Genomic DNA, 54,531 nt, shown 5'->3' with positions numbered 1-54,531 from the left:
GAGGCCGCGCTGGACCGCTTCGAGCGGCACCAGGTGGGCCCGGCCTACGTGCTAGAGCGCGACCAGCAGAACTTCGTCGAGGTCTACGACCTGCTGCACCCGCTCCAGCCGATGGAGTCCCCACGTCCGCTGCGGCTGCCGCCGTTCCACCAGCGGCAGGCCGAGCTGGGCGGCTACTTCCTCGAGGCCAACGGCTGGGAGCGCCCGCAGTGGTACGACGCCAACAAGGGCCTGCTCGAGACCTACGACGTCGCCGTCCCCGGCGACTGGGCCGCCCGTCACTGGTCACCGATCGCGGGTGCGGAGGCCAAGGCGACCCGGGAGCGGGTCGCGATGTACGACATGACGGCCCTCAAGCGGATCGAGGTCGTGGGCCGCGGTGCCACGGCGTTCCTCCAGACCCTGGTCACGGGCAACGTCGCGATGTCGGTCGGCAGCGTGACCTACTGCCTGATGCTCGACCCCCGCGGCCGGATCCGCAGCGACGTCACCGTGGCCCGGCTCAGCGCCGCCCCGGGCCAGCAGCGCTACCAGATCGGCGCCAACGGCAACCTGGACCTCGCCTACCTCCAGGCGCTCGCACCCGCCGACGTGTTCGTCCACGACATCACGGCCGGCACCTGCTGCATCGGCCTGTGGGGACCGGCGGCCCGGGACCTGGTGCAGAGCGTGTCCAGCGACGACTTCAGCAACTCCGGGGTGACGTACTTCCGAGCCGTCGAGGCCCACGTCGGCATGGTCCCGGTGACCGCGATGCGGCTCTCCTACGTCGGTGAGCTGGGCTGGGAGATCTACACGACCGCCGACCTGGGCATGAACCTCTGGGACACCCTGTGGCGGGCCGGCCAGGACCACGACGTCCTCGCGGGCGGCCGCGCCGCCTTCAACAGCCTGCGGCTGGAGAAGGGCTACCGCTCGTTCGGTGCCGACATGACGTGGGACCACGACCCCTACGAGGCCGGTCTCGGTTTCGCGGTCAAGATGGCCAAGGACGACTTCGTCGGCAAGGCCGCACTGGTCGACCTCGATCCCGGCGCTGCCGCCAGGAAGCTGGTCTGCCTGACCTCGACCGACCCGCTGGCCGTGGTGATGGGCAAGGAGCCGGTCCTCGCCGACGGCGCGCCGGTCGGCTACGTCACCAGCGCCGCCTGGGGCCACACCGTCGAGCGCGCCATCGCCTACGCCTGGGTCCCTGCGGATCACGCCGCGCCGGGCACCGAGGTCGAGATCGGCTACTTCGACCAGCGGCTGCCCTACGTCGTCACCGAGGAACCGCTCTTCGACCCCGCCATGACGCGGCTCCGGGGCTGAGGACCGATGACGGTCTCCGAGCGGCTCCCCGACCACCCCGCGTTCCTCTGGCGCGAGGACGAGCCGAAGGCGTCGTACGACGTCGTGGTGGTCGGCGGCGGAGGGCACGGCCTCGCCACTGCCTACTACCTGGCCAAGAACCACGGCATCACCAACGTCGCCGTCCTCGAGAAGGGCTGGCTGGCCGGCGGCAACATGGCCCGCAACACCACGATCATCCGGTCCAACTACCTGTGGGACGAGAGTGCCGGGATCTACGAGCACTCGCTGCGGCTGTGGGAGACCCTCGAGGAGGAGCTCGACACCCAGGTGATGTTCAGCCAGCGCGGGGTGCTCAACCTCGCGCACAACCTCTCCGACGCCCGGGAGGGGAAGCGCCGGGTCAACGCCAACCAGCTCAACGGTCTCGACGCCCAGTGGCTCGATGCCCAGGAGATCGGCAAGCTGGTGCCGATCCTCGACGTGACCGACCGGCCGCGGCACCCGGTGCTCGGCGGCACCTTCCAGCCCCGCGCCGGCATCGCCAAGCACGACTACGTCGCCTGGGGCTTCGCACGTGCCGCCCAGGCGCTCGGCGTCGACATCATCCAGCACTGCGAGGTCACCGGCTTCCAGACCTCCGGTGACCGGGTCACGGGCGTCTCCACGACCCGCGGTGACATCGCGCTCGGCCGGCTCGCCCTGTCGGCCGCCGGGCACTCCGGCGTGCTCGCCGGGCAGCTCGGCGTCCGCCTGCCCCTGCAGAGCCACCCGCTGCAGGCGCTCGTCTCCGAGCTCCTCGAGCAGGTCCTCGACACGGTCGTGATGTCCAACGCGGTGCACGTCTACGTCAGCCAGGCCCACAAGGGCGAGCTGGTGATGGGCGCCGGGGTCGACGCGCACGTCGGCTACGGGCAGCGGGGCTCCTTCCACGTGATCGAGGAGCAGATGGCGGCCGCGGTCGAGCTGTTCCCGATCTTCGCGCGTGCCCACGTGCTGCGCACCTGGGCGGGCATCGTCGACGTCACCCCCGACGCCTCGCCGATCATCGGGCACCTGCCCTTCGACAACGCCTACGTGAACTGCGGGTGGGGCACGGGTGGCTTCAAGGCCACCCCCGGCGTCGGATCGGTCTTCGCCGACACGGTCGCCGAGGAGCGCCCGCACCCCCTGGCCGCCCCCTTCGCCCTCGACCGGTTCACCACCGGCCGCCTGATCGACGAGCACGGCGCCGCTGCCGTGGCCCACTGAGGAGCCCGCCGATGCTGAGGATCCCGTGCCCCCACTGTGGCGAGCGCGACGCCACCGAGTTCCACTACGGCGGCGAGGCCGGGGTGGACTACCCGAGCGACCCGGCCGCGCTCACCGACGGTGAGTGGGCGGCCTACCTCTTCGTGCGGGGCAACCCGCGGGGCTGGTTCCGCGAGCGCTGGTTCCACGCGGCCGGGTGCCGGCTGTGGTTCCAGGTCGAGCGGCACACCGTGACCGACGAGGTCCGGACCGTCCGGGAGGGCGCAGCATGAGCCGTCGTCTGACCACCGGGGGATCGCGGATCGATCGCAGCCGGCCGGTCATGATCACCGTCGACGGCCGCGAGGTCGCTGCCTACACCGGCGACACCGTCGCCTCGGCGCTGCTCGCCGCCGACCACCCGTTGCTCTCCCACGGCATCTACTCCGGCCGCCCGCGGGGCGTGATGGGGGTGGGCGTCGAGGACGCGTGCGCCTACGTGCAGGTGCTGTCCGGCGGGGGAGAGCCGATGGTGGCAGCCACCACCCTCGAGGTCCACGACGGTCTCGCGATCGAGCGGATCGCGGGCCGGGGCCGGCTCCCCTCCGATGACGACACCGCACGCCACGACACCCTCTACAGCCATGCCGAGGTCGCCGTCGTCGGTGGAGGACTGGCCGGGCTGCGCGCGGCGGTGGCGGCCGCCGAGCACGCCGAGGGCTCGCGCGTGCTGGTCCTCGACGACGGTCCCGTCCTCGGTGGCGCGGCTGCCGACCTGCCCGCCGACTCTGCGGCCGGGCGGGAGCTGCGTGACCTGCTCGCCAGGCTGTCCGGGCTCGACGAGGTCTCGGTGCTCAGCCGGACCACCGTCACGGGCTCCCACGGCCACGGCCGACTGGTCGCGCTCGAGCAGCGTCCGGACGGCGTCGCCAAGCGCCGCCTCCACCACGTCCAGGTCGACCAGGTCGTGCTGGCGACCGGGACACACGAGCGGCCCCTCGTCTTCTCCGACAACGACCGTCCGGGTGTGATGCTGGCCTGCGCGGCCGCCGACTACGTCACGAGGTACGCCGTGCTGCCGGGCGAGCGGGCCGTCGTGTGGACCGCTCACGACGCCGGTCTGCACGCGGCCGTCGAGCTGGCCGACGCCGGCACCGAGGTCGTGGCCGTGCTCGACGTGCGCGAGACCATGGCCGGCCCGCTGGCCGCCGCACTGGTCGGTCGGGGCATCGCGCTGCACCTCCGGGCGGAGGTCACCGGGACCGACGGGTCCGACGACGAGACAGGTCGACTGACCCGGGTGCACACCACCGTCGGGACGTTCGACGTCGACCTGTTGGCGATCAGCGGGGGAGCCAACCCCGCCGTCGAGCTCTTCAGCCACCCCGGAGGTCGGACCCGCTGGTCCGAGGAGGTCGCCGGGTTCGTGCCCGACGTCCCCGCTGCCGGCCAGGTCGGCCGCGAGGTCGTCGTGGGGGCCGCTGCCGGTGACCTGGACGTGGTGCCCGACTGGCGCGAGACCCTCCAGCCGCCCGCCACGGTCTTCCGCGCAGACGCCGGTGACCCCGAGCTGGTCTTCCTCGACCCGCACCGCGACGCCACCCTGGCCGACCTACGGCGGGCGCACGCCGCGGGGCTGAGCAGCGTCGAGCACGTCAAGCGCTTCACCACGATCGGCACCGGCGCCGACCAGGGCCGGGGCTTCGGGGTCCTGGCCGTCGGCATCCTTGCCCAGGAGCTGGGCCGCCCGATCGGGGAGGTCGGCACCACGACGTACCGCCCGCCCTACGTCCCGCTCTCCTTCGGCCTCCTCGCCGGGCGCAACCGCGGCGAGCTGTCCGACCCGGTCCGGGTCAGCCAGGTGCACGACCGGGTGTCACACGCCCCGATGGAGGACGTCGGGCAGTGGAAGCGGCCGTGGTACTTCCCCGGGACCACGGCCGACGGCCTCGAGGAGCTCGATGCCTCGGTGGCGCGTGAGGTCCGCGCGGTGCGCACGGGCGTCGGGATGATGGATGCCTCCACGCTCGGCAAGATCCTGCTCCAGGGGTCGGACGTCGGAGTGCTGCTGGACCGCGTCTACACCAACCTCTTCTCGACCCTCAAGGTCGGCAAGGTCAGGTACGGCGTGATGTGCGGTCCCGACGGCATGGTCGTCGACGACGGCACCACCGCCCGGATCTCCGAGACCGAGTGGTTGATGACGACCACGACCGGCAACGCCGCGGCGGTCCTCGACAGCCTCGAGGAGTGGCACCAGACCGAGTGGCCCGGGCTCGACATCACCCTGACGTCGGTCACCGACCAGTGGGCCGTGGTGGCCGTCGCCGGGCCTCGCTCGCGCGACGTCGTGGCGGCGCTCGCACCCCAGCAGGACTGGTCAGCCGCGGCGTTCGGCTTCATGGACTGGCGCGAGGCCCCGGTCGCCGGCATCCCCGCGCGCGTCATGAGGATCTCGTTCTCCGGCGAGCTGGCCTTCGAGCTGCACGTGCCCTCCTGGTACGCCGCGGCGCTGTGGGACGCCGTGGCCGAGGCCGGCGCGCCGCACGGCATCACGCCCTACGGCACCGAGACCATGCACGTCCTGCGGGCCGAGAAGGGGTTCCCGATCGTCGGTCAGGACACCGACGGCACGGTGACGCCGCACGACCTCGGCATGTCCTGGGCGGTGTCGCGCACGAAGGCGGACTTCATGGGGATGCGGTCGTTGGCGCGCGACGACGCCCGGAGGCCGGACCGTCGCCACCTGGTCGGCCTGGTGCCGCTCGACGGCACCTCGCGGATCGTCGAGGGTGCCCAGCTGGTCGCCCACGGCGCCGACCTCACGACGTTCCCGGTCGCGATGGCCGGGCACGTCACCAGTGCCTACCCGGCTGGCCATGACGGTCGGCCGTTCGCGCTGGCGCTGCTCGACGGGGGACGGGACCGGGTCGGGGAGGTCCTCGACGCGGTCGACGACCTGGTCCCGCTGGCCGTCCGCGTCACCGGCCCGGTTTCCTACGACGAGGACGGAGCCCGCCGCGATGGTTGAGGCCCTGCACCTGCGCCGCTCCCCGTTGGCCGGGCTCGGCTTCGGGGTCGACGGCCCGCGGCTGAGGATGGCCGAGGAGCCGTTCCGCTCGCTCGTGGAGGTCCGCTCGGTGGCTCGCCCCGCGACCGCCGCGGTGGTCGCGCCACACGTCTGGCAGCTGGGGGCGACCTGGTGGCTGGTCGACGGACCCCCGCCGACCGAGCCGTGCCTCGAGGTCCCGCTGGCCGGGCTGGTGCGCGCCTCCGGCGGCGGGGGCTCCCACGTGGCGGACGTGTCGGCTCAGCGCACCACGGTGGTCGTCGCCGGGGAGAACGCCCTGCGGGTGCTCGCCCACGGTTGTCCGCTCGACCTGTCGAGGCTCCCGGTGGGCGGCTGCGTGCAGGGCCTGCTGGTCGGCGCCCAGGTCGCGATCGGACGCACCGGCGACGACGAGCTCCGCGTCTACGTGCGGTCGGCCTTCGCCCGTCACCTCGCCACGTGGCTCATGGACGCGGCCATCGAGGACCTGTGAGGGCGACCGGCTGACGGACGGTTCCGCGCTGGTTGCGGGCCGCGGTGATGCTGCCTCTACGGTTGGCCCATGAAGGCTTTGGTTCTGGAGAACATCCACCCCACGGCGGTCGAGGTGCTCGAGAGCAGGGGCTACGACGTGGACCTGCGCTCCGGCGCGCTCTCCGAGTCGGAGCTGGTCGACTCGCTCGACGGCGTGAGCCTGCTGGGGATCCGCTCCAACACCACGGTCACGTCTCGCGTGCTCGAAGCCGCACCGGACCTCCTCGCGATCGGCTGCTTCTGCATCGGCACCAACCAGGTCGACCTCGCCGCGGCGTCGGCCCGCGGGATCGGGGTCTTCAACGCGCCCTACTCCAACACGCGCAGTGTGGTGGAGCTGGTCATCGGCGAGATCATCGCGCTCGCGCGTCGACTGCCCGAGAAGACCCTGCGGATGCACGACGGGGTGTGGGACAAGTCGGCACAGGGCAGCCACGAGGTGCGCGGCCGCACGATCGGCATCGTCGGCTACGGCAACATCGGCACCCAGCTGTCGACGCTCGCCGAGGCTATGGGCATGCGGGTGGTCTTCTTCGACACCTCCGACCGTCCGGCTCACGGCAACGCGCGCAGGATGCGCTCGCTGGACGAGCTCCTCGAGATCTCCGACGTGGTCACCCTGCACGTCGACGGGCGGCCGGGCAACGCCGGCTTCTTCGGCGCCCGTGAGTTCGCGCTGATGAAGCCGCGGTCGATGTTCATCAACGCCTCGCGTGGCATGGTGGTCGACAACGAGTCCCTGCGTGACCACCTGGTCTCGGGCCACATCGCCGGCGCCGCGCTGGACGTCTTCCCGGTGGAGCCGAAGGTGCAGGGCGACACCTTCGAGTCCGTCCTGCGCGGGCTCGACAACGTCATCCTCACGCCCCACATCGGGGGCTCCACGCAGGAGGCGCAGGCGGAGATCGGCTGGTTCGTGGCGGGCAAGCTCACGGGCTTCGCGCTCGAGGGCAGCACGGCGCTCTCGGTCAACCTGCCGGCCGTCGTGACCCCACCGCTCAACCAGGGCCACCGCCTGGGTTTCCTGCACCACAACGTCCCCGGGGTGCTCGCCGGTTTCAACGCGCTCTTCGCCGCCGACGGCGACAACGTCGTCGGGCAGCAGCTGTCCACGCGAGACGCGTTGGGTTATGTCGTCACCGACGCCTCGGCACCCTTGTCCGGGCACGCGATGGAGCAGCTCCTGGCCTCCGAGCACTGCCTGTGGGCACGCACCTGGTAGTCGTCAGCCGTCCACCGGGTGCGCCACCCTCGCGGCGTGCTCGCGGGCGTGGGCGATCGCGTCCGGCGTGCTGGTGAACAGGTGCCGGCGATGGGCGAGCTGGTCGTGGACGCCGAGCTCGCGCAGCACCTGCTCGTGCTCGGGCCGGACGCCGGAGAGCAGGACGGTGACGTGGCGTCCCTCGAGTCTGCTGATGGTGTCGGCGAGGACGTGGGCGCCGGTCGCGTCGATGGCGGTGACGCGCGACATGCGCAGCACGACCACGTGCACCCGGGTCACGTCGGTGAGCTCCAGCAGGAAGTCGTGCGCGGCGGCGAAGAAGAGCGGTCCGTCGAGCCGGTAGGCGACGATGTGCTCGTCCAGCAGGGCCAGCTCCTCGTCGACGTGGTCGGTGTCCTCGAGCGGCACCTCCTGGAGCCGCGCCGACCGTGCGGTCTCCCGCACGGCGAAGAACCCGGCCAGCACGAGGCCGATCAGGACCGCGGTCACCAGGTCGAAGGTGATGGTCGCGACCGTGGTGATCGCCAGCACCACGGCATCACCGCGCGTCGAGCGCAGCAGGGCGGCCGTGCTGGAGACGCGCACCATCTGGATCGCGGTCGCCACCAGCACCCCGGCGAGCGCAGCGCGGGGGATCTCGCCGACCCAGCGGGCGGCGACCAGCACGATGACGAGCAGCACCAGGGCGTGCGTCAGCGCCGCGAGCCTGGTCGTGGCACCCGAGCGGACGTTGACGGCCGTGCGGGCGATGGCCGCGGTCGCGGGGATGCCGCCGAAGAGCGGGGCGACCAGGTTGGCCAGGCCCTGCCCGGTGAGCTCCCGATCGGAGTCGTGGCGCTGACCGACGCTCATGGCATCGGCCACCGTGGCGGACAGCAAGCTCTCCAGGGAGGCCAGGGCGGCGACAGCCACGGCGGCCAGCAGCAACGCGTCCAGGTCGCCCCAGGGGATCCGGGGGAGCGACGGGCTCGGCAGGCTGGAGGGGACGTGGCCGATGGTCGCGGCGTCCCAGCCGAGGACGGAGGTCGCGACCGTGGCGACCACCACGGCGACCAGCGAGCCGGGGACCAGGGGCAGCCTTCGGGACAGGGCGAGGACCAGGGCGATCACGCCGACGGTGATCGCCAGCGGCACCCACTGGGGATCTCTCGCGAAGGCGGTGACCGCTCGCCAGCAGAGGACGAGCACCTTCTCGGCGCGTACGTCGACCCCCAAGGCCCCGGGCAGCTGCTGCAAGGCGATGATCGCCGCGATCCCGAGGGTGAAGCCCTCCACGACGGGCACCGGCACGTAGCGGATGAAGCGCCCGGCGCCGGCGGCCCCGAGACCCACCAGGAGGACCCCCGCCAGCAGACCGACGACCAGCACCCCGTCGGGTCCGTGGCTGGCGACGATCGGCACGAGGACGACGGTCATGGCGCCCGTCGGTCCGCTCACCTGGAAGCGGCTGCCGCCGAAGACCGCGGCGACCGCGCCGGCCACGATCGCGGTCACCAGTCCGGCGGTCGCGCCCATGCCGGAGCTGACGCCGAAGCCGAGCGCGAGAGGGAGCGCGACGAGGCCGACCATGACGCCGGCGACCAGGTCGCGCAGAGGTCGGCCGTGGCTCCAGTCGTCCCGTCGGGGCAGCAGCTGTCGGGTGCGGGCAAGGGCCGCGAGGCCCGCCCTCCTCATGCCCGGCGAACGGAGAGCTCGTCGCCCAGCTCGCCCTGTGCGGCGATGATCCCGGACAGGATGCTCCGCGCCGCGAGGAGCAGGTCGCGCACCTCGGGGACGCTGACGGAGTAGACGACCTCGCCGCCCTCGCGTCGCGAGACCACCAGGGACGTGCGGCGCAGCACGGCGAGCTGCTGGGAGAGGTTGCTCGGCTCGATCGCGATCAGCTCCAGCAGCTCGTGGACGGCGTGGTCGCGCTCCGCGAGGAGCTCGAGGATCCGGATCCTCGCGGGGTGACCGAGCGTCTTGAAGAACTCGGCCTTGGCTTGGTAGAGCGGCACTGTCATGAGATGAAGACTACACGAAGTGAAGAAGTCTTCATCTCAAGGTGTGCGTCTCCGGTGAGTGGGCACCGGAGGGTCGAGCGCATGGGGAGAACTGAGGCAAGCGCTGTGGTGGAGGGTTCCTGGGCGACGTCGTGCCCGACGTGCGGAGAGAAGCTGGTGCCGGTGCTGCTGCCCGGCGAGTCAGGTCGAGCGGATGTCATGCCGGTGGTGTCCGCCGAGGTGCCGATCCGGATGGTGTGCCGGGCCTGCGGGCCGGGCCCAGCGGGGGGTGCGGACATCACGTGAGCAGCCGTTGACCAACCTCTGTGAGGCACTCTCGTGTGGCCGGCGTCACATCGACTGATCAGAGAGGTGCCATCCATGCCTGATGCCACGACCCCGTCCGAGAGCAGCACGGGTAGCTTCGACTTCATCGTCGTCGGGGGCGGGTCCGCGGGAGCGGTCATCGCAGCCCGGCTGACCGAGGACCCGTCGGTGCGGGTCGCCCTGGTGGAAGCCGGCGGGACCCCGCCGGCCCACGAGGCCATGCCCGCGGCCGTCGCGTCGCTCCAGCTCGATCCGGAGGTCGACTGGATGTACACCGGGGACCCCGGTGGGGCCGGGAAGGGCCTGACGGACGGTCGGATGATGGTGCCGCGCGGCAAGATGCTCGGTGGCTCATCGGGTCTCAACTACATGGCTTACGTGCGGGGCCACCCGGGTGACTTCGACGGCTGGGCCGCTGACGGCGGCAAGGGCTGGTCCTACGACGACGTGCTGCCCTACTTCCTGAAGAGCGAGGACCTGGCGGCACCCGAGCCGCCCGACGGGGTGGTCGTCGACGACGAGGCCCATGGCGTGGGAGGCCCGCTGGGTGTCTCGGTGCGGTCGCCGCGCACGGTCGCGGCGGAGCAGTTCGTCCAGGCGGCGGTGGCGAGCGGGATCCCGATGGGCGACTACAACGGTCGCGACCGAGGCGGTCCGAGGGGGTGTGCCTCGCTCTTCCAGACCACGACCCGCGACGGCAAGCGGTCCTCGACCTATCACGCCTTCCTGGAGCCGGCCCTGGACCGACCCAACCTCACGATCATCACGCACGCCCAGGTCGAGCAGGTCCTGCTCGAGCCCGACGGAGGTGGCCTGCGCGCGACGGGCGTCCGCTACCGCTCGGACGGGCGTACGACGACCATCCACGCCGACCGTGAGGTCGTGGTCAGCGCCGGTGCCATCGGCTCGCCGCAGCTGCTGCTGCTCTCCGGGATCGGTCCGAGCGCGGAGCTGGCCGCGGTGGGCGTCGAGTGCCTGCTCGACAACGCCCACGTCGGCAAGCACCTCAAGGACCACCTGCACGTCCCGCTGGCCTTCCCGGCGCCGGGGGTAGCGCTCACGATGACCGAGATCGCCATCTCGCTGGGTCCTGACGCGCTGCGCGCGCCCGCGGGTCCGTTGCCCGCCGATCCGGCCGACGACGCGGGTCTGCCGCCGGAGCTGGCGGCCCTCAAGGCCGAGGCGGAGCGACGCGTGACGGAGTGGGCGACGACCGGCAAGGGCCTGGCCTCGTCCTCGTTCTACGACGCGGTCGCGTTCTTCTCCACCGGTCTCGGCGACGAGCACACGCACGACGCGCAGATCGGGCTGCTGGCGTGCGGCTACACGCCCGACATCTGGCGCCACCTCTTCCGGGTGGAACCGGCCGACTACTTCGCCGATCCCGACACGGCGCTGTCGGCCGACGCCGAGACCGTGGTGGTCCTGCCCAATCCGGTGCAGCCGCACTCCGAGGGCGAGGTGCGCCTGGTCAGCTCCGACGTGGCCGACGCGCCGCGGATCGACCTCAACTACCTCGACGACCCGCACGACGTGACCGTCATGGTCGCCGTCATGCGGCGAGCGCTGGAGATCGTGGACAACTGGCCGGGCGCGGGCATCGGCGCGCTGATGGTGCCGCCCGCGCTGGCGCAGGCCCACGGACACACGACGGGCGAGGCGCCGAGCGACGCGTTGCTGGAGGACCTCGCGCGCCACTACGCGCTCACGGTCTACCACGAGACGTCGACGTGCCGGATGGGCAGCGTGGTCGACGCCGAGCTGCGCGTCATGGGCGTGGCCGGACTGCGCGTGGCCGACGCGAGCGTCATGCCGACGGTGGTCAGCGGCAACACCAACGCGGCGACGATCATGATCGGCGAGCGGGCCGCCGAGATGATCGCTGGCGACCACCAGCTGACGCTGGCCTCGACGGTCGGCTGACGGGTCGCCCACCCGCCGGCCCCGGGCCTCAGGTCGGCGGGTGCTCCGCGACGCAGGGGAGGCGGAGCGAACTTGCACAGGCCGTGTCGCCCGACACCCGCGACGCCCTTGTAGCGTCGACGACATGTCCATCCTGCGACGTGACCTCCTCCACCGCGCGCCCTGGCGCCGCTGGGGCGGGTTGCTCGGGCACTACGCCGCCTGCACCCTCGTCGTGGCGATCGGTGCGGCCCCCGTGGTCGTCGTCCGTGCCGTCGAGGCCACCCGCTTCGACGACCGGCTGGGCACCCTGCCGGTCGAGGTGTCCCTGACCCGCAACGGTCGGTCGACCCTCGACACCGGGATCTTCGGGAAGGTCTACTGGCGCGAGACCGGCCCCTTCGGCATCGGTGCGCAGGCGCGCGTCACCGGGCCGCCGGAGGCCGGCGGCACGCTCGCGTCCTACGCCGACAGCCGCTTCATCAGCACCAACGTCGCCCTGATCAACGACCCCGACGTGGTCGTCGACGCCTACGCCGCCCAGCTCTCGGCGGAGCTGCGGGACGAGATCGTCAAGGGCGAGCTGGTCGCCGGGCTGCTCGGGGGCGGGGTGCTGCTCCTGATCGTCCCGTGGCGTCGGCTCCGGCGCACCTCGCGCACCGGCACCGTCGTGGTGGTGGGCGTGCTGGCCGTGGCGGCGACCGGGCTCTCGGCCGGTGCCGCCGTGCTGCGCTTCGACGCCTGGGAGGGGAGCGCGCCGGTGACGGGTGACCTGAGGCTTCCCGGGGTGGACCGGCTCAGCTTCGACAGTCCTGAGACCCTCGAGGTGGCCCGCCAGGTGCAGCCCTTCATCGAGAAGAACACCCAGCGCATCGAGCAGCGGGGTGCTGCCTACGTCGCCGCCTCGCAGGAGAGCTTCGCCGCGACGCTCGCGGTCCGAGGCGAGGCGCTGCGACCCCGGGAGGGGGAGACGCTGGTGCTCGCCGAGGGCGACCCGCAGGGCAGCCTCGTCGGCACCCGCGCGCGGACCGCGATCTACGCCGACCTCCTGGACTACCTCGGACCTGACGCGGTCACCGTGCGCACGATCTCGGGCGACATCACGTCCAACGGCACCGTCGCCGAGAAGGCCTTCGTGGAGGACGAGGCCCGGGCAGCAGGCGACCTCCCGGTGGTCGCGGTCGCCGGCGACCACGACACCGAGGCCACCTGGCAGCAGATGGAGGACGCCGGGATGGAGACCCCCGACCTGGACTCCGTCGACGTCGGCGACCTGCGCGTCGCCGGAGCCCACGACCGCGAGCACAAGGCGCTGTTCGGAGCCCTGGTGGAGAACACTGCCGGCATCAGCGAGCAGGAGCTCGGCGCCCAGCTGCGCGAGGCCGTGGGCGACGACCCGTCCGTGGTGCTCCTGCACCAGCCCGATGCCGCCGCCGGCTTCCTCGGGCTCGAGGATCTCGACGCGGTCCGCGAGCTGCCCCCGAGCCTGACGACCCCCGTCGACGACGGGATCCCCGACCAGCTGCCCGGCACGGTGAGCATCGGGCACCTCCACGAGACCGCCGGGCCCTGGGTCATCTGGAACACCGAGGGCGACGAGGTCACCTGGACCGTGGTCGACCAGCTCGGCACCTCGGGGGGCGTGGAGAACGCCCCCACCTTCAACCGCTTCAGCACGCCGGTCTCGGTGCCTCTCAAGCCGGTCTCCGTGCGCCTGCAGTACGTCGACGTGACCTCCGGCCTCCAGACCGGCTACGCCTCGCTCGTGTGCGAGGTGGACGCGACGTGCAGGCTCTCGGACCGGGTGGACGTGGGGCTGCCCGGTGGCGAGCCCGGGCCGGTGCCGGGCGGCTGACCCGTCAGGCGGCCGGCCGGGCCACGGCGGTCGTGCCCATCAGCAGGTGTCCGCGCCGCAGCCCCTGCTCGAAGGCCACGGGGTAGAGGTCGGTCGCCCGCGCCTTGTCGAACAGGCCGGTCGGCAAGATGCCGGCGATCCGTGCCATGTCGCGCGACGGGCGGATCAGCGTGGTCTCGCTCTCGGGGTGGCGCACCCGCCAGCGCCGCATCTCGCGCTCCAGCAGGAAGCCCGTCGTGCGCCCCAGAGGGCCGAGGACGACGCCTGACAGCGGGGCCACCACGATGACGTGGGCCGCGTGGGCCGCGGCGTCGACGGACGTGGCGGACCACATCCCGCCGTCGAGGTAGAGCCGGCCGTCGACACGGTGCGGCGGCAGCAGCCCCGGCACGGCCGACGAGGCGGCGACCAGGTCGGCCAGGGCGTGGCGGCCGCCGTCGAGGAGGTGGCGGCGCGCGGTGCGCAGGCACAGGGCAGAGGCCGACACCAGGGAGTGCCGGGCCTCCCCGAAGGCCTCACGCGCGATGTCGGCCAGGACGCCGGGTCGCCGCGTCGGCAGGGACGGCACCTCCAGCGCAGCCAGGTCGTCGTAGGTGAGGCCGAGCGCCATCGCCGACGCCGTCCACGACCCGGCCGAGGTGCCCAGGGCGGGCGCTGTGGCGACCGGCACACCCGCTGCGGCCAGCCCGGCCGCGACCCCGGCGGTGTAGCTGATCCCGAAGACCCCGCCTCCGCCGTAGACCATCGCGAGCGGGGCGAGAGGGGCGGCGAGTGCCGGTCCCGCTGCTCGCGGGACGTCGTGGTGCCTCATGGGTGCCTCCCCGTCTCCGGTGTGTCCGTGAGGACCTCATCGGCCGCGAGGGCGCCTACCTGAGGGTCAGGGGGTGCCGAGCAATCCGCCGGCCAGGCCGCCGACGAGACCGTCGACGGTGTCGGTGACGTCGTCGGTCAGCCCGCCCACCGGACCGGTGACGGGCTCCGTCGCGCCCCCCGTGACCTGGTCGAGCGTCCCGGTGACGCCCTCGACCACGGGGTCCACGAGGCCGGAGGTGGGGCCGGGTCGGTCGGGCTCGGGGCCGGGATCGACCGGCTCGGGGTCGACGGGGTCCACGGGGTCGACCGGGCCCGGGTCCACGGGGTCCACGGGGTCGACCGGTCCCGGCTCGACCGTGCCCGGGTCGGTGCCGCCGGGGGTCACGGGAGCCTGGTCGCCGGTCGCGGCCGAGATGATGGCCGGGTCGACCGCCGGGCTGGCGGTCTCCTGGCTCGGGGGAGTGCGCGCGGCGACCGGGGTCAGCGCCGGGTGCTTGACGACCGCCTGGGCCGGCGCCAGGGCCGACGGCACACCGAGGTCCAGGTCGGGCGCCACCTTGATGACCACGAAGGAGGCGACCAGCACCATCACGAAGGCGACGGCGCTGACGCACAGGGCGCCGTAGCCGATCCGCGCGTCGCGCTGGTAGCGCGAGAGCGGTCGCTTCCGGGGCGGGTGGATCACCATCACAGCGGAGCAAGTTACCGGACCCGCATCCCCTATGTTGGGGAAAACAACGAAGCCTGACCGATCGGATGATCGGCCAGGCCTCGCGGTGGTCCAGACCTGCCCCGAGCGGCGTCGATGCGCCTGGGGGGTGTCCTCAGCGGCGTAGGACCTGGCCCTTGACGACGAACTTGCGGTTGTCCCCCGTGGGGACGCCCTGGCAGGAGAAGAACGGCTGCCGCTTGAAGCAGCGGAAGCTGGTGTTGGCGTTGACCAGCGTCACGATCGCGCTCTGCACGGCGTTGCGGCTGAAGGTGAAGCTCGCCGAGCCGACGCCCTTGCGGGTCAGCGTGATCGGCTTCTTCGTCCAGGCACCCTTCCGCTTCTTGACGATGAGGTAGGCCGCGCTGCCGGAGGCGCGGTTGGGGGCGTCCACGACGACCCGCAGCTTCCAGCGCTTGCCCTTGAGGGAGGAGCCCGGTCGGAAGACCACGTGGTTGGCGGCCATGTGGTCGATGCGGGTGGAGGTGACGCCGCGACGCGAGGCCTTGCCCAGGATGAAGGTCTTCTTGATCCGGGCCGACGGCCACGCCCTGCCCTCACGGTAGGCCTTGGACGCGATCGCGTTGGCGGCGGCGTAGGAGCGGAACACGCCGGTGAAGCCGCCCCGACGAGCGAGCACCTTCTTGAGCGCCTTGGTGGAGTAGAGGTTGCCGGCGCCCTGGAAGGCTCCGGCCTGCACCCACACGCTCTTGACCAGGGCGTTGCCGTAGCGCTGGGTGAGGTACTCCCAGAAGGACCAGTTGCCGTAGTGGGTCAGGCCGTCGGGGTTGAAGACGTCGAGCGGGATGCCGGGGTTGCGGACCTGCCCGGCCGCGAGGTACTGACGGTTGTCGTCGACGGCGTCGGCGAAGCGCTCCTCCATCCACGTGGCGGTGGACTCCAGGAGCCACTTGTCCTCGTGGTAGTCGTAGGCGAACTGGATCGCGTGGAAGAACTCGTGGGCCGCGGTCACCTTGAGGCTCTGCGCCGGCGGGGCGCCGAACTGGGCCTTGGCGAAGTCGTCGTCGAGGACGCAGAAGCCAGAGGCGACGAACTTGCTGCCCGGTGCGCGGTACTCGGGGGCGCAGTAGCCGTAGACGCCGCGGCTGCCGAGCTCCTTGAGGTAGACGTCGAACTTCTTGTTCCCCCCGACCCCGCGGTCGGCCACGGGGCGGCGGTAGCCGAGCTTGCCGACCTCGAGCTTCCAGACCTTGTTCATCGTCGCGAGCGACTTCTTCGCCCATCGGTCGCTGGGCGGAGCGTCTGCCGAGGAGCGCACCCAGTGCAGGCAGACGACGGGGGAGCACTTCTGGGTGGAGCGGGTGCTGTAGCCGTCGCCGAAGGGGTCACCTCCGCCGTCGGTGGGCCGGGCCAGCAGCGCGTCGGCCCGGAGCCGGTCGTCGCCGCTGAGTCGCGAGCGGACGGCGTAGAGGTCGGTGAGCGCGAGCGTGGCGTCCGGGCGCGGGGAGGCGGCGCGTTCGGAGCCGGTGCCCCGCAGGGCGCGGACCGCGCGGTCGAGCACGGCGCCCGGCGAGTCGTCGACGACCGCCGGGGCGATCGGTGCGGCGGTCCGGGTGGTGGCCGTGGGGGTGGCGGTGGTCGTGGCCGCCTGGCTGGACACCACGGGCAGGACGGTGACCGCCGTGCTCATGGCCACGACGACGGCGGCGATGGTGCGACGCATGGAGGTGGTTCCCCTCGATCTCGAGATGCCCCGGCCGCGGGAGCGGCGGTCCGGGTTCGTGCGGAGCCTCCCCCCGACGTGGGGGGACAAACGCCCTCTCAGCTGCCCGCGGAGATCTTCTCGATCAGGGCAGTGGTGGAGATGGCGGGAGTGCGGGTGAGGTAGACGACCTCGCAGATGTCGCCGAACTCGTCGAACTTGCCGGCCCAGTCGTCCCCCATCACGAGGACGTCGGCGCCGTAGTGCTCGATGTAGTGACGCTTGAGCTCGAGGCTCTCCTCGACGAAGACCTCGGTGACCGGCTTGAGGGCGGCCACAATCTCGAGCCGCTCGCGCTGGCTGAAGACCGGCTCGCGGCCCTTCTTGCGCAGGTTGAGCTCGTCGGCCGAGACCCCCACGACGAGGCGGTCGCCGAGCGCGGCGGCGCGCTCGATCACGCGGAGGTGTCCGACGTGGAAGACGTCGAAGGTGCCGAAGGTGATGACCGTGCGCGGCCCGTCGGTGGACATGGGGCCAGATTCTCGCACGCCCGTGAGGGGGAGCCGCGCACGTGGTCGGGTAGGCAAGGATGGCGTCGATGTCCACGACCGCGCCGTCCTCGCCCCCGCGTCCCAGCGCCCTCGCGGCCGGTGACCCCGCCGCCGACGCCCTGCGCCGCAGCGCACTGCGGCGCATGCGGACCGTCGCGGTGTCGCTGCTGCTGCTCGCCGCGGCCGTCTACGTGCTCACCATCGGTGACGAGGGCTTCTGGGGCTTCGTCAACGCCGGGGCCGAGGCCTCCATGGTCGGGGCGATCGCCGACTGGTTCGCCGTGACGGCACTCTTCCGGCACCCGTTGGGGCTCCCCATCCCGCACACGGCCCTGATCCCACGTCGCAAGGACGAGCTGGGCAAGGGCCTGGAGGAGTTCGTGGGGGAGAACTTCCTCCAGGAGGACATCATCCGTGAGCGCATCGACTCGGCGCGGGTCGCCGAGCGGGTGGGGGTCTGGCTCTCCGACACCGACAACGCCCGCCGCGTGGTCGACGAGGTGGCCGAGGTCGCCGCCATCGCGCTCTCCAAGGTGCGCGACGACCACATCGAGAGCCTGGTCCACGACGCGCTCGTGCCCCGCTTCCGTGAGGAGCCGATCTCGCCGCTGCTGGGCGGCCTGCTCGCCGAGGCGCTCCACGACGACCTGCACCACGGCCTCGTCGACCTCGCGCTCGCCGAGCTCCACGGCTGGCTCCAGGACAATCCCGACACCGTCCAGGAGGTGCTGGGGGAGCGCGCGCCCTGGTGGGCGCCGCCGGGGCTCAACCTCCGGGTCACCGCCCGCGTCCACCTGGAGATGGTGAAGTGGGTGGCCGACATCCGCTCCGACCCGCGCCACCATGCACGCCAGGCCCTCGACTCGATGCTCACCCAGCTGGCGCGCGACCTGCTCGACAACCCCAGCACCCAGGCCCGCACCGAGCGGCTCAAGGACCGCCTCCTGGACCACCCCTCCGTCCTCGCCTCGAGCGTGTCGCTGTGGAACGCCCTGCGTCGTGCCATGACCGCCTCCCTGCAGGACCCCGAGGGCGCCGTACGACGACGCCTGATGCTGGAGGTCTCCTCGCTCGCCGAGCGGCTCTCCGCCGACGCGGCGCTGCGCGAGCGGATCGACACCCGGGCCAGCGACATCGCGGTGTTCGCCGTCGAGCGCTATGGCGAGGAGGTCACCGCGGTCATCACCCACACGATCGAGCGCTGGGACGGCAAGGAGGCAGCCGAGCGGATCGAGCTCCACGTCGGTCGTGACCTGCAGTTCATCCGGATCAACGGCACCATCGTGGGTGGCCTCGTGGGGGTCCTCATCCACGCGGTCTCGCTGCTGGTTCACTAGCGGTCATGAGCGAGCCCCTGGACGTCCCGATCAGTGACGAGTCGATCCGGCTCGGGCAGTTCCTCAAGCTCGCCAACCTCGTCGAGAGCGGCGCGGAGGCCAAGCCGCTCATCGCGTCGGGGCAGGTGCGGGTCAACGGCGAGGTCGAGACCCGTCGTGGTCGCCAGCTCGCCCAGGGCGACGTGGTCGCCCTCGCGGGCCAGTCCGCCCGCGTCGCCAGCGGGGACGTGCCGGACAACCTGCCCTGGTGACACGCGAGGCCGGCCCCCAGCGGGGACCGGCCTCAGCGGTGTCGTGCGTCGTGGTGCGGTGTGCGTGACCCGGGGGTCAGCGGACCTCGAGCAGGTCCACGACGAAGATCAGCGTCTCGCCCGGCTTGATGACGCCACCGGCGCCACGGTCGCCGTAGCCGAGGTGCGGCGGGATGACGAGCTGGCGACGGCCGCCGACCTTCATGCCCTGGACGCCGGTGTCCCAGCCGGAGATGACCTGGCCGATGCCGAGGCGGAACTGCAGCGGCTCGCCGCGGTTGTAGGACGCGTCGAACTCCTCGCCGGTCGAGTGCGCCACGCCGACGTAGTGCACCGACACGGTGTTGCCGGCGGCGGCCTCGGCGCCCTCGCCCACGGTGACGTCGGTGATGACCAGGTCGGTCGGCGGCTCGGGGTCGAAGAAGTCGATCTCAGGCTTGTCCATGGAGGTCCTCTCGGTGGTGCTGGTGGTGGAGCTGGCGATGTGGTCGGTCGAGACTAACCAAGCCCCGGGCGGATCCTCAGTCGGCGGTGACCTGGTGGCGGAAGCGGTCGCGCTGCTGTGCAGGTCACAGAGGTGACCGGCGAGCACGGCCGGGTCCTTCTCGGGGTTGCCTCGATGATCCGCCCGCCGTAGATCGGGAACTCGACCGGGTCGAGGAGGTCGTCGGGGGTGGTCTCGAGGACGGTGCTGTTCCACGGGGAGAGCCTTGTCACGTCAGCGGAAGCCGGCGATCACTTCGGGGGAGTCCTCTGACCAACCGTGCTCGGCGATCAGGCCCCAGCAGTCGGGCCGGGAGCCGTCGGTGTCGGTGACGTCGTAGGTCTCGGCAAGCTGCCGGGCGGTGAGCACCTGGCCGGCGAAGCGGCCATGGTCGGGGTCGGCGGCGAGCGCGACGAGCCCACGGGCGACGTAGGTCGGCGACTCGGAGATCGCGAAGCCGGGCTCCTGGGCGCAGGCATCGCGCCAGGTGGCCTCGGTGACGCCGAAGCCGTCGAGCATCTGCTCCGAGCGCAGCCAGCCGGGCGTGACACCGAGCGCGGTCACGGGAAGTGCTGCCGTCTCGTCGGCGAGACCCGTGACGATGCGGTCGACGGTGGCCTTGACCAGGTCGTAGTAGAACCCCACGCCGGGGCGCCGGACCGCGTTGACCTCCGAGGTCCCGTCGGTGACCTCGACGAGCAGCGCGTCACCGGTCTCCAGCAGGAGCGGCATGGCGAGCGTGGTCGTGAGCAGGTGCGTCTCGATGCCCATCCGCAGCATCCGGAGGCCGCCCGCGAGGTCGTGCTCCCACAGGGGCGTGCCCCACTGGGCGTAGCGGTCTCCGCCGAAGATGTCGTTGACCAGGACGTCGAGGCGACCCCGGTCGCTGCGGATCTGGTCCACGAGGTCGCGGACGGCGGCCTGGTCCAAATGGTCGACGACCAGGGCCTCGCCCCGGCCCCCGGCGGCCTCGATCAGGTCGCCGGTCTCCTCGATGGTCTCGGGACGCTCCATCTCGGAGGGACCCTCGCGCCGGCTGCTGCGTCCGGTCGCGTAGACGAACGCGCCGGACCGGGCCGCCTCGACCGCGATAGCCCGGCCGGCACCGCGCGTGGCGCCGGCGACCAGCACGACGCGGTTCGCGAGGGAGTGGCCCGGCACGGTGGCGGTCAGGTCTGGTGGACGTAGTGGTCGAGCTGGTCGCGCTCGAAGGTGAGCTGGCCGATCTTGTGCTTGACGACGTCGCCGATGCTGATGATGCCGACCAGGGTGCCGTCGTCGACGACGGGGATGTGGCGGAAGCGGCGCTCGGTCATGGTCTGCATGACCCCGTCGAGGTCGTCGCCCGACGAGCACGTCTCGACCACCGAGGTCATGATCGCGTCGACGGTGTTGTTGATGACCGTGCCGTCGCTGTGCAGGTGGCGCACGACGTCGCGCTCGCTGACGATCCCGTCGAGACTGGTGCCGTCGGCGCTGACGATCAGCGCGCCGATGTTGTGCTCGGCGAGACTGGCCAGCAGCTCGCGCACCCCCGCCCCGGGCGCGATCGTCACGACGTCCTGGGAGGACTTGGCCTGGAGGATGTCGCCGATGTGCATGCGAGGCACGCTACTCGTGGGGCGTCACCCTGACCAGGGTCGTCCGCTGCTGGTCAGTCGGCGAGCGGGGCGTCGGGCCGTGGGCGCCGGTGGGCGCTGAGGTCGGAGACCGACGCGGAGCCGGGCTGGCGCCAGTCGGGGTCGTCGTCACCGCCGCCGGCGGAGGCGCCGAGGAACGACAGGGCTGCGTCGTGCAGGTGGCCGTTGGAGGCGATCGCGTTGCCGCCCCAGGGGCCGTCGGAGCCGTCGAGGGAGGTGAAGCGGCCCCCGGCCTCGCGCACGATGATGTCGAGGGCGGCCATGTCGTAGACCGCCAGCTCCGGCTCGGCCGCCAGGTCCACGGCACCCTCGGCGAGGAGCATGTAGGACCAGAAGTCGCCGTAGGCGCGGGTGCGCCAGCAGCGCCGCATGAGCGAGACGAAGTCGTCGAGGCGGCCGCGCTCGTCCCAGCCGTGGAGCGAGGCGTAGGAGAGGGAGGCGTCCTCGAGGCGTCGTACGTCGGAGACCTGGCACTGGGTCGCCTTGAGCAGCGACCGGCCGGTCCACGCGCCGTTGCCGACCGAGGCCCACCACCGACGCTGCAGCATCGGCGCCGACACGACCCCCAGCACGACCTCCTCGTCGACGACGAGCGAGATCAGGGTCGCCCACACGGGCACGCCGCGCACGAAGTTCTTGGTGCCGTCGATCGGGTCGACGATCCAGCGGCGCTGGCTGTGCCCCGTCGAGCCGGTCTCCTCGCCGGTCACCGCGTCACGCGAGCGGACCCGCGAGAGGGTGCGCCGGATGCCCTCCTCGACGGCCTGGTCGGCATCGGTCACCGGGGTCAGGTCGGGCTTGCTCATCACGTGCAGGTCGAGTGCCTTGAACCGAGCGGTGGTCAGGGAGTCGGCATCGTCAGCGAGCACGTGCGCGAGCCTGAGGTCGTCGGTGTAATCGGTCGCCACGCGCACAGGCTACTTTCATGTGCGTCCCCTAGGTTTTTCCGCATGGAGATCAACGGTCTGCCCCTTCATGCCCTGGTGGTCCATGCCGCCGTCGTCCTCGGTCCCCTGGCCGCCCTCGCCGGCCTCCTCCACGCCGCCGTCCCGCGCTGGCGCGACTGGTTGCGCTGGCCGCTCGTGGGCCTCGCGGCCGTCGCGCTGGTGTCCATCTGGGTCGCCTACCTCTCCGGTGAGCAGGTCGAGGAGGCCAACACCTACGGCGGCCCGCTGGAGCCCCTGCTCGAGGTGCACGAGGAGCGCGCCGAGGTCCTGCGCCTCTCGATGACCACCTTCGCGATCGCCTCGTTCGCCGCGGCGTGGTGGCACACCCGCACCGGGGTCCTGCGCACCGTGCTGCGCCTGTTGCTCGGTGCGAGCGCGATCCTCACCCTCGTCTACGTCGTGCTCACGGGCGACGCGGGGGCGCAGATCGCGTGGTACGGCACCAACGGCTGACGATCAGTAGTCGGAGATGCTCCGCGCGGTGAGCAGCCGGCGGAACGACTCCACCCGCTCCGGGTCGGTGTTGCTGGCTGCCACCGCGATGTCGAGCCCGCACTCGGGCTCGTCGGTGCCGTGGGTGCAGCCGCGCGGGCACTCCTCCGTCATCTCGTCGAGGTCGGGGAAGGCCTCGATGAGGTCCTCGGGGCGCACGTGCGCGAGCCCGAAGGAGCGGATGCCGGGGGTGTCGATGATCCAACCGTCGCCCCCGGGCAGCTCGAGCATGTAGGCCGACGTCGAGGTGTGCCGACCGCGCCCGGTGACCGCGTTGACGACACCGACGTCGCGGTGCGCGTCGGGCACCAGGGCGTTGACCAGGGTGGACTTGCCGACCCCGCTGGAGCCGATCAGCACGCTGGTCTTGCCGCTGAGGCGCTCACGCACCGCCTCGAGCTCGCCACCGCGCTGGGTGACGACCCAGTGCACGCCCAGGGACCGGTAGGTCGAGAGCAGCGTCTCGGGATCGGCGAGGTCGGCCTTGGTCAGGCAGAGCAGCGGCTGCATGCCGGAGACGAAGGCCGCCACGAGCGCCCGGTCGATGAGACGCGGCTGGGGCTCGGGATCGGCGAGGGCCGTGACGATGACCAGCTGCTCGGCGTTGGCCACGATGATGCGCTCGACCGGGTCGTCGTCGTCGGCGGTGCGACGCAGGGTGGTGACCCGCTCGGTCACCTCGACGATGCGGCTCAGCGCACCGTCGTCGCCGGAGACGTCGCCGACGACCCGCACCCGGTCACCCACGACGACGCCCTTGCGGCCCAGGGGGCGGGCCTTCATCGCCATGACCTTGCGCCCGTCGACGAGCAACGTGTAACGGCCGCGGTCGACGGTGACGACGACCCCGTCGACGGCGTCGTCGTAGGTCGGGCGCTCCTTGGTGCGGGGGCGGGTGCGGCGGCGGGGTCGCTCGTAGTGCTCGTGGTCGAACTCGTCGTAGCGACCCCGGACGCGGTTCACGGCAGGCCGCTCACAGCAGGCTCGCCCAGAAGTCGGCGAAGTCCGGGAAGGTCTTGCTCGTGGTCGCGACGTCCTCGACCAGGACTCCGTCGACCGCGGCCGCGACTAGCACGCCGGCGTGGGCCATGCGGTGGTCGGCGTAGGTGTGGAACACCCCGCCGTGGAGGGGCGCCGGAGTGATCGACAGGCCGTCGGGGTGCTCGGTGACGTCGGCGCCGAGGGCGTTGAGCTCGGCGGCGAGCGCGGCGAGCCGGTCGGTCTCGTGGCCGCGGATGTGCGCGATGCCGCGCAGGTGCGACGGCGTGGTCGCCAGGGCGCACAGGGCGGCGACCGCCGGGGCCAGCTCACCGACGTCGTGGAGGTCGTGGTCGATGCCCTGGAGCTCGGTCGGACCGGTGACCCGCAGGCCGTCGGGGACGAAGTCGACCGTGCAGCCCATGAGCGTGAGGATCTCGCGCAGCGCGTCCCCGGCCTGGGTGGTCTCGCGGGGCCAGTCGCGCACCGTCACCGAGCCCCCCGACAGTGCGGCCAGCCCCAGGAACGGCGCGGCGTTGGACAGGTCGGGCTCGATCAGGTGGTCGACGCCGTGGACCGGGCCCGGGGCCACCGTCCAGCGGTCGGCGTCGCTGTCGTCGACCTCCACGCCGTGCTGGCGCAGCATCGCGACCGTCATGTCGATGTGGGGCAGGGACGGCACCGGCTTGCCGTCGTGGCGGACGTCGACGCCGTGCTCGTAGCGTGCGCCCGCGAGCAGCAGTGCCGAGATGAACTGGGACGAGGCGGAGGCGTCGACCACCACGGTCCCGCCCTTGACGTGGCCGTCGCCGTGGAGGGCGAAGGGCAGCGCTCCACGACCCTCGTCCTCGACGCGGATGCCCAGCGTGGTGAGGGCGTTGAGGACCTCGCCGACCGGCCGCCTGCGCATGTGGGGGTCGCCGTCGAAGCTCACCCTGCCGTTGGCGAGCCCCGCCACGGGAGGCACGAAGCGCATGACGGTGCCCGCGAGCCCGCAGTCGACGGCCGCGTCACGGGTGAAGGGGCCCGGCGTGACCACCCAGTCGTCGGTCGAGGTGTCGACCGACGACCCCAGGGCGGTCAGGGCCGACGCCATGAGCGAGGTGTCCCGCGACCGCAGGGCACGGCGTACGACGGAGGGCCGGTCGGCGATCGATGCCAGGACGAGCGCACGGTTGGTGAGCGACTTGCTGCCGGGCAGGGAGACGACGGCCTCCACGGGCTCGGTGCAGCGCGGGGCGGGCCACGGGTCGGCGACGGTCACAGCCCGAACTCTAGGGCGTGCTCAGGAGAGCTGCGCCTTCGCCAGCTTGGCCTCGCGGCGCGCAGAGCCGGCCAGGTGCTTGGCCTCACGCCGGGCGTCCTTGGCGGCCCGCCGTGCCCGCCAGGCCACGCCCGGCTTGCCGTCGGTGTCGCCGGCGGCGATCACGAGCCCGCCCACGATCGAGACGTTCTTGAAGAAGTGCAGCTGCTGCTGGCTCTTGGTCTGGGCGTCGTCGACCTCCCAGAAGCGGTGGCCGGCGACGGTGGTGGGCACCAGCGAGGCTGCCAGGACCGCGGCGGAGAGACGCGGCGCCCGGCCGGTCGCGAGGGCGCCGGCGGCGACGATCTGGGCGACCGCGTTGATGCGCACCAGGGTGGCGGGGTCCTCGGTCAGCGGCAGCGACGGCGCCGCCTTCTTGGCCGCCGGCACAATCTTGTCGGTGACCGGCGCGGCCTTCGAGGCCAGGGCCGGAGCGTTGCGGAGCGCGGCGACGCCTCCGACGACGAAGATCGAGGCGAGCATGGGACGGGCGATGAGTCGGCTGACGGTCATGCCTCATTCCTACCCGACGTCCCGGCACCCACACCCACCTGAGGGGGTGAGACCACGACGGCCGACCAGGCGCGGCGCAGGGGGCGTCAGGGGCACTAGATTGCTGGCATGTGTGGTCGCTACGCCTCCAGCCGCCGACCTGAGGACCTGGTCGAGGAGTTCGAGATCGCCCAGAGCCGGGTCGACACCCCGCTGGCGCCGGACTTCAACGTGGCTCCGACCAAGGAGGTCTACGCCGTGCTGGAGCGACCTCCGTCGAAGCAGAGCGAGGAGCCCCCGGAGCGTCAGCTGCGGGTGCTGCGCTGGGGGCTGGTGCCCTCCTGGGCCAAGGACCCGTCCATCGGCAACAAGATGATCAACGCGCGCATGGAGACGGTGGCCGAGAAACCGGCCTACAAGCGGGCGTTCGCCAAGCGCCGGTGCCTGCTCCCGGCCGACGGCTACTTCGAGTGGTACCCCACCTCGCAGCTGACCAAGGCCGGCAAGCCGCGCAAGCAGCCCTTCTTCATCCGGCCGCAGGACCACGCGACGCTGGCCATGGCGGGTCTCTACGAGATCTGGCGCGACCCGACCCGCGCGGACGACGACCCCGAGCGCTTCCGGTGGACGTGCACGGTCCTCACGACACAGGCCGAGGACGCGGTGGGCCACATCCACGACCGGATGCCGCTGATGGTCGAGCCGGACCGGTGGTCGGCCTGGCTCGACCCGACCGCGCCGCAGGGCTCGCTGCTCGACCTGCTCGTCCCCGCAGCACCCGGCAACCTGGAGGCCTACCCCGTGTCCACGCTCGTCTCCAACGTCCGCAACAACGGCCCCGAGCTGATCGAACCCCTGCCGCTCGACGAGGTGGACGGCGAGGTCCTCGGGTGAGCACCGAGCGGATCATCCCCACCCCCCACGGCGAGGGGAGGCTGGTCACGGACCGGGCTCGCCACACGCTGGCCACGCTGCTGGTGAGCCACGGTGCCGGTGGTGGCATCGAGTCGCGAGACCTCGAGGCGCTGGCGCGACACCTGCCGCGTCACGGCATCACGGTCGTCCGCTTCGAGCAGCCCTGGCGTCGGGCCGGTCGCAAGATCGCCACGCCACCGGCCACGCTCGACGCCGGCCTGCGATCGGCGGCCGACAACCTGCGCGGACGGGTGCCCCTGGTCGTCGGTGGGCGCTCGGCCGGCGCGCGCTCCGCCGTACGCACGGCGCACCTGCTGGGCGCCGTCGGCTGCCTGGCCCTGTCCTTCCCCCTGCACCCGCCGGGACGTCCCGAGAAGAGCCGCGTCGAGGAGCTGCGTGCCTCGCGGCTGCCGACCCTCGTGATCCAGGGGGAGCGGGACGCGATGGGCGGTCCTGACGAGTTCCCGAGCAGCACGGAGCTCTGCGTGGTGCCGGCCGCTGACCACGGCCTGAAGGTCCTCGCTCGGGCCGAGATCAGCCAGGAGGAGGCGATGGGGATCGTCGTCGAGGCGACGCTGGAGTGGATCGTGCGAGAGGTCACCGGGAATTCATCTGCGCGATGACGTGTTCTGCCTGACGTGATGGACTTGCTGGAACGACCGCCCGTGGTCACGTCCCCGCTAGGCTGGGGGGCGATGACTGACACTCCTGTCGACCCTGACGTCGACCTCGCAGCCCCGCACCCGGACCTCGACATCGACGTGGCCACGGAGACCGAGGCCGACCGCGGCGCGCGCTTCGAGCGGGACGCCCTGCCCTTCCTCGACCAGCTCTACTCGGCCGCGATGCGGATGACCCGCAACCCCGCCGACGCCGAGGACCTGGTGCAGGAGACGTTCGCCAAGGCCTACTCCTCGTTCCACCAGTTCCGCCCCGGCACCAACCTCAAGGCGTGGCTCTACCGGATCCTCACCAACACGTTCATCAACACCTACCGCAAGAAGCAGCGCCAGCCGCAGCAGTCGATGTCCGAGGACGTCGAGGACTGGCAGCTGGCGCGTGCCGAGTCGCACACCTCGACCGGGCTGAAGTCCGCCGAGATGGAGGCGCTCGAGCACCTGCCCGACTCGCAGGTCAAGGACGCGCTCCAGCGCCTGCCCGAGGAGTTCCGCCTCGCGGTCTACCTCGCCGACGTCGAGGGCTTCGCCTACAAGGAGATCGCCGAGATCATGGACACCCCCATCGGCACGGTGATGTCGCGGCTGCACCGCGGTCGCCGCCAGCTGCGCGACATGCTCTCCGACTACGTCCGCAGCAACGACCTGCTCCGGGTCGGCACCGAGGGAGGCGCGTCATGAGCCACGGCCAGGACCACACCCACGGCGAGATGTCGAAGGAGGAGTGCGTCGACTACCTCGAGCGCATCGTCTACTTCATCGACAACGAGCTCGACGAGGCCGACTGTGCCGCCGTGCAGCTCCACCTCGACACCTGCAACCCCTGCCTGGTCAAGTACGACCTGCAGCGCACGGTGAAGTCCGTCGTCGCGCGCTCGTGCTCGGAGACCGCGCCGAGCGACCTGCGTGAGCGGGTGCTCTTCAAGCTGCGAGCCGTGCAGGTCCAGATCACCGAGAGCTGATCGCAGCAACCGTCCCGGTCAGAGCGCGTAGGCCCAGTGCCGCACCGTGTCGTGCTCCCCAACGCAGGTGGGCCAGGATCGGCTCGGCCATCGGCGCGTAGGGCAGTGACGCGAGCAGGGTGATCGCCTCGTGGGGCGTGAACCAGCGCGCCTCGTGCACCTGGCGGTCCGGGTCGTCGACGCACAGCCTGGGGTCCTCGACCTCGGCGGTGAAGTTCCACGCCCGGGACACCCAGCTGGTGCTCGACGTCTCCGAGGTGCTGACCAGCCGGAGCTCGTCGTGAGCCACCACCAGACCGGTCTCCTCGGCCAGCTCACGAGCCGCGCCCTGCTCAGGAGTCTCGTGGGGCTCGACCTCTCCGCTGGGGACCGTCCAGTGCGCCCGCTCCCACCGCGACTGGTGCTCCAGGACGAGCGCCACGCGACCCCCGTGGCGCGCGACGACGCCGGCGAACCGTCGTACGGGCTGGGGCATGGGTGCACGCTAGCCGGGGGTCGTGTGCCGGAGACGGCGGCCTGGCGCGTCGTGCGGCACACGACTGGCGCGTCGCTCCTATGGGTCCTAGGCCCTCCCGGGGTCGTGTGTCGGAGACGGCGGCCTGGCGCGTCGTGCGGCACACGACCCGAGCGCGGCGCCGTGGCGCGCCCGCCGGCAACTGGGCCGGATCTCGCGGGCGGAGAGCAGCGATCCTGCTGGTGACAGGTCGTCGACGGCGCCACCCTGGGACGGTGCTGGAGATCCGCCCCACCTGCGCCGGCGAGCTGCTGCGGCGGCCGCGACGTCTCGGGTGAGCATCGAGTGAGTCACTCGACGGGACCCGGCCCCTCGGAGGTCACCGGCGGCGAGCTGATGCCGACCCGCGCCAGCAGCGCGCGCGTGTAGGCGCTCGTGGTCACCGGCAGTGATGAGACGGGGAACCACCCGAGCTCCAGGGTCTCCTCGCCGTCGACCACCAGCGTTCCGGTGACCTCGGTGGTCTCGAAGGTCGCGCCGACGACGTAGGCCTCGAAACCGTCCGGGTAGCGCACCCGGAACTCCGGCCCGGAGTAGGTGTCCAGCAGGGTCAGGCCACCGGCCGTGAGCCCGGTCTCCTCGAGCAGCTCGCGTCGCGCCGTCTGCTCCAGGGTCTCGCCGGGCTCCAGCGCGCCGCCGGGGACACCCCAGGTGCCGTCGTCACCCCGGCGCTGCAGCAGCAGGAGGTCGTCGCGGCGCACGAGCACACCGGCGGCGACGAGGACCGGCAGCGGGGAGGACGTCACCGGGTCAGCCTGCCCCACACCCGCGGCGACCCGCACCCCTCAATGCAACGAACCCCCGGCCCTGAGGGGCGGGGGTCCAGTGCATCAACTGCCGAGCGTGTGCTCAGGCGTTGGGGCGCTTGCCGTGGTTGGCGGCCTTCTTCTTGCGAGCGCGGCGCTTGCGTCCGGTCTTGCCCATGGTGTCCTCCTGGAATCTCAGCGACCCATCGAGGGCCATTCAGACCACAGTCTCCCAAACTTCACGACGGAGGCGAAATCCGCCCCAGGAACCTCTCGGCGTCGACCACGACCCGCGTCACCTCACCGGTGCCGACGACCTTCCCCGCGGCACCGCCGCTCACGTGCCGCGCGGCCACGGTGAAACGGTGCAGCCGTCCGTCGACGTACGACGACGAGGCGGTCACCTCCACCTCCTGGCCCACGGGGCTCGCGACGAGGTGCTCCAGCGTCATGCGCGTGCCGACGCTGGTCGAACCCTCGGGGAGCGCAGACTCGATCGCCGCACAGGTCGCCGCCTCCAGCCAGGCCAGGAGGCGCGGGGTGCCCAGGACGGGCAGCGAGCCCGACCCCACGGCGAGCGCGGTGTCGGCCTCGCCGACGACGAAGGTGAGGGTGGCCGTGGCGGGATCGGTCATCAGGACTCCTGCATGGCGAAGGTGAGACGGAAGGACAGCAGCGCGACGCCGGGCGCGGGTGACCAGTCGAGCGCCGGGTCACGCACGAACCCCAGTCGCCCGTAGAGCGCGTGGGCCGCGGTCATCTCGGCCATGCTGCACAGCACCACGCCAGTGGCGCCACCCGAGCGGAAGTGGGCCAGGGCATGCTCCACGAGCGCCCGCCCGACTCCCTGCCCCTGGGCCGCCGGGTCGACGGCGAGCATCCGGAACTCGCCCTCGCCCGGTCGGGCCAGCTCGCGCCACGGTGAGCCCTCGGGGCAGATCGTGACCGAGCCCAGCACGTCGCCCGCCTCGGAGCAGGCCACCCACAGCTCGGCCTCCTCGGCCCGACGCGCGGCGTCGCGCAGGTGCTCGACGTAGCCCGTGTCGGGCCGGTCGCCGCCGAGGAAGGGGGCGTAGGCGGCCACCGTGGCGCGCCCGACGACCTCGTGGTCGTCGGGCGTCGCGAGGCGCAGCCGCATCAGATGCCGAAGGTGGCACGCGGGTAGGCCGCGTCCACGTCGGTGATGACGTTGACCAGGTAGGGGACGTCGGACGCGAAGGCGCGGTCGATCGCCGCCCCGATCTGGCGGGGGTCGGTGACGATCTCGCCGGCCCCGCCGAGCGCCTTGACGACCTCGTGGTAGGCCGTGCGGGGGGCGAGGTCCGCGACCCCGTCGTAGCCGTAGAGCATCTGCATGGGGCCCTTCTCCAGGCCCCAGGCGGAGTTGTTGCCCATGATCATCACGACCGGCAGGTTGTGGCGCACCAGCGTGTCGACGTCCATCAGGGAGAAGCCGGCCGCGCCGTCCCCGAGCAGCAGCACCACCTGCGAGGACGGCCGCGCCAGGCGGGCCGCGATGGCCGCGCCCAGGCCGGCGCCGAGGCAGCCGTAGGGGCCGGGGTCGAGCCAGCCACCGGGGCGTTTCGGCTCGACGAACTTGCCGGCGAAGGACACGAAGTCGCCGCCGTCGCCGATGACGACCGCGTCCTCGGCCAGCCGGGGGACCAGCTCGCCGTAGATGCGGGCCGGGTGGATCGGGTCGGCCTCGGCGCGCAGCAGCTCGAGGTCGCGAGCCGTGGTGGCGGCGACGGTGTCCTGCAGCGAGGAGACCCAGGAGCTCCAGTCGGGCTTGGCCCCGCGCTCCAACGCAGCCTGGAGTCCGTCGAGGATCGACGTGAGGTCGCCGGAGACCGACGCCGCCAAGGTGGCGTGACCGGAGACCTGGCCGGGGGAGTCCGCGACGTGCACGACCTGAGCGGGCGTCGCGCCGTCCTTGCCGCCGAAGATGCCGTAGCCGAGACGGAAGTCGAGCGGGGTGCCGACCACGACGACGAGGTCGGCGCCGCCCAGCGCCTGGCCGCGGGCCTTGGTCGCCAACAGGGCGTGACCGCCGGGGATGACGCCGCGGCCCATGCCATTGGTGATCGTGGGGATGCCGATCGCCTCGACGAAGCGTAGCGCGGCCACCTCGGCGCCGTCGGCCCAGACGTCGGTGCCGAGGATCAGGACCGGGCGCGTGGCCGCGGACAGCAGCCCGGCGATCGTCGCGACGGCGTCGCCGTCCGGCTCGGCCCCCCGGGCGGAGGAGCGCACCGGGGCCGGGCCGGAGGAGGCGTTGAAGAACTCGTCCATCGGGACGTCCACGAAGACCGGCCCACGGTGCGAGGAGCCTGCGGCAGCGAAGGCCTGGTCCATCCCTCCGAGGATGTCGCCGGCGGTGTGGAGCGTGGTCGCCAGCTTGGACACCGAGGCGACGATGGGCGGCTGGTCGAGCTCCTGGAGGCTGCCGCTGCCCCAGCGGTTGGCGGGGGCGCGACCACCGACGACCACCATCGGGGAGCCGGCGAACTGTGCCTGCGCGATCGCGCTCACGCCGTTGGTCACGCCGGGTCCGGCGGTCAGCACCGCGAGGCCGGGCACGCGGGTCAGCTTGCCCGTGGCCTCCGCCGCGAAGGCGGCGGTCTGCTCGTGGCGCACGTCGAGCAGGCGCATGGGCGGATCGGCCTTGACGGCCCCGTCGTACATCGGGAACACGTGGGCCCCCGACAGCGTGAACATGGTCTCCACGCCGTAGGCGCGGGCGACGGCCACGGCGAGCTCGCCGGAGTGTCCCTCGAGGACGGCGTCGGTGGTCTCTTCCTGAGTCATGCCCGCAGGCTACTCAGGACTCCCCGGCCGGAGCAGCCACCCTGGCTCCGATGTAGTGCGGGTTGGTCGAGCGCAGGGCCTCCACGAGCAGCAGCAGCAGGTCCGCGCGGACGGCGGGTGGTCGCTGCCCGAGCGCGAGCTGGAGGTAGAGCGCCCTCAGGAACGCCTCGGCGTTGCCGGCGCGCAGGTAGGGGTCCCGGTCGGTGCCGTCGTGCGGGTGGCGGGCGGCCGCGGCGATCGTGTCGACCCAGATCTCGATCAGGTCGAGGGGCACGTGGTTGCGTCGCAGGACGCTCATGGCTGCCAGCGCCAGCCGGTCGGGCTCACCGGCGCTGAAGAGCCCGTCCACCGGCGCGACGAGCCGCTCGGCGATGACGTCGAGCAGTACGGTCAGCTCGCCGACCCCGACGTGGGGCGAGGAGGCGAGGGCGCCCAGGGCGTCGGCGCCGTGGGCCACGGCGTGCGCCCAGCCCCTGCCGGGGACGTAGCCGCGCAGGTCCTGCTCGGTGAGCATCCAGGTCGCGATCCGGTCGCCCCACTCGAGCACCTTGCCGCCCGGAACCAGCGGCCGGTCGTTGTCGCGCTCGATGCAGCAGGCGAGGACCAGCACGGAGAAGCTGCGGCGGAAGACCGAGTCGGTGCCGGTCTCCCCGAGACCGACCCGCAGGCCGGCGGCCATGCCGTCCCCGAGGCCGGGCAGCAGGTCGTCGTAGACGCCCCGCTCCACCCAGGTCGCCAGGGCCGGCAGTGCCAGGCCGTCACGCAGGTCGGGGTCGGCGTCACCGAGCAGTCGGGTCAGCTCCGCGGTGAGGTCCGAGAGCGACCGGTCGGTGGGGACGGCGAAGTCGTCGTCGTGAACCTGCTTCCAGTACGCCGCCGACATGTCGACCATCCTGCCAAAGGTCGCGACCGCGGGGATGTCGGGGTCGTGAACACCTACGCTCAGGGGTGTGCCTTCGATGATCGAGCTCGTGCGCAGCCACACCGACCTCGGCGAGGAGGACGTGGCCTGGCTGCAGCTGATCATGGCCGACTGGCAGATCATCGCCGACCTCTCCTTCGCCGACCTGGTGCTGTGGCTGCCCGACGAGCGCGGTCACGGCTTCTGGGCGGCGGCCCAGATGCGCCCGACGACCGGCCCCACGGCCTACATCGATGACATCGTCGGCACGTTCGTCCCCGTGGGGCGCCGGCCGATGCTCGACGAGGCGTGGGCTCACGGCCGGCTGGTGCGGGAGGGTGACCCCGAGTGGCGCGATGACGTGCCGGTGCGGGTCGAGGCCATCCCCGTGCGACGCTCTGGCCGCGTGATCGCGGTGATCGCCCGCAACACCAACCTGCTCGGCGTACGCACCCCGAGCCGTCTGGAGCTGTCCTACCTCCAGACGGCTGCCGACCTCACCCAGATGATCTCCGGCGGGTTCTTCCCCGAGGTCGGCCAGCGCAGCGACCATGCGGACTCACCGCGGGTCGGCGACGGGTTCCTCCGGGTGGACGCCGCGGGGATGGTCGTCTATGCCAGCCCCAACGCGCTGTCGGTCTATCGCCGGCTGGGGCTGTCGGGCGACCTCTCCGGCCTGAGCCTGGCCGACCTCACCCGCCAGCTGGTGCCGCCCCGACGTCGCCCCGACGAGGAGACGCTCAGCGCGGTGCTCGGCGGTCGCGCGCACCGCGACACCGAGATCGGCAGCGACCAGGTCTCCCTGATCGTGCGCGCCATCCCGCTGCGACCCCAGGGGGAGCACATCGGCGGCGTGATCCTGGTCCGCGACGTCACCGACCTGCGCCGTCGCGATCGCGAGCTGATCACCAAGGACGCCACCATCCGCGAGATCCACCACCGCGTGAAGAACAACCTGCAGACCGTCGCGGCGCTCCTGCGGCTCCAGGCGCGGCGGATCGACTCCGAGGAGGCCAAGCTGGCCCTCGAGGAGGCCGTACGCCGGGTCGGGTCGATCGCGATCGTGCACGAGACGCTGAGCCAGGCCGTCGAGGAGACCGTGGCGTTCGACGAGATCGCCGACCGCCTGGGCAGCATGGTGACCGACGTCGGCTCGTCCGGTGGCCGGGTCCGCGTTCGCCGTGAAGGGTCGTTCGGGGTGCTGCCGTCCGAGTCCGCCACGGCCCTGGCCATGGTGCTCACCGAGGTCCTCCAGAACGCCGTCGAGCACGGCTACGACGCCGAGGATGCGGCGACCAGCGGCCTGATCACGGTCACGGTGCAGCGCCTGGTCGGGCGGCTGACCATGGTCGTGGACGACGACGGCCGGGGTCTGCCCGAGGGCTTCGACCTCGACCGGTCGACGAACCTGGGTCTGTCGATCGTGCGAACGCTCGTGGAGTCGGAGCTGGGCGGTCAGCTCACGGTGGGGCCGCGCTCCGCCGGCGCCGGCACCCGGGCAGGGATCGACGTACCCCTGGAGTGACGCTCAGGCGGTGCGGACGCGCGACCGGGCGTTGCGACGCTTGAGCGCGCGGCGCTCGTCCTCGCTGAGCCCGCCCCACACACCGTGGTCCTGCCCGGCCTCGATCGCCCACGAGAGACAGAGCTCGCGCACGTCGCAGCGTCGGCAGACCTGCTTGGCCTCCTCGATCTGGAGGATGGCCGGACCGGTGTTGCCGATCGGAAAGAACAGCTCCGGATCCTCATCGAGGCACGCGGAACGGTGACGCCAATCCATGGGGTGGTGGATCTCTCTTTCGCATTGAGTGCAGGCAGGGGTTCTCAGGCCTGCGGGCGCGCGGATGGGTGCAGTAGTGAACGTGATCACGAGCGCACGAACAGACTGGCAACATTTGCTTCCCGGATCAAGCCTTTCGGGTGGTTCGTTGGATCACAGCAATGTCAGAGGCACAGCCCAGGGATGCCCCGTACGCTGCCAGGGTGTCGACACCTGCTCCCCACGAGGGTCCCCACCAGCGGCCCGGCAACCCGCCCCCCCTGACCGTGGCGGCGTCGTTGGCTGCCGTCCAGGGTGGGCTCCTGGTGCTGCTCGCCGTGCTGGAGCTCGCCCACCTGTCCTCGCAGCGCATGTCGCTGGGCGTCACGACCAGTGTCTTCTTCGGGGTCTACGGCCTCGCCCTGGTCGGCTGCGCCGTCGCCCTCACCCGTCAACAGGGCTGGGCGCGGGGTCCGGTGCTGCTGACCCAGCTCATCCAGCTGGGGCTGGCATGGAACCTGCGCGAGTTCTGGCCGGTCGCCGGCCTGATGGCCGTGACAGCACTCGTCGTGATCGCCGGGATGATCCACCCGGCCACGACCGACGTGCTCGCCGACGACCCGACCGGGGAGCGCGGCACCACCGGGGAGTGACCGGGGGCAGCGGAGGTCAGTCCTGCTGCTCCAGCGACGTGCGCAGCTGCTCGAGCGTGCGCGTCAGCAGGCGTGAGACGTGCATCTGGGACACCCCGATCTCCTCCGCGATCTGCGATTGCGTCATGTTCTTGAAGAAGCGCAGCAGCAGGATCTTCTTCTCGCGCGGCTCCAGACGGTCGAGCAACGGCTTGATCGACTCGCGGATCTCGACGTGCTCGAGCCCGGCGTCGTCGACGCCGATGGCGTCGAGCATGGACGCGGCCGAGTCGTCGGAGTCGTCGGAGGCATCGAGGGAGAGCGTGGAGTAGGCGTTGCTGGACTCGATCCCCTCGACGATCTCCTCGACGCTGCACCCGATGTTCTCGGCGAGCTCGCGGACCGTGGGGGAGCGTCCGAGGGACTGGGTGAGCTCGGCGGTGGCGGCGCCGATCTGCATCCGCAGCTCCTGGAGTCGCCGCGGGACGCGGATGGCCCAGCCCTTGTCGCGGAAGTAGCGCTTGATCTCGCCGATGATGGTGGGGGTGGCATAGGTCGAGAACTCCACGCCGCGGAAGGAGTCGAAGCGGTCGATCGACTTGATGAGACCGATGGTGCCGACCTGGACGAGGTCCTCGAAGGGCTCCCCGCGGTTGCGGAAGCGTCGCGCGCAGTGCTCGACGAGCGGCAGGTGCAGGTGCACCAGCCCGTCACGCGCGCCGTCGCGTGTTGCCTGCGACTCGTCCTCGTCGTGGAAGACGACGAAGAGAGCGGCACTGCGCTTGCGGGTCAGCTCGACCCCGGTCAGCTGCGCCTCGTCGTCCGGGAGGTCGTCCCGGGAGGGGTGACGGTCCATGTCAGAGGCCGACTCCGGCGATGGAGGAGTGCATCGTCATCGTCACCACGAACTGGTCGTCGACCGACTCGGCCGTCGCGCTGGTGGCCAGCGTGGTCAGCACCTGCCAGGCGAAGCTGTCTCGATCGGGTGCGGCCGCACCGAGCGAGGTCACGCTCACCGCGATCGTGAGCGTGCCGGGCGCGAGGTAGAAGCGGCAGTTGAGGTCCGAGCCGGGGTCTGCCTCCGGCAGCACCATCGCGTTGGCCTCGCCCACCGCGATGCGCAGGTCCTCGATGTCGTCGATGGTGAAGTCCAACCGTGCCGCGAGGCCGGCCGCGGTCGTGCGCAGCACCGAGGCGTAGGCGCTGTCGGCGGGGAGGCGCAGCTCGACGTCGGCTCGATCGCTCTGGTGGCCGCCCGGGTGAGCGGTGCCCGTCACAGACATGTCTACGTCCTTCGTTGGTGCGAAGCGGTCGGCTGACCCTACTGCCCGCCGCCGTCGTCGCAGGGGAGGACGGAGGAGACAGCGGAGGGACGACGGGGCTGTACCCCGTGACCGGTCCGGACAAACGCAGACGTCAGCGCGTGGACGTGCCCTGGAGCGTCGCCACGTAGCGGAGGGTGACAGTCGGGTCCGGCGCCCCGGTGTCCGCGTAGCTGTTGGTGCAGTCGCCACGGAGCTCGCTGACCACCGCGTGCTCCCTGGCGTCGCCGACGAAGCGACGCGGGACCTGCCCCTCGCGGGCCGAGCCGACGGCGCGCAGCACGATCCGACTCGTCGTGCTGGTCGTCTTGAAGTGCGTGCCCGGCACATCCTCACCGGTCTCCGAGTCGAAGCAGAGCCCCTCCTCGACCCGAGGCTCGGGTGCCGACACCCGGAGCACCGACCCGTTCCACGCGTAGTCGAACCTGTTGCCGCTGCTGGACTTGATGGCGCCTGAGCAGGACGCGGCATCAGGGCAGGACGGTCGCAGCGTCCAGGTCACCCGGGCCGCCACCTGGCCGACCTTGCCGTAGCCGGGGTTGTCGGTCTTCGACACGGTCACGACCAGCCGGTACCTGCCATCGGGCACCGAGGTGACGACCGGGTCGGGCGGGGGCTCGACCGGCTCGCTGGGCTCCGGTTCACGCGATGAGACGTCGTTCACCTGGCTGATGTCCGCGCTCACAGCGGTCTCGCCGTCACCGTTGGTCAGCACGACGGTCGTCACCGCCACGACGACGAAGGCGGCCGCCGTCGCGCCGAGCGTCATCGCGAGCTTGCGTGTGCTCCGGCCGGCGGACGAGGCGACCTGGCGAGCCACCTGGCCGCCGACGGCGGTGTCGAGGACCTGCTCCGCCGCACGCACCCCGGTGCCGGTGCTGCCCAGGACCGTGACCATGCCCAAGGCCGTGCCGGTGCCTCCGACCAGGCCGGCGATCGAGGCGCGACCCAGCCAGCCGGAGCCGTAGCGACGTTCGGCGGCCTGCTCGAGCCGGTGCAGCAGGGCGGAGGCGTCAGCGGGCCGGTCGGAGGGATCCTTCGAGAGGGCGTCGACGAGCAGCTGCTCCATCTCGGCCCCCTCGCTCGTGAGGTGGGGTGCCGGCGCCTCGAGGTGCTGACGCACCATGTCCAGCGAGGAGCCGGAGAAGAGTGGTGCTCCGGCGAGCAGGTGGTGGAGCAGCGCAGCGGCCGAGTAGACGTCGCTCCTGGTCGACAGCGCCGTCCCGCGTGCTGCCTCGGGCGACAGGTAGGCGGGGGTGCCGAGGACCATGGGCGCGGTCGACCCCGTGGGCGCCAGGGTGCCCACGACGGTCTCGGTCCCCGCGCTCCCGTCGGGGACCCCGGTCGTGGCCGGCGCGGCGAGACCGAAGTCCAGGAGCATGGAGGTCCCGGCCCGGTCGACGAGGATGTTGGTCGCCGAGATGTCGCGGTGCAGGACGCCGTGCTCGTGGGCGTGGGCCAGGCCGAGCAGCGCACCGCGCATCACGCCGACCGCCTGCTCTGCGCGCAGGCGACCGTGCTCCGCCAGGATCTCCTCGAGGGTCGTGCCGTCGACCCACTGCTCGGCCAACCAGGCTCGACCGGGCTCCTCGACGTAGTCGTAGAGCTCCACGATGTTGGGGTGCGACAGTGCGGCCAGTGTGTGCGCCTCCGCGCGGAGCCGCGCAGCCTGGCCGGGAGCGCCGCGCACCGCTGCCGACAGCTCCTTGATGGCCGCCTCGCGACCGAGCTCCGTGTGACGGGCGCGGTAGACGCTGCCCAAGACTCCCGAGCCGGCCACTGCGACGACCTCGTAGGCACCGAACTTCTCCATGCTGACTCCCTGGGCTACCCCGAGAGTGGGCACGTGCGGATGCAGCGACCGTCCGCCGTCGTGCTGCCCCCCGAGGCGGGAGGAGGATGCCCCGTCGACGCTACGCCTGGACGTCCCCGGTCAGCACCACCCAAAATGGGGCGTCTGGCCAACCAGCGAGGGCTGCTCGATACTGCGCTCCATGGCAGATGCGGCGCTCGACCTGCCGCCCGGCTACGAGCTCGTCCGACGGCTCGGGGCCGGGGGGTTCGGCGAGGTGTTCCTCGCCCGGCAGCCGGCGATCGGGCGGCTCGTCGCGATCAAGCGGATCCTGCCCCACGCCCTGGCCGACACCGACAACCTGGAGCGGTTCCGCCGTGAGGCCAGGATCCTGGCGAGCACGCGCTGCCGGTCGGTGGTGAAGGTGTACGACCTCATCACCGGCGACGGCGGTGCGCTGCTCGTCATGGAGTACGTCCCCGGGGCCAACCTCCTCGACCTGCTCGACGGCGAGCGGCTCCCGGTCGACCAGGCGATGGTGGTCCTGCGCGACGTCGCTGAGGCGCTCGCTGCCATGGCCGAGCAGGGGGTCGTGCACCGCGACGTCAAGCCGGGCAACGTGTTCGTGCTGCCCGACGGCCATGCACGGTTGGGCGACTTCGGTCTGGCCCGGGCCGTCGCGGACGCGTCCGGCTTCCGCACGGGCGGCGGGGCGCCGTCGGGGACACCGGCGTACTTCCCTCCGGAGGTGAGCCAGGGCATCGCGGAGCCGAGTCCCGCTTCGGACGCCTACTCGTTCGCCGTGATGGCCTACGAGACGCTGCTCGGTCGACGGCCGTTCGATGCCGGTGATGCCGTGGCTCTCGTGATCGCTCACTGGGAGCACCCCCCGGTGCCACCGCGCGACGTCCTGCCCGGCATCCCGGCGGCTGCAGCCGACGCCCTCCTGGCTGGGCTGGACAAGGATCCGGGCCAGCGGTTGCTCCCCCTCGCGCTCGTCGACCGGTTGGCGGCGGTCCCCGCTGATGCGTGGCCGCCCGCTGCCTGGCGGGAGCCTGCAGCGGACTCCGCCAGGAGCGACCCGACCGTCGCGGCGGTCGCTCAGCCCGCGACGCGGGCAGGGGACGACCCGGCCCCTGCGCGGAGGGCGTCGTCGGCCAGGTCGCGGTCCAGCAAGGAGCGGCTGCGGGCCTTGGGCGCCGCCGTCGCCGCCGCGGCCGTCGCCGCCCTGGTCGCCGTCGTCGTCCTGGTCTCGCCGTGGGACTCCCCGCTGGAGGTGACCTCGGTGGAGGTGGAGGCCTCGACGCGGCAGGGGACCTGCCCGCGCGCCGCGTTCGTCTTCACCGGCCTGGTGCGCACGAACGGAGAGGCGGGCACGCTGACCCTGCAGTGGACCCGACCCGACGGTGTGCCGAACGCGGAGCGCACCGTGCAGGTGGCGGCGGGACAGGAGCGGGTGTCCGCACGACTGGAGTTCACCATGCGGGGGTCTCGTCCGCTGGAAGGGGCCGCGGTGCTGACGGTGCTGCGCCCCGGCTCGGTCCACGACAGCGCCCTGGTGGGCTACACCTGTCGCGGTCGCCGGACCCGGTGACGGCTCTCCGCGCACGCCGTAGCGTCGTCACCATGAATGACCAGCCGGCAGGCCCCCCCACGACACGGCACCCCGCCGACAGCCACGACCTCATCCGCGTGCACGGCGCGAGGGTCAACAACCTGCGTGACGTCGACGTCGAGATCCCCAAGCGTCGCCTCACGGTCTTCACCGGTGTGTCGGGCTCGGGCAAGAGCTCGTTGGTGTTCGGCACGATCGCGGCGGAGTCGCAGCGGATGATCAACGAGACCTACAGCGCCTTCGTGCAGGGGTTCATGCCGTCCCTGGCGCGCCCGGAGGTCGACCTCCTGGAGGGGCTGACGACCGCGATCATCGTCGACCAGGAGCGGCTCGGGGCCAACCCGCGCTCGACCGTGGGCACCGCCACCGACGCCAGCGCGATGCTGCGCATCCTTTTCAGCCGCCTCGGTGATCCCTACATCGGTCCGCAGACGGCGTTCTCCTTCAACATCCCGACGCGCCGGGCGAGCGGGGTGATGTCGACCGACAAGGGTGGTCGCGTCGAGAAGAGCGTGGTGAAGGACGCCGTCTACCTCGGCGGCATGTGCCCGCGGTGCGAGGGCATGGGCAACGTCAGCGACATCGACCTCACGGCGCTCTACGACGAGACCAAGTCCTTGAGCGACGGTGCGCTGACCATCCCGGGCTACTCGATGGACGGGTGGTACGGGCGGCTCTTCGAGGGCGTCGGCCTGCCGATGGACAAGCCCATCGCGTCGTTCACCAAGAAGCAGCTCGACACGATGCTCTACGCGGAGCCGACCAAGATCAAGGTCGAGGGCATCAACCTGACCTTCGACGGGATCATCCCCAAGATCCAGAAGACGATGCTGTCCAAGGACCCCGAGGCCATGCAGCCGCACGTACGACGGTTCGTCGAGCGGGCGGTCACCTTCCAGACCTGTCCGGAGTGCGGAGGCACCCGGCTCACCCGCGAGGCGCTGTCGTCGAAGATCGCGGGCAAGAACATCGCGGACCTGTGCGCGATGCAGATCAGCGACCTGGCCGACTGGGTGCGCGAGCTGGTGGAGCCGTCGGTCGCTCCGTTGCTGACGGGGCTGCAGCACCTGCTCGACTCGTTCACCGAGATCGGTCTGGGCTACCTCTCGCTGGACCGCCCCTCGGGGACCCTGTCCGGCGGTGAGGCCCAGCGGACCAAGATGATCCGCCACCTCGGGTCGTCGCTGACCGACGTCACCTACGTCTTCGACGAGCCCACCATCGGTCTGCACCCGCACGACATCGAGCGGATGAACCAGCTGCTCCTCCAGCTGCGCGACAAGGGCAACACCGTCCTGGTCGTCGAGCACAAGCCCGAGACGATCGCGATCGCGGACCACGTCGTCGACATCGGGCCCGGGGCGGGCACTGGCGGGGGAACGGTCTGCTTCGAGGGCTCGGTGGAGGGCCTGCGCTCCAGCGACACGACCACCGGTCGTCACCTCGACGACCGAGCGCGGCTCAAGGACGAGGTGCGGCCGGCCGCCGGGGTGCTCGAGGTCCGAGGAGCATCGGTGCACAACCTCAGGCAGGTCGACGTCGACATCCCGCTGGGCGTGCTCTGCGTCCTGACCGGGGTCGCCGGCTCCGGCAAGAGCTCGCTGGTGACCGGCTCGGTGCTGGGCCGCGACGGCGTCGTGTCGGTCGACCAGAGCGCGATCAAGGGGTCGCGGCGCAGCAACCCGGCGACGTACACCGGGCTCCTGGAGCCGATCCGCAAGGCGTTCGCCAAGGCCAACGGCGTCAAGCCGGCGCTCTTCAGCTCCAACTCCGAGGGTGCCTGCTCGACCTGCAACGGCGCCGGGGTGATCTTCACCGAGCTCGGGGTGATGGCCACGGTCGAGTCGCTGTGCGAGGAGTGCGAGGGGCGGCGCTTCCAGGCGTCGGTGCTGGACTACACGCTGGGCGGCAAGGACATCAGCGAGGTGCTGGCCATGTCGGTCGGCGAGGCCACCGCGTTCTTCGCCGACGGTGAGGCCACGGTGCCTGCGGCCCACAAGATCCTCGACCGGCTCTCCGACGTCGGGCTGGGCTACCTCAGCCTGGGACAACCGCTCACGACGCTCTCCGGTGGCGAGCGGCAGCGCCTCAAGCTGGCCGTCCAGATGGCCGAGAAGGGCGCGGTCTACGTGCTCGACGAGCCGACGACAGGTCTGCACCTCGCCGACGTCGAGCAGCTGCTCGGGCTCCTCGACCGCCTCGTGGACTCCGGGCTGTCGGTCATCGTCATCGAGCACCACCAGGCGGTGATGGCCCACGCCGACTGGATCATCGACCTCGGCCCGGGTGCTGGCCACGAGGGCGGCACGATCGTCTTCGAGGGCACGCCGGCCGCCCTCGTCGCCGACGGCTCGACCCTGACCGGGCAGCACCTGTCGTCGTACGTCGGCGGCTGAGACGCACCTCGAACCCGGCTCCTGTGCTGGGGAGGCACGCTCCGCCGTCGGTGCCCGATGGCCTTGCCGGCGTGGTGGTGTTCGAGGCCGCCACACCACGCGCCATGATGAGTGCGTTGCCCACGTTCTACGTCGGCGGGCAAATCGAACGGGAGCAGGTGACGGTGTTGCGCGGAGCCAAGGTCGAGATCAGCGGGTCCCCATCGGTGCCGATGGGTGGTGCCCGTGAGCCGCTCGGCGCACTGCCGACGTCGGCGACCACCCCGGCCGTGGTCGAGGTCCGGCCCGCGGCCCTGCGGGTCCCGTCGTGAAGAAGTTCCTCGATCACGAGGCGGCCCTCGTGGTGATGGCCGACAAGATGGCCGAGCTGAAGCCGAGGCTGCGCGGCGGGCTGCATGCGGGCTCGGTGCCGTTCGTGATCGCGGCGGGTGTCGTGCTGATCGTGCTGTCGCCGAGCACGGGGACCAAGGTCGGTGCGGGGATCTTCACTGGCTCGGCGCTGCTGTTGTTCGGCGTGTCCGCGATCTATCACCGCGGCACCTGGCAGCCGGCCGTCTGGGCGCTGTTGCGTCGGCTCGACCACTCCAACATCTTCATCCTCATCGCCGGCACCTACACCGCCTTCGCGATGCTGCTCCTGCAGGGAGATGCCCGAGTGCACCTCCTCGTCGGCATCTGGAGCGGCGCCCTGCTCGGTGTGCTCTTCCGGGTCTTCTGGACGGGCGCCCCACGCTGGCTCTACACACCGATCTACATCGGACTGGGCTGGTTCGCGGTGTTCTTCATCCCGGACTTCGTCGAGGGCGCCGCCCGCCTGAGCAGCTCCACAGCCGTGTCGGTGGTCGTGCTGCTCGTGGTCGGCGGCCTCTTCTACACCCTCGGTGGCGTCGTCTACGGACTCAAGAGGCCGAACCCCAGTCCCGCGTGGTTCGGCTTCCACGAGGTCTTCCACGCCTTCACGATCCTGGCCTTCATCGCGCACTACGTGGCGGTCTCGCTGGCGACGTACGCCCTACGCTGATCTGTCCTCCGCAGTCGTCAGGAGCCGACTCGTCATCGCCCTCGGCGTCTCCGCCCTCGGGGGTGGTTCACCGGTGCCGCCCGCGGCCGGCGTGCCCGACGACTTGCTGAGCGCGCCGGTGACGGCGGCAGCGCTGAGATCGAGCGCGCGCACCCGCGGGGGGAACGACGAGCAGATGTTGCCACGAGCCGGTCCACGTGTCGGCGTCCCAGGCCAGGCAACGAGGAGCAGCACGACTCCCAGCACGACGGCTCGAAGCCAGCGCAGCCCGAACAGCGACGCCGCCCCGGACCCACCCGGAGCCCGCGTGGACTCCCTGCGGACCGGGGCGGCGCCAACAGCGTCAGTGCGAAGGTCGGTGACCTGCGGTACGACTCAGGCCTTCTTGGTCTGCGGTCGCTGCGCGCCGGCACCCGCGGCGCTCGCCACGAGGGGACGAGCAAGCTCGCCCCTCGGGCTCACTTCTTGGTCTCCCAGAAGATCTCGGCGATCTCGTCGATCTTCGCGAGCAGCTGGTCGGCCACGTCGGCGTCGAGCGTGCCCTTGGTGCCCGAGGCGCCGGCGAGCTTGGTGGCCTCGTTGACCAGCGTGTGGAGCTGCGGGTACTTCTCGAAGTGCGGGGGCTTGAAGTAGTCGGTCCACAGCACCCAGAGGTGGTGCTTGACCAGCTCGGAGCGCTCCTCCTTGATCAGCACCGCCCGCGTGCGGAAGTCGGGGTCGTCGTTGTCGGCCACCTTCCCGATCAGGGCCTTGATGGACTCGGCCTCGATGCGTGCCTGAGCGGGGTCGTAGACACCACAGGGCAGGTCGCAGTGGGCGGAGACCTCGACAGTGGGGGCGAACAGTCGCGCGAACATGCGTGTCCTCTCGTCGTCAACAGAGCTTGCCGTTGGGACACTACTCCGCATGGCTGAGACACGACGACCTCCCTATGGATGGGCCCGCGTGAAGGGCGCGTCGATGGAGCCGACGCTGACAGCCGGCGACCGCCTCCTGGTCAGCCACCGACGCCGGCCACGACCCGGGGAGGTGGTCGTGGCGCGCTTCCCGGACGGGACCCTCGCGGTCAAGCGCGCGGCGGAGCGTCGTACGACGGGGTGGTGGCTGCTCAGCGACGCGCCTGACGTGGGGGTCGACTCGCGCCACCGCGGGCCGGTGCGCGACGAGGCCGTGGTCGCGGTCGTGCTGGCGCGGGTCTGGCCGCGTCCGCGTCGGCTGTGAGATGACTCATCTGGGACGGCCCGAGGGGGTCGGTGCGGTTGTGGGAGGATCCCCGATCGTGGCTGTTGCTGATTCCCCCTCGCACCCGCACGCCGGCGACCCGGTCTTCGACCTCCATGTCGGAGGCAAGATGCAGATCGTGTCCACGGCGCCGCTGGACGGTGCTGACGACCTCTCGCTCGCCTACACGCCGGGCGTCGCCCTGGTGTGCGAGGCGATCGCCGCGGACCCCTCGATGACCCAGCACTACACGTGGGTCCCCAACGTGGTCGCCGTGGTCAGCGACGGCACCGCGGTGCTCGGGCTGGGCGACATCGGCCCCGCAGCGGCGATGCCGGTGATGGAGGGCAAGGCGGTGCTCTTCAAGCAGTTCGGCGGCGTCGACGCGGTCCCGATCTGCCTGGACACCACCGACGTCGAGGAGATCATCGAGACCGTCGCCCGCATGGCCCCGAGCTTCGGCGGCATCAACCTGGAGGACATCTCGGCGCCCCGCTGCTTCGAGATCGAGGACCGGCTCAAGGCGATGCTCGACATCCCGGTCTTCCACGACGACCAGCACGGCACCGCCGTCGTGGTGCTGGCCGCGCTCACCAACGCCCTCAAGCTGACCGGCCGCGACCCGGGCACGACTCGCGTCGTCATCTCCGGCGCCGGAGCGGCCGGTGTCGCCGTGGCCCGGATCCTGCTCGAGGCCGGCATCACCGACCTCGCCGTGACCGACCGCAAGGGCGTGCTCAACTCGCAGCGTGCCGACCTGACCCCGGTCAAGCGCGCGCTCGCCGTCGACACCGCCGACCGCTACGGCCGCAGCGGCACCCTGGCCGACGCGCTGGACGGCGCCGACGTCTACATCGGCCTCTCCGGTGGCACCGTGCCGGAGGAGCACGTCGCCACCATGGCGCCCGACTCGATCGTCTTCGGCCTGGCCAACCCGACGCCGGAGGTCCACCCCGACGTGGCCCGCCGCCACGCCCGCGTGGTCGCCACCGGTCGCTCGGACTTCCCCAACCAGATCAACAACGTGCTGGCCTTCCCCGGGATCTTCCGGGGCGCCTTCGACGTCCATGCCACCGCGATCACCGAGGGCATGAAGCTGGCCGCGGCAGAAGCGCTGGCCGAGCTGGTCGGCGACGAGCTGACCGAGGAGATGATCATCCCCTCGCCGTTCGACCCTCGGGTGGGCCCCGCCGTCTCCAGCGCGGTGGCAGCGGCGGCCCGCCGCGACGGCGTCGCGCGCCGCTGACCCGTCGACGGTTGGCATGACCCCGGCGGGGGAAGAGACCCGGCATGCGCCGCGCCTCCCTCGCCCTGACCTGCTCTCTCACGACGCTCCTGGTGGCCCTCACCGCCTGCTCAGGCGGCGGTGAGCAGGAACGTACCGAACGCGACGAGGGCCCGTCACTGCCGATCTGTGGTGCGTTGGACGCCGCGGAGGTGGAGAAGCTCGTCGGCGAGCCGGTGACGATCGAGGAGAAGCGCTTCCTCGGCGCGGGCAGCTGCAGCGTCACCGGGGAGGAGGACCTCCCGATCCTGGCCATCATCTCGGAGAGCCGGGAGACGCCCCTGGACGAGATCGTCGCCGAGCTGACGTCGTCCTCCGACGACCACGCCACCGAGCCGCTGGAGATCGAGGGCACCGTCGAGGCGGTCGAGCTCGAGGACACGATGTCCGGCATCTCGTCGCGCTCGCTGATCGCGACGGTCGAGGGCGGGTGGTACGCCATCACGCCGTTCGTCGGCGCCACGCGCGACGACGAGAGGCGGGTGATGGTGGCGGCCATGACGATGCTCGTCGGCGGGGACCTGCCGGCCGATGCCGTCGTCACGCCCGTGACGGTCCCTCATCCCTGCGACCTGCTCGGCGACGCGGCCGTCGCCCAGGCGCTGGGGCAGGCGGTGGTCTCGGAGCGCAACGATGCGGTGGAGGGTCTGCGCCAGTGCCTCTTCCGCACGTCGCCCGAGGACACGTTCTCCTACCTCAGCGTCTCCGACTTCGCCGACCGCCCGTCCCTGGACGCTGCCCGGAGCCTCGACGAGCGCTCCGGCACCGTCGAGGACATCACTGCGCCCGGTCTCGTCGAGGGGTTCATCGGTGTCCGTGACGACGACCCCAGCCGGGTCACCGCCTGGGCCGCCACGCAGGACGCGACCTACCAGGTCACGCCTGACGAGGAGAGCGAGGACGCTGTGGCCGAGGCCCGGGCGATCCTCGAGCTGCTCGGGGCCGCGTCCGCGGGGCTGCGCTGATCGGCTGCTGCGCGGCGGCGGCGGGGGACAGCGACAGCGGCGGCTCCTGGAAGGCGATGGAGATGATCCGGGCCCCCTCGGCCAGCTTCTTGCCAGCAGCGTACGCCGGGCGAGTCGCCGATGGCTTCGACGAGGACGACGACATGGGGGTGCTCCATGTCGAGGACGTCGTCCAGCCGGGTTGCCTGCGGGCCGCGCCTCCTGGCCGTCCTACTAGGCTCCGAGACATGTTCGCCGTCTACGCCGATTCCTTTGCCGCCGCCGACTCCGAGGACCCCTTCGCGGGCTTGGTGATCGGCGAACGACCCGACCCGGTCGCCCCGGACGGGTGGACCACCGTCACCGTCAAGGCCGCCTCGCTCAACCACCACGACCTCTGGTCGCTGCGCGGCGTGGGGCTGCGCGAGGAGGCGCTGCCGATGATCCTGGGCTGTGACGCCGCGGGGCTCGACGAGGAGGGCAACGAGGTCGTCGTGCACGCGGTCATCTCCGACCCGAGCTGGCGCGGGGACGAGACGTTCGACCCCCGCCGCTCGCTGCTCTCCGAGCGCCACCAGGGCACCTTCGCCGACAAGGTGGTCGTCCCGACCTCCAACGTCATCGCCAAGCCCGCCTCGCTCTCCTTCGAGGAGGCCGCCTGCCTGCCGACCGCCTGGCTGACCGCCTACCGGATGCTCTACACCCAGGGTGACCTCAAGGCCGGCGACACCGTGCTCGTGCAGGGCGCCGGCGGGGGAGTGGCCACGGCGCTCATCACGCTCGCCCGCGCCGGCGGGCTCAAGGTGCTGGCCACCTCGCGTGACGAGGCCAAGCGGGCCAAGGCGCTGGAGCTCGGCGCCCACGAGGTCTTCGAGTCCGGTGCCCGTCTGCCGGTGAAGGTCGACGCCGTCATGGAGACCGTCGGCCGGGCGACCTGGTCGCACTCGGTGCGCGCGCTGCGTCCCGGCGGCAAGATCGTCATCAGCGGCACGACGTCCGGCCCGACCCTCGACGACGCCGAGCTGACGCGCATCTTCTTCCTCCAGCTGAGCGTCATCGGCTCGACCATGGGCACGAGCGGTGAGCTCGCCTCGCTCGTCGCCCTGCTCGACGCGACGGGGGCCCGGCCCCTCATCGACCGGGCGATCCCGATGACCGACGCCCGCGACGGCTTCGCCGCCATGGCGCAGGGCGACATCTTCGGCAAGGTCGTCTTCACCCGATGACCACCCACCTGGTGACGGGGGCGGGCTCCGGCATCGGGGCCGCCCTCGCCGACCGGCTGCACGCGCGCGGCGACCACCTGGTCCTCCTGGCGAGGACCACGGCCCGCGCCGGCGTGCTCCAGGAGCGCTATCCCGGCAGCGAGGTGGTCGTCGCCGACCTGGCCGATGCGACCGCGCTGGAGGAGCTCAGCGGGCTGCCCGACGAGCTCGACTCCCTCCACCACGTCGCCGGCGTGGTCGACCTGGGCCCGGTGGAGGACCAGCGGGCCGACGTGCTCCGCCACCAGCTCGACGTCAACCTCCTGGCCCCGGCGATCCTGACGCGGCTGTGCCTGCCGGCTCTGCGCCGCACTCGCGGCATGGTCGTCTTCGTCAACTCCTCCGCGGGCCTGAGCGCCAACGCCGACTGGTCGGCCTACGCCGCCTCGAAGTTCGGGCTGCGCGGCTTCGCGGACGCGTTGCGGGCCGAGGAGGTCGAGCACGGCGTGCGCGTGACCACGATCTTCCCCAGCCGCACCGCGACCCCGATGCAGGAGAAGGTCCACGAGCAGGAGGGGCGCACCTACGACGCCTCGCGCTGGATCGCACCCTCGACCGTGGTCGAGACCATCCTGCACGTTCTCGACCTGCCCGACGACGCGACGATCCCCGAGGTCACCGTGCGTCCCGTGCTGCCCCGGGCGACCTGACGGGACCGGACCTCACCGACCTGCCTAGAGCTTCGAGCGCCAGTTGAGGGCGCCGACCACCACCATGCGCAGCTGCACCCGGGCGCCCTCGACGATGGCCCTCTCGGCGCCGGGGTCGGGAGTGCGCAGGATCGCCTCGGCCAGCCCGACCATCGCCGTCACGATGAGGCCCGACAGGATCTGCAGGTCCTGGGGCGACCAGGTGGTCGTGCCCGTGAGGCGGACCAGGTCGGTGGCCAGCTCCTTCTCGAACTGCTCGATGGCGGTGTTGATCGCCTCGCGCACGCGCAGCGGCCCGGCAGCGCGCTCGCGCACGATGAACTGGAAGTGCGCCCGCTGCTGGTGGACGTGCTCGACCAGGATGCCGATCGAGGAGTCGATGATGTCGTCGAAGGCGGGGTCGCTGCGCCGCACGTCGAGCAGCATCGCGCGCAGCGAGACGAACGACTCGTCGACCAGCTCGAGGCCGAGGGCCTCGATCGAGTCGAAGTGCCGGTAGAACGCGGTCGGGACGACGCCGACCTCCTTGGCCACCTGCCGCAGGGACAGGGCCACCAGGCTGCTGTCCTCGCAGAGTCGGAGCGCCGCATCGAGGATGGCGCGGCGGGTGCGCTCCTTGCGCTCGCCACGGGTCTCGGTCACAAGCGCCGAGTTTATCAGTGCACATGTGTGCACTGTCACGGCTGACGACGGTTGACCCGGTCGGTCGGCGCTGCGAGAGTTTTCAGTGTACGAACGTACACTCAAACGTCCGCCAAGGAGCCCTGGATGAGCCTCACCGCCAGCCCGTTGCAGAGCCTGCTCCGCTCCCGCGCGCTTGCCGCCCTCACCTCGCCGCACGGCGTGGACCGCTACCTCGAGCAGGTCAACCCGATGTGGGCCGCCCACGAGGTCCGAGCCCGGGTGGTCAGCGTCCACCGCGAGACCTCCGGGGTCGACACCGCCCCCGTCGCCACCCTGACGCTGCAGCCCACCGCGACGTGGCGCGGCCACCGCGCCGGGCAGTACGTCCAGGTCGGCGTCGACCTGCCGGGCAGCGCCAAGCGCTTCACCCGGTGCTTCTCGATCTCCTCGGCCGCGTCCGCACCGGGTGAGCAGTTCACGCTCACCATCCGGGCCCACGACGAGGGTCAGGTCTCGAGGTTCCTCGTCACCCAGGCGCAGCCGGGGCAGATGATCCACCTCAGTCAGGCGATGGGGGACTTCACCCTCCACGAGAGTCCGGCCACCCCGACGATCAACCACCTGCTGATGATCAGCGGCGGCTCGGGCATCACGCCGGTCATGTCCATGGTCCGCACCCTGCTTCGCGACGGCTACGACGGCCGCGCCAACCGCAAGGTGACGTTCCTGCACTACGCCCGCTCGCCCGAGGACCAGATCTTCGCCGAGGAGCTGGCCGAGATCGCCGCCGGCGACAACCACGTCGAGGTGCACCTGCGCTACGGCGACCACGTGTTCAGCGAGTTTGAGCTGCGCCGCCTGGTTCCCGACTTCCGCGACGTCGACACCTGGGCCTGCGGCCCGGGCGGGCTCATGGAGCTCGTCCACGCGGCGTACGGCGTCGTGGTCGGCGCCAGCGAGCAGAGCCGGCTGCGCGTGGAGTTCTTCAAGCCGCCCATGACCGTCTCCGGCACGGCCGAGGGCCAGGTGTCGTTCAGTCGCTCCGGAGCCGAGGCCGCCAACACCGGCGCGAGCCTGCTCGAGCAGGCCGAGGCGCTCGGCCTCAAGCCCGAGTTCGGCTGCCGCATGGGCATCTGCTTCTCCTGCACCAAGACCAAGACCGAGGGCACCGTGCGCAACGTGGTCACCGGTGCCGAGTCCTCGCTGCCCGACGAGGACATCCAGATCTGTGTCTCCGCTCCCGTCGGCGACTGCGTCGTCGACCTCTGAGGAAGGAACCACCACTCATGACCATCACCCAGGACCCCACCGCCGGCACCACCGCCGGCACCACCGCCCCCGAGGGACGCGTGCCCGGTGACGACCAGCTGCGTCGTCTCACGACCGAGCAGCTCGACGCCTTCGGTGCCGAGATGGACGCCATCCGCCAGCGCGTCCTCGGCCAGCTCGGCGAGGAGGACGCGGCCTACATCCGCAAGGTCGTCAAGACCCAGCGCGGCTTCGAGGTCGCCGGTCGCGCGCTGTTCTACCTCCCGCCGGCGTGGCCGCTCGCGGTCGCCGCGCTCAGCGTCTCCAAGATCCTCGACAACATGGAGATCGGCCACAACGTCATGCACGGCCAGTACGACTGGATGGGCGACCCGGGCCTCAACTCCCGCATGTACGACTGGGACAACGTGTGCCCCGGTGAGCAGTGGAAGTACAGCCACAACTACATCCACCACACCTTCACCAACATCCTCGGCAAGGACCGTGACATCGGCTACGGCGTCCTGCGCATGGACGCCGACCAGAAGTGGCACCCCTACTACCTCGGCAACCCGCTCTACGCGTTCCTGCTGATGGTCTTCTTCGAGTGGGGCGTCGCGATGCACGACCTCGAGGTCGAGAACATCGTGTCGGGGAAGCGGTCGCTGGAGGACAACAAGGCGATCTACCCGGGGCTGATGAAGAAGATCAAGCGCCAGGCGCTCAAGGACTACGTGCTCTTCCCGGCGCAGACCGGCCCGCTCTTCCCGCTGACCTTCGCGGGCAACGCGACGGCCAACCTGATCCGCAACGTCTGGGCCTTCAACATCATCTTCTGCGGCCACTTCCCGGCCGGGGTCGCCACCTTCTCCGAGGAGGAGTGCGAGAACGAGTCCCGTGGCCACTGGTACTACCGCCAGCTGCTGGGCTCGGCCAACATCACCGGCGGCAAGCTCTTCCACGTGATGACCGGTAACCTGTCGCACCAGATCGAGCACCACCTGTTCCCCGACCTCCCAGCGCGTCGCTACCCGGAGATCGCCGAGGAGGTCCGCGAGATCTGCGACCGCTACGGCATCGGCTACAACGAGGGCCCCTTGGGCAAGCAGCTGCTGAGCGTCGCCCAGAAGATCTGCCGCTTCGCGCTGCCCGACAAGAAGAGCGACCTGCTTCCGTCGTTCCTGCGCACGCCGGCCGTGGACACCGTGACCGACACCTCGTTGGCTGCGTGAGCCCGACGGGTCACACTGAGGGTATGGACGAGGGCATGCACGACGACACCGCGGACCGCTCGGGGGCCGACCACCTGTCCAAGGGTGAGATCGGCAAGGACGCCGTGCAGTCCACGGTCGAGGCTGCGGCCTCGGCCGTGGGCGAGGTCGCGAGCATCATCACCAAGGCTGTGCAGGACGTCGCCGGAGCCGTCGGAGGCTTCGCCACCGAGGTCTTCGAGATCCGCGAGGCGGCCCGCAAGGCGGCCGACGAGCAGGGCGACTGACCGCTCAGCCGAAGGACATGCGGAAGCTCGCCATGCGGGCCGACGCGAGCGGCCGTGCGCCGCGCAGGAACCCCAGCGGCCCGTCCGCTGCAAAGTCCCACACCCCGCGGCACGGCAGCGTCCGGGCGGAGCCCCGGAGCGTGGCCGTCCTCTCGCCGCCGCCCTCGGGCAGCCCGGGCTGCCAGGTGCCACCCTTGAAGGGCACCCGCAGCATCCCGCGCGAGACGTCGGTGAAGCGCGCGCTGGCGATCGGTCGCCGCGCGAGCGACGCCGACCACTCCGTGCGCGAGAGCGGGCCCGTGTGGCTGCTCTCGAGCGTGAAGTCGCACAGGTCCTTGGGGATCGCCCAGAGCTCGCGCCCACCGGCGACCGAGGCGGGCGAGTCGACCCAGATGTCGGTGATGCTGACCCGCTTGCCGTGCTCGGCCGACGTGACCGGGCGCGCCACCAGCAGCTCGGAGTAGGTCAGCGGGCTGCCCTCCTCATAGCTGACGAAGGCGGCGCCGTAGATGCCCGACGGTCGCAGCTCGTCGACGTCGTGGCGCACCGTGAAGAGCGAGAGCCACAAGGAACCCACCATCCGCCACGGAGCGGCGGGGTAGGCGGTCGTCTCGTGCGGTTGCTCGGCCATGGCCGCAGACTAGTGGCGCTCAGGGCGTGAGCGTGTCGTCGGTGAAGAGTGTCTCGTGCTCGCGGATCTCGGCCTCGAGCGCCGTCGGCAGGTTCGACGTCATCTCCTCGGCCTGCGGAGCTCGGCGCCCGAGCGTGGCCATGGCCTTGTCGATCGCACTCGAGACGTCGATGGTGCGCGCCGCCACGACATGGGGCTTGTCGAGCTCCCGAGCGACGTACGACGCCACGAACCGCTTGAGCTCGCCCTCGACGTTGGCGGCACGCTTGGTGATGGAGGCCCGGACACCCTGGGCCTGCACCCGCACCACGACCTGCTGTGCGGTCGGCGGGGTCACGTCGAGGACGATCGCCAGGTCCCGGCGGGCGCGCGCGGTCAGCACCAGGGGGACGTGGATGTCGGCCACGAAGCGCTGGGTGTCCACGCCCAGGTCGATCGCGAACTCCAGCGTCACCGGCAGGTCGATGCGGAAGCTCACCGGGTCCTCACCCAGGCGGGCCCCCACCGCCTGGCCGATCGCGCCGGTCGCCCGGATCTTGACCACCCGGCCGGGACCGACCCCGAGGGGGCCGACGTCGATGGGCTGACCGGCCAGCACGTTGATGCCCGCCAGCACCCGCTCGGCGGAGACCGCGCTGCGGAAGAACGCGACGCCCCAAGCGGCGTAGTCGACGACGTCGTCGCTCATGCGCGCTCAGTCGTCCGGGTCGTCGAGGCGGGCCAGCCAGGTGGCCAGCCGCTCGACGGCCGTCTCGAACTCCGGGTGGGTGTCGGTGAACTCCTGCAGCCGGTCGGCGACCCACGCCAGGGTGACTTCCTCGTCACCCCGGCGCTTCTCGAGCTCCTCGATGCCGCGATCGGTGAAGTACATGCCCCTCCGATCAGGCGAACGCCCGGTCGAGCAGGTCCTTCTGCTCGGCCGCGTGCCGCTTGACGGTGCCCACCGACGGCGAGCTGGAGGCGGTGCGGGTGATGCCCTCCACCTGGGCGTCGACCTCGGGCCAGACGTTGAGCGCGTAGTTGGGCCACGGTCCCATGTTGACCGGCTCGTCCTGCACCCAGCGCACACCCTTGAGGTGGGGGTAGCGCGCGATCTCGGCCCTGATGTCGTCGATCGGGTGCGGGTAGAGCTGCTCGACACGGGCGATGGCGAAGCGCTCGGGGTTCTCCCGCTTGGCGCGGTCGACCATGAGGTCCCAGGTCACGCGACCCGAGCAGACCAGCAGGGTGTCGACCTTCTCGGGGTCGGCGTCCGCGTCACCGATGAAGGGGCGGAAGGAGCCCGAGGTGAAGTCGGCCGGCTGCGAGGCGGCCTCCTTGCGCTTGAGCATCGACTTGGGCGTGAAGACGATGAGCGGTCGGTGCTTCTCACCCAGCGAGTGGCGACGCAGCAGGTGGAAGTACGACGCCGGCGTGGACGGCTGGGCCACCACGAAGGCCTCGTCGGCCGCCATCGTCATGAAGCGCTCGATGCGCGCCGACGAGTGGTCGGGCCCCTGGCCCTCGTAGCCGTGGGGGAGGAGCAGCACGACACCGGACTCCTGGCGCCACTTGGTCTCGCCCGAGGAGATGAACTCGTCGATGACCGTCTGCGCGCCGTTGACGAAGTCGCCGAACTGCGCCTCCCACAGCACCAGCGCCTCGGGACGAGCCACGGAGTAGCCGTACTCGAAGCCGAGGGCGGCGTACTCGGAGAGCAGCGAGTCGTAGATGTAGAACCGGGCCTGGTCCTCGGTGAGCGAGGACAGGGGAGTCCACTCGTCGGCGTTCTTGCGGTCGATGATCGTGGCGAAGCGGGACACGAACGTGCCGCGGCGCGAGTCCTGGCCGGCCAGTCGCACCGGGCGGCCGTCCATCAGCAGCGAGCCGAACGCGAGGATCTCGCCGGTGCCCCAGTCGATCGGGCCGCTCGTGATGGCGGCAGACCGGCGCTGGAGCTGCGGCATCACCTTGGGGTGGACCGTGAAGTCGTCCGGCGGGGTGACGTAGCTGTCCGCGATCCGCTTCAGGACCTCCGGGGTCACCGCGGTCGAGAAGTCGCCGGCCGGCTTGTC

Annotated in this window: 58 protein-coding genes and 1 pseudogene (1 of these 59 only partly in view); 29 read left to right on the top strand and 30 right to left on the bottom strand. The window is 71.6% G+C overall.

The annotated features are described in order from the left end of the window. The 6 genes from RMN98_RS04445 to serA all read left to right on the top strand — a co-directional run. Positions 1-1,311: the 3' portion of an FAD-dependent oxidoreductase gene (locus RMN98_RS04445; RefSeq protein WP_309647592.1), read on the top strand. Its footprint begins 1,143 nt before the window's first position; 1,311 of the gene's 2,454 nt are visible here — the last part of the coding sequence; the start codon falls outside the window, past its left edge; it ends in the stop codon at positions 1,309-1,311. A 6-nt stretch (positions 1,312-1,317) separates the two neighbouring features. Beyond that, on the top strand, positions 1,318-2,541 hold the full coding sequence (locus RMN98_RS04440; protein ID WP_309647591.1) for a sarcosine oxidase subunit beta family protein: 1,224 nt from the start codon (positions 1,318-1,320) through the stop codon (positions 2,539-2,541). 11 nt (positions 2,542-2,552) lie between these two features. Beyond that, positions 2,553-2,813, top strand: coding sequence for a sarcosine oxidase subunit delta (locus RMN98_RS04435; protein WP_309647590.1), 261 nt, complete (start codon positions 2,553-2,555; stop codon positions 2,811-2,813). Next, the gene (locus RMN98_RS04430; RefSeq protein ID WP_309647589.1) at positions 2,810-5,551 is read left to right on the top strand and encodes a 2Fe-2S iron-sulfur cluster-binding protein; all 2,742 of its coding nucleotides are present in this window, start codon (positions 2,810-2,812) and stop codon (positions 5,549-5,551) included. Before RMN98_RS04435 ends, RMN98_RS04430 begins: the two co-directional genes overlap by 4 nt. Continuing rightward, entirely contained in the window at positions 5,544-6,062 is a 519-nt protein-coding gene (locus RMN98_RS04425; protein ID WP_309647588.1) for a sarcosine oxidase subunit gamma family protein, read from the top strand. Before RMN98_RS04430 ends, RMN98_RS04425 begins: the two co-directional genes overlap by 8 nt. Positions 6,063-6,131: 69 nt before the next feature. Further along, positions 6,132-7,325, top strand: a complete 1,194-nt coding sequence (gene serA / locus RMN98_RS04420) for a phosphoglycerate dehydrogenase (protein ID WP_309647587.1) — start codon at positions 6,132-6,134, stop codon at positions 7,323-7,325. Positions 7,326-7,328: 3 nt separating this feature from the next. Here serA and RMN98_RS04415 read toward each other — a convergent pair whose 3' ends face one another. Both RMN98_RS04415 and RMN98_RS04410 read right to left on the bottom strand, forming a co-directional pair. After that, on the bottom strand, positions 7,329-8,999 hold the full coding sequence (locus tag RMN98_RS04415) for a SulP family inorganic anion transporter (protein ID WP_309647586.1): 1,671 nt from the start codon (positions 8,997-8,999) through the stop codon (positions 7,329-7,331). Next, positions 8,996-9,328, bottom strand: coding sequence for a metalloregulator ArsR/SmtB family transcription factor (locus RMN98_RS04410; RefSeq protein ID WP_309647585.1), 333 nt, complete (start codon positions 9,326-9,328; stop codon positions 8,996-8,998). Before RMN98_RS04410 ends, RMN98_RS04415 begins: the two co-directional genes overlap by 4 nt. Before the next feature lie 360 nt (positions 9,329-9,688). Between RMN98_RS04410 and RMN98_RS04405 the strand changes: the two genes are divergently transcribed. After that, positions 9,689-11,557 carry a GMC family oxidoreductase N-terminal domain-containing protein gene (locus tag RMN98_RS04405; protein WP_309647584.1) on the top strand — a complete coding sequence of 623 codons (1,869 nt, stop codon included), beginning with the start codon at positions 9,689-9,691 and terminating at the stop codon, positions 11,555-11,557. Between the two features lie 124 nt (positions 11,558-11,681). After that, entirely contained in the window at positions 11,682-13,391 is a 1,710-nt protein-coding gene (locus RMN98_RS04400; RefSeq protein ID WP_309647583.1) for a hypothetical protein, read from the top strand. 4 nt (positions 13,392-13,395) lie between these two features. Here the strand turns inward: RMN98_RS04400 and RMN98_RS04395 are convergent, their stop codons facing one another. From RMN98_RS04395 to RMN98_RS04380, 4 genes are all read right to left on the bottom strand, one after another. Then, the gene (locus RMN98_RS04395) at positions 13,396-14,202 is read right to left on the bottom strand and encodes a patatin-like phospholipase family protein (protein WP_309647582.1); all 807 of its coding nucleotides are present in this window, start codon (positions 14,200-14,202) and stop codon (positions 13,396-13,398) included. A gap of 66 nt (positions 14,203-14,268) precedes the next feature. Continuing rightward, complete coding sequence (locus tag RMN98_RS04390; RefSeq protein WP_309647581.1) at positions 14,269-14,889, bottom strand: hypothetical protein; 621 nt, start codon at positions 14,887-14,889, stop codon at positions 14,269-14,271. 139 nt (positions 14,890-15,028) lie between these two features. After that, entirely contained in the window at positions 15,029-16,597 is a 1,569-nt protein-coding gene (locus tag RMN98_RS04385; RefSeq protein ID WP_309647580.1) for an MXAN_6640 family putative metalloprotease, read from the bottom strand. Positions 16,598-16,695: 98 nt separating this feature from the next. Continuing rightward, a complete protein-coding gene (locus RMN98_RS04380) occupies positions 16,696-17,106 on the bottom strand; it encodes an adenylyltransferase/cytidyltransferase family protein (RefSeq protein WP_309647579.1) in 411 nt (136 codons plus the stop codon). A gap of 68 nt (positions 17,107-17,174) precedes the next feature. On the opposite strand from RMN98_RS04380, the gene RMN98_RS04375 reads away from it, so the two are divergent. Together RMN98_RS04375 and RMN98_RS04370 are read left to right on the top strand one after the other, a co-directional pair. After that, the gene (locus tag RMN98_RS04375) at positions 17,175-18,464 is read left to right on the top strand and encodes a DUF445 domain-containing protein (protein ID WP_309647578.1); all 1,290 of its coding nucleotides are present in this window, start codon (positions 17,175-17,177) and stop codon (positions 18,462-18,464) included. Between the two features lie 5 nt (positions 18,465-18,469). Then, positions 18,470-18,715, top strand: coding sequence for an RNA-binding S4 domain-containing protein (locus RMN98_RS04370; protein WP_309647577.1), 246 nt, complete (start codon positions 18,470-18,472; stop codon positions 18,713-18,715). A 76-nt stretch (positions 18,716-18,791) separates the two neighbouring features. Here RMN98_RS04370 and RMN98_RS04365 read toward each other — a convergent pair whose 3' ends face one another. From RMN98_RS04365 to RMN98_RS04350, 4 genes are all read right to left on the bottom strand, one after another. Beyond that, a complete protein-coding gene (locus tag RMN98_RS04365) occupies positions 18,792-19,160 on the bottom strand; it encodes an FKBP-type peptidyl-prolyl cis-trans isomerase (RefSeq protein ID WP_309647576.1) in 369 nt (122 codons plus the stop codon). A gap of 273 nt (positions 19,161-19,433) precedes the next feature. Further along, positions 19,434-20,360 carry an SDR family oxidoreductase gene (locus tag RMN98_RS04360; protein ID WP_309647575.1) on the bottom strand — a complete coding sequence of 309 codons (927 nt, stop codon included), beginning with the start codon at positions 20,358-20,360 and terminating at the stop codon, positions 19,434-19,436. Between the two features lie 8 nt (positions 20,361-20,368). Beyond that, entirely contained in the window at positions 20,369-20,800 is a 432-nt protein-coding gene (locus RMN98_RS04355; protein WP_309647574.1) for a CBS domain-containing protein, read from the bottom strand. Between the two features lie 53 nt (positions 20,801-20,853). Further along, positions 20,854-21,753, bottom strand: a complete 900-nt coding sequence (locus RMN98_RS04350; RefSeq protein ID WP_309647573.1) for an inositol monophosphatase family protein — start codon at positions 21,751-21,753, stop codon at positions 20,854-20,856. Between the two features lie 36 nt (positions 21,754-21,789). On the opposite strand from RMN98_RS04350, the gene RMN98_RS04345 reads away from it, so the two are divergent. Continuing rightward, positions 21,790-22,239, top strand: a complete 450-nt coding sequence (locus RMN98_RS04345) for a DUF2231 domain-containing protein (protein ID WP_309647572.1) — start codon at positions 21,790-21,792, stop codon at positions 22,237-22,239. 3 nt (positions 22,240-22,242) lie between these two features. Here the strand turns inward: RMN98_RS04345 and rsgA are convergent, their stop codons facing one another. Genes rsgA through RMN98_RS04330 form a run of 3 tightly spaced genes read right to left on the bottom strand, consistent with a single transcriptional unit; the run spans position 22,243 to position 25,072 of the window. Further along, positions 22,243-23,241 (bottom strand): ribosome small subunit-dependent GTPase A, encoded by a 999-nt coding sequence (rsgA, locus tag RMN98_RS04340; protein WP_309647571.1) that lies wholly within the window; start codon positions 23,239-23,241, stop codon positions 22,243-22,245. Between the two features lie 10 nt (positions 23,242-23,251). Beyond that, positions 23,252-24,520, bottom strand: a complete 1,269-nt coding sequence (gene aroA, locus RMN98_RS04335; protein ID WP_309647570.1) for a 3-phosphoshikimate 1-carboxyvinyltransferase — start codon at positions 24,518-24,520, stop codon at positions 23,252-23,254. Positions 24,521-24,541: 21 nt separating this feature from the next. Continuing rightward, positions 24,542-25,072: a DoxX family protein gene (locus tag RMN98_RS04330; RefSeq protein WP_309647569.1), complete on the bottom strand. Its 531-nt coding sequence runs from the start codon at positions 25,070-25,072 to the stop codon at positions 24,542-24,544. Positions 25,073-25,180: 108 nt separating this feature from the next. On the opposite strand from RMN98_RS04330, the gene RMN98_RS04325 reads away from it, so the two are divergent. From RMN98_RS04325 to rsrA, 4 genes are all read left to right on the top strand, one after another. Beyond that, a complete protein-coding gene (locus tag RMN98_RS04325) occupies positions 25,181-25,945 on the top strand; it encodes an SOS response-associated peptidase (protein WP_309647568.1) in 765 nt (254 codons plus the stop codon). Continuing rightward, a complete protein-coding gene (locus tag RMN98_RS04320) occupies positions 25,942-26,589 on the top strand; it encodes an alpha/beta family hydrolase (RefSeq protein ID WP_309647567.1) in 648 nt (215 codons plus the stop codon). The genes RMN98_RS04325 and RMN98_RS04320 overlap by 4 nt, the downstream gene beginning before the upstream one ends. Before the next feature lie 72 nt (positions 26,590-26,661). Next, positions 26,662-27,324, top strand: coding sequence for a sigma-70 family RNA polymerase sigma factor (locus tag RMN98_RS04315; protein ID WP_309647566.1), 663 nt, complete (start codon positions 26,662-26,664; stop codon positions 27,322-27,324). Beyond that, positions 27,321-27,605, top strand: coding sequence for a mycothiol system anti-sigma-R factor (gene rsrA / locus RMN98_RS04310; protein WP_309647565.1), 285 nt, complete (start codon positions 27,321-27,323; stop codon positions 27,603-27,605). Before RMN98_RS04315 ends, rsrA begins: the two co-directional genes overlap by 4 nt. On the opposite strand, the gene RMN98_RS04305 is transcribed toward rsrA, so the two are convergent. The 7 genes from RMN98_RS04305 to RMN98_RS04280 form a co-directional block, all read right to left on the bottom strand. Beyond that, positions 27,592-28,080, bottom strand: coding sequence for an NUDIX hydrolase (locus RMN98_RS04305; RefSeq protein ID WP_309647564.1), 489 nt, complete (start codon positions 28,078-28,080; stop codon positions 27,592-27,594). The genes rsrA and RMN98_RS04305 overlap by 14 nt on opposite strands. Before the next feature lie 329 nt (positions 28,081-28,409). Then, positions 28,410-28,865: an NUDIX domain-containing protein gene (locus RMN98_RS04300; RefSeq protein WP_309647563.1), complete on the bottom strand. Its 456-nt coding sequence runs from the start codon at positions 28,863-28,865 to the stop codon at positions 28,410-28,412. A gap of 103 nt (positions 28,866-28,968) precedes the next feature. Continuing rightward, positions 28,969-29,043, bottom strand: a complete 75-nt coding sequence (locus RMN98_RS21010) for a 50S ribosomal protein bL37 (RefSeq protein WP_371863162.1) — start codon at positions 29,041-29,043, stop codon at positions 28,969-28,971. Between the two features lie 61 nt (positions 29,044-29,104). After that, on the bottom strand, positions 29,105-29,500 hold the full coding sequence (locus tag RMN98_RS04295; RefSeq protein WP_309647562.1) for a thioesterase, FlK family: 396 nt from the start codon (positions 29,498-29,500) through the stop codon (positions 29,105-29,107). Then, positions 29,500-30,003 carry a GNAT family N-acetyltransferase gene (locus RMN98_RS04290; protein WP_309647561.1) on the bottom strand — a complete coding sequence of 168 codons (504 nt, stop codon included), beginning with the start codon at positions 30,001-30,003 and terminating at the stop codon, positions 29,500-29,502. Before RMN98_RS04290 ends, RMN98_RS04295 begins: the two co-directional genes overlap by 1 nt. Continuing rightward, positions 30,003-31,673 carry an acetolactate synthase gene (locus RMN98_RS04285; protein WP_309647560.1) on the bottom strand — a complete coding sequence of 557 codons (1,671 nt, stop codon included), beginning with the start codon at positions 31,671-31,673 and terminating at the stop codon, positions 30,003-30,005. Before RMN98_RS04285 ends, RMN98_RS04290 begins: the two co-directional genes overlap by 1 nt. Before the next feature lie 13 nt (positions 31,674-31,686). Then, the gene (locus tag RMN98_RS04280; RefSeq protein ID WP_309647559.1) at positions 31,687-32,565 is read right to left on the bottom strand and encodes a DUF2785 domain-containing protein; all 879 of its coding nucleotides are present in this window, start codon (positions 32,563-32,565) and stop codon (positions 31,687-31,689) included. Between the two features lie 58 nt (positions 32,566-32,623). On the opposite strand from RMN98_RS04280, the gene RMN98_RS04275 reads away from it, so the two are divergent. Beyond that, positions 32,624-34,099, top strand: a complete 1,476-nt coding sequence (locus RMN98_RS04275) for a histidine kinase N-terminal domain-containing protein (RefSeq protein WP_309647558.1) — start codon at positions 32,624-32,626, stop codon at positions 34,097-34,099. A gap of 3 nt (positions 34,100-34,102) precedes the next feature. On the opposite strand, the gene RMN98_RS04270 is transcribed toward RMN98_RS04275, so the two are convergent. Further along, positions 34,103-34,354, bottom strand: a complete 252-nt coding sequence (locus tag RMN98_RS04270) for a WhiB family transcriptional regulator (protein WP_091111408.1) — start codon at positions 34,352-34,354, stop codon at positions 34,103-34,105. Between the two features lie 203 nt (positions 34,355-34,557). Between RMN98_RS04270 and RMN98_RS04265 the strand changes: the two genes are divergently transcribed. Next, a complete protein-coding gene (locus RMN98_RS04265; protein WP_309647557.1) occupies positions 34,558-34,986 on the top strand; it encodes a hypothetical protein in 429 nt (142 codons plus the stop codon). A gap of 16 nt (positions 34,987-35,002) precedes the next feature. Here the strand turns inward: RMN98_RS04265 and RMN98_RS04260 are convergent, their stop codons facing one another. From RMN98_RS04260 to RMN98_RS04250, 3 genes are all read right to left on the bottom strand, one after another. Then, on the bottom strand, positions 35,003-35,821 hold the full coding sequence (locus tag RMN98_RS04260) for an RNA polymerase sigma factor SigF (RefSeq protein ID WP_309647556.1): 819 nt from the start codon (positions 35,819-35,821) through the stop codon (positions 35,003-35,005). A 1-nt stretch (position 35,822) separates the two neighbouring features. Beyond that, a complete protein-coding gene (locus RMN98_RS04255) occupies positions 35,823-36,248 on the bottom strand; it encodes an anti-sigma factor (RefSeq protein ID WP_309647555.1) in 426 nt (141 codons plus the stop codon). A 133-nt stretch (positions 36,249-36,381) separates the two neighbouring features. Further along, positions 36,382-38,100: a serine/threonine-protein kinase gene (locus RMN98_RS04250; RefSeq protein WP_309647554.1), complete on the bottom strand. Its 1,719-nt coding sequence runs from the start codon at positions 38,098-38,100 to the stop codon at positions 36,382-36,384. A 181-nt stretch (positions 38,101-38,281) separates the two neighbouring features. On the opposite strand from RMN98_RS04250, the gene RMN98_RS04245 reads away from it, so the two are divergent. From RMN98_RS04245 to RMN98_RS04230, 4 genes are all read left to right on the top strand, one after another. After that, positions 38,282-39,673, top strand: a complete 1,392-nt coding sequence (locus tag RMN98_RS04245) for a serine/threonine-protein kinase (RefSeq protein ID WP_309647553.1) — start codon at positions 38,282-38,284, stop codon at positions 39,671-39,673. A 32-nt stretch (positions 39,674-39,705) separates the two neighbouring features. Continuing rightward, a complete protein-coding gene (locus RMN98_RS04240; protein ID WP_309647552.1) occupies positions 39,706-42,090 on the top strand; it encodes an excinuclease ABC subunit UvrA in 2,385 nt (794 codons plus the stop codon). 71 nt (positions 42,091-42,161) lie between these two features. Beyond that, positions 42,162-42,401 (top strand): hypothetical protein, encoded by a 240-nt coding sequence (locus RMN98_RS04235; RefSeq protein WP_397208799.1) that lies wholly within the window; start codon positions 42,162-42,164, stop codon positions 42,399-42,401. Continuing rightward, complete coding sequence (locus RMN98_RS04230) at positions 42,398-43,111, top strand: hemolysin III family protein (RefSeq protein ID WP_309647550.1); 714 nt, start codon at positions 42,398-42,400, stop codon at positions 43,109-43,111. The genes RMN98_RS04235 and RMN98_RS04230 overlap by 4 nt, the downstream gene beginning before the upstream one ends. Before the next feature lie 458 nt (positions 43,112-43,569). Here the strand turns inward: RMN98_RS04230 and sodN are convergent, their stop codons facing one another. Further along, positions 43,570-43,968 (bottom strand): superoxide dismutase, Ni, encoded by a 399-nt coding sequence (sodN, locus tag RMN98_RS04225; RefSeq protein WP_309647549.1) that lies wholly within the window; start codon positions 43,966-43,968, stop codon positions 43,570-43,572. 49 nt (positions 43,969-44,017) lie between these two features. Here sodN and sodX point away from each other — a divergent pair, with 49 nt between their 5' ends. The 5 genes from sodX to RMN98_RS04200 all read left to right on the top strand — a co-directional run bounded on the left by sodX (position 44,018) and on the right by RMN98_RS04200 (position 48,476). Further along, positions 44,018-44,332: a nickel-type superoxide dismutase maturation protease gene (sodX, locus tag RMN98_RS04220; RefSeq protein WP_309647548.1), complete on the top strand. Its 315-nt coding sequence runs from the start codon at positions 44,018-44,020 to the stop codon at positions 44,330-44,332. Positions 44,333-44,390: 58 nt separating this feature from the next. Beyond that, positions 44,391-45,578 (top strand): NADP-dependent malic enzyme, encoded by a 1,188-nt coding sequence (locus RMN98_RS04215; protein WP_309647547.1) that lies wholly within the window; start codon positions 44,391-44,393, stop codon positions 45,576-45,578. A 44-nt stretch (positions 45,579-45,622) separates the two neighbouring features. Then, the gene (locus RMN98_RS04210) at positions 45,623-46,582 is read left to right on the top strand and encodes a hypothetical protein (protein WP_309647546.1); all 960 of its coding nucleotides are present in this window, start codon (positions 45,623-45,625) and stop codon (positions 46,580-46,582) included. Positions 46,583-46,809: 227 nt separating this feature from the next. Continuing rightward, positions 46,810-47,787, top strand: coding sequence for a zinc-binding dehydrogenase (locus tag RMN98_RS04205; protein WP_309647545.1), 978 nt, complete (start codon positions 46,810-46,812; stop codon positions 47,785-47,787). Continuing rightward, complete coding sequence (locus RMN98_RS04200) at positions 47,784-48,476, top strand: SDR family oxidoreductase (RefSeq protein WP_309647544.1); 693 nt, start codon at positions 47,784-47,786, stop codon at positions 48,474-48,476. Before RMN98_RS04205 ends, RMN98_RS04200 begins: the two co-directional genes overlap by 4 nt. Positions 48,477-48,500: 24 nt before the next feature. Here RMN98_RS04200 and RMN98_RS04195 read toward each other — a convergent pair whose 3' ends face one another. Then, positions 48,501-49,118, bottom strand: a complete 618-nt coding sequence (locus tag RMN98_RS04195; RefSeq protein ID WP_309647543.1) for a TetR family transcriptional regulator — start codon at positions 49,116-49,118, stop codon at positions 48,501-48,503. Between the two features lie 126 nt (positions 49,119-49,244). Between RMN98_RS04195 and RMN98_RS04190 the strand changes: the two genes are divergently transcribed. The 3 genes from RMN98_RS04190 to RMN98_RS04180 are packed head-to-tail and all read left to right on the top strand — an operon-like array spanning position 49,245 to position 51,846. Continuing rightward, entirely contained in the window at positions 49,245-50,369 is a 1,125-nt protein-coding gene (locus RMN98_RS04190; protein ID WP_309647542.1) for a ferredoxin reductase, read from the top strand. Positions 50,370-50,386: 17 nt separating this feature from the next. Then, positions 50,387-51,580 carry an acyl-CoA desaturase gene (locus RMN98_RS04185; protein WP_309647541.1) on the top strand — a complete coding sequence of 398 codons (1,194 nt, stop codon included), beginning with the start codon at positions 50,387-50,389 and terminating at the stop codon, positions 51,578-51,580. Between the two features lie 23 nt (positions 51,581-51,603). After that, complete coding sequence (locus RMN98_RS04180; protein WP_309647540.1) at positions 51,604-51,846, top strand: hypothetical protein; 243 nt, start codon at positions 51,604-51,606, stop codon at positions 51,844-51,846. A gap of 4 nt (positions 51,847-51,850) precedes the next feature. Here the strand turns inward: RMN98_RS04180 and RMN98_RS04175 are convergent, their stop codons facing one another. The 4 genes and pseudogenes from RMN98_RS04175 to kgd all read right to left on the bottom strand — a co-directional run. Further along, the gene (locus RMN98_RS04175; RefSeq protein ID WP_309647539.1) at positions 51,851-52,477 is read right to left on the bottom strand and encodes an acetoacetate decarboxylase family protein; all 627 of its coding nucleotides are present in this window, start codon (positions 52,475-52,477) and stop codon (positions 51,851-51,853) included. A 19-nt stretch (positions 52,478-52,496) separates the two neighbouring features. Next, positions 52,497-53,165, bottom strand: coding sequence for a hypothetical protein (locus RMN98_RS04170; RefSeq protein ID WP_309647538.1), 669 nt, complete (start codon positions 53,163-53,165; stop codon positions 52,497-52,499). Positions 53,166-53,171: 6 nt separating this feature from the next. Further along, positions 53,172-53,348 (bottom strand): DUF6104 family protein, encoded by a 177-nt coding sequence (locus tag RMN98_RS04165; RefSeq protein ID WP_192143457.1) that lies wholly within the window; start codon positions 53,346-53,348, stop codon positions 53,172-53,174. Between the two features lie 10 nt (positions 53,349-53,358). After that, positions 53,359-54,531, bottom strand: a pseudogene (gene kgd / locus RMN98_RS04160) (multifunctional oxoglutarate decarboxylase/oxoglutarate dehydrogenase thiamine pyrophosphate-binding subunit/dihydrolipoyllysine-residue succinyltransferase subunit); the annotation flags it as partial.

It is taken from the genome of Nocardioides sp. (assembly GCF_031397825.1).
GTDB lineage: Bacteria > Actinomycetota > Actinomycetes > Propionibacteriales > Nocardioidaceae > Nocardioides.
Note: the sequence above shows the minus strand (reverse complement) of the source record. Positions and strands in the feature narration are given on the sequence as shown.

What these genes read in the sequence shown, in the direction of transcription:
- RMN98_RS04440 (WP_309647591.1), top strand. Translation starts at nt 1,318, where the DNA reads ATGACGGTCTCCGAGCGGCTCCCCGACCACCCCGCGTTCCTCTGGCGC.
- RMN98_RS04435 (WP_309647590.1), top strand. Translation starts at nt 2,553, where the DNA reads ATGCTGAGGATCCCGTGCCCCCACTGTGGCGAGCGCGACGCCACCGAG.
- RMN98_RS04430 (WP_309647589.1), top strand. Translation starts at nt 2,810, where the DNA reads ATGAGCCGTCGTCTGACCACCGGGGGATCGCGGATCGATCGCAGCCGG.
- RMN98_RS04425 (WP_309647588.1), top strand. Translation starts at nt 5,544, where the DNA reads ATGGTTGAGGCCCTGCACCTGCGCCGCTCCCCGTTGGCCGGGCTCGGC.
- serA (WP_309647587.1), top strand. Translation starts at nt 6,132, where the DNA reads ATGAAGGCTTTGGTTCTGGAGAACATCCACCCCACGGCGGTCGAGGTG.
- RMN98_RS04415 (WP_309647586.1), bottom strand. Translation starts at nt 8,999, where the DNA reads ATGAGGAGGGCGGGCCTCGCGGCCCTTGCCCGCACCCGACAGCTGCTG.
- RMN98_RS04410 (WP_309647585.1), bottom strand. Translation starts at nt 9,328, where the DNA reads ATGACAGTGCCGCTCTACCAAGCCAAGGCCGAGTTCTTCAAGACGCTC.
- RMN98_RS04405 (WP_309647584.1), top strand. Translation starts at nt 9,689, where the DNA reads ATGCCTGATGCCACGACCCCGTCCGAGAGCAGCACGGGTAGCTTCGAC.
- RMN98_RS04400 (WP_309647583.1), top strand. Translation starts at nt 11,682, where the DNA reads ATGTCCATCCTGCGACGTGACCTCCTCCACCGCGCGCCCTGGCGCCGC.
- RMN98_RS04395 (WP_309647582.1), bottom strand. Translation starts at nt 14,202, where the DNA reads ATGAGGCACCACGACGTCCCGCGAGCAGCGGGACCGGCACTCGCCGCC.
- RMN98_RS04385 (WP_309647580.1), bottom strand. Translation starts at nt 16,597, where the DNA reads ATGCGTCGCACCATCGCCGCCGTCGTCGTGGCCATGAGCACGGCGGTC.
- RMN98_RS04380 (WP_309647579.1), bottom strand. Translation starts at nt 17,106, where the DNA reads ATGTCCACCGACGGGCCGCGCACGGTCATCACCTTCGGCACCTTCGAC.
- RMN98_RS04375 (WP_309647578.1), top strand. Translation starts at nt 17,175, where the DNA reads ATGTCCACGACCGCGCCGTCCTCGCCCCCGCGTCCCAGCGCCCTCGCG.
- RMN98_RS04370 (WP_309647577.1), top strand. Translation starts at nt 18,470, where the DNA reads ATGAGCGAGCCCCTGGACGTCCCGATCAGTGACGAGTCGATCCGGCTC.
- RMN98_RS04365 (WP_309647576.1), bottom strand. Translation starts at nt 19,160, where the DNA reads ATGGACAAGCCTGAGATCGACTTCTTCGACCCCGAGCCGCCGACCGAC.
- RMN98_RS04355 (WP_309647574.1), bottom strand. Translation starts at nt 20,800, where the DNA reads ATGCACATCGGCGACATCCTCCAGGCCAAGTCCTCCCAGGACGTCGTG.
- RMN98_RS04345 (WP_309647572.1), top strand. Translation starts at nt 21,790, where the DNA reads ATGGAGATCAACGGTCTGCCCCTTCATGCCCTGGTGGTCCATGCCGCC.
- RMN98_RS04330 (WP_309647569.1), bottom strand. Translation starts at nt 25,072, where the DNA reads ATGACCGTCAGCCGACTCATCGCCCGTCCCATGCTCGCCTCGATCTTC.
- RMN98_RS04325 (WP_309647568.1), top strand. Translation starts at nt 25,181, where the DNA reads ATGTGTGGTCGCTACGCCTCCAGCCGCCGACCTGAGGACCTGGTCGAG.
- RMN98_RS04315 (WP_309647566.1), top strand. Translation starts at nt 26,662, where the DNA reads ATGACTGACACTCCTGTCGACCCTGACGTCGACCTCGCAGCCCCGCAC.
- rsrA (WP_309647565.1), top strand. Translation starts at nt 27,321, where the DNA reads ATGAGCCACGGCCAGGACCACACCCACGGCGAGATGTCGAAGGAGGAG.
- RMN98_RS04305 (WP_309647564.1), bottom strand. Translation starts at nt 28,080, where the DNA reads ATGCCCCAGCCCGTACGACGGTTCGCCGGCGTCGTCGCGCGCCACGGG.
- RMN98_RS04295 (WP_309647562.1), bottom strand. Translation starts at nt 29,500, where the DNA reads ATGACCGATCCCGCCACGGCCACCCTCACCTTCGTCGTCGGCGAGGCC.
- RMN98_RS04290 (WP_309647561.1), bottom strand. Translation starts at nt 30,003, where the DNA reads ATGCGGCTGCGCCTCGCGACGCCCGACGACCACGAGGTCGTCGGGCGC.
- RMN98_RS04285 (WP_309647560.1), bottom strand. Translation starts at nt 31,673, where the DNA reads ATGACTCAGGAAGAGACCACCGACGCCGTCCTCGAGGGACACTCCGGC.
- RMN98_RS04280 (WP_309647559.1), bottom strand. Translation starts at nt 32,565, where the DNA reads ATGGTCGACATGTCGGCGGCGTACTGGAAGCAGGTTCACGACGACGAC.
- RMN98_RS04270 (WP_091111408.1), bottom strand. Translation starts at nt 34,354, where the DNA reads ATGGATTGGCGTCACCGTTCCGCGTGCCTCGATGAGGATCCGGAGCTG.
- RMN98_RS04260 (WP_309647556.1), bottom strand. Translation starts at nt 35,821, where the DNA reads ATGGACCGTCACCCCTCCCGGGACGACCTCCCGGACGACGAGGCGCAG.
- RMN98_RS04255 (WP_309647555.1), bottom strand. Translation starts at nt 36,248, where the DNA reads ATGTCTGTGACGGGCACCGCTCACCCGGGCGGCCACCAGAGCGATCGA.
- RMN98_RS04250 (WP_309647554.1), bottom strand. Translation starts at nt 38,100, where the DNA reads ATGGAGAAGTTCGGTGCCTACGAGGTCGTCGCAGTGGCCGGCTCGGGA.
- RMN98_RS04245 (WP_309647553.1), top strand. Translation starts at nt 38,282, where the DNA reads ATGGCAGATGCGGCGCTCGACCTGCCGCCCGGCTACGAGCTCGTCCGA.
- RMN98_RS04240 (WP_309647552.1), top strand. Translation starts at nt 39,706, where the DNA reads ATGAATGACCAGCCGGCAGGCCCCCCCACGACACGGCACCCCGCCGAC.
- sodN (WP_309647549.1), bottom strand. Translation starts at nt 43,968, where the DNA reads ATGTTCGCGCGACTGTTCGCCCCCACTGTCGAGGTCTCCGCCCACTGC.
- sodX (WP_309647548.1), top strand. Translation starts at nt 44,018, where the DNA reads ATGGCTGAGACACGACGACCTCCCTATGGATGGGCCCGCGTGAAGGGC.
- RMN98_RS04210 (WP_309647546.1), top strand. Translation starts at nt 45,623, where the DNA reads ATGCGCCGCGCCTCCCTCGCCCTGACCTGCTCTCTCACGACGCTCCTG.
- RMN98_RS04205 (WP_309647545.1), top strand. Translation starts at nt 46,810, where the DNA reads ATGTTCGCCGTCTACGCCGATTCCTTTGCCGCCGCCGACTCCGAGGAC.
- RMN98_RS04200 (WP_309647544.1), top strand. Translation starts at nt 47,784, where the DNA reads ATGACCACCCACCTGGTGACGGGGGCGGGCTCCGGCATCGGGGCCGCC.
- RMN98_RS04190 (WP_309647542.1), top strand. Translation starts at nt 49,245, where the DNA reads ATGAGCCTCACCGCCAGCCCGTTGCAGAGCCTGCTCCGCTCCCGCGCG.
- RMN98_RS04185 (WP_309647541.1), top strand. Translation starts at nt 50,387, where the DNA reads ATGACCATCACCCAGGACCCCACCGCCGGCACCACCGCCGGCACCACC.
- RMN98_RS04180 (WP_309647540.1), top strand. Translation starts at nt 51,604, where the DNA reads ATGGACGAGGGCATGCACGACGACACCGCGGACCGCTCGGGGGCCGAC.
- RMN98_RS04175 (WP_309647539.1), bottom strand. Translation starts at nt 52,477, where the DNA reads ATGGCCGAGCAACCGCACGAGACGACCGCCTACCCCGCCGCTCCGTGG.
- RMN98_RS04170 (WP_309647538.1), bottom strand. Translation starts at nt 53,165, where the DNA reads ATGAGCGACGACGTCGTCGACTACGCCGCTTGGGGCGTCGCGTTCTTC.
- RMN98_RS04165 (WP_192143457.1), bottom strand. Translation starts at nt 53,348, where the DNA reads ATGTACTTCACCGATCGCGGCATCGAGGAGCTCGAGAAGCGCCGGGGT.